The following is a 57,671-nucleotide window of genomic DNA, read 5'->3' as shown; positions in this document are numbered from 1 at the left end:
AGAAACTTTAAGAGCGTGAGGTAAACTGGTTCTTGCGGCCTGGGTGGTACGAACGTTACTTTTGGTAGCGATCTTCATTCCCATATTTCCAGCCAGGGCAGAAAAAAAGGCCCCGAAGATAAAGGCCACAATAATTAAATAATGGGTGGTAGGCACCACAAATGCAATGGCAGCCAGGGCGATACTGGCACCAACCACGAAAATGCTCAATAATTTATATTCGGCGTTTAAAAAGGCAAGTGCCCCTTCATAAATGTGAGATGAGATGTCTTTCATTTTTCCGTCTCCGGCATCCTGTTTCATCACCCAGGATCTTTTGCCCCACATATAAAGGAGCCCAATTATAGCCAGAATCGCTGGCATATAAATCATCATTGATTCCATATTAGTTTGTTAAGTTTTAGTTAATACGGCTAATGTAGGAAATCAATACAAATTAAAAAAGCAATAAGTTTTTAGGCTTATTGCTTTTAAATATATAATTATTGGGATAAGATTTTAGGAATTAGATCCCAAACCTGCCTTTATCTCCATCATATTCTTCAAAGCGTTTTACACATTGAGCTATGATTTCGCGGGCTTCCTGGGCATCTCCCCAACCCCCAACATCTACTTTTTTCTTTTCAAGATCTTTGTAAACCTTAAAGAAATGCTCGATTTCTTTGATCATGTGTCCGTTTAATTCTTTCAGATCATTTAAACGATTCCAGATAGGATCGCTTACTGGAACACAAATAATTTTTTCATCGGGACCCTTTTCATCGGCCATATGGAAAACCCCAATTGGCTTTACTTCCATCACTATTCCGGGAAAGGTAGGTTCGGCTACCAATACCAACACATCCAGAGGGTCATCATCCTGGGCCAGGGTATTGGGAATAAAGCCATAGTCGGCAGGATACATCATAGAAGAGAAAATCATACGATCATATCGCACTTTTTTCAATTCAAAATCATATTCATATTTGTTTCGGCTCCCTTTTGGGATTTCTATTAATACATCAAAAGTCTCAGACATTTTTTATTTTTCTTTTCGTAATTAAGGGCAGCAAAGATAGTTAATTTTCAGCTTAAAACAGGGCGATTAATAGGCAAATTGAAAGCTAAAGGTGAGGGCAAAATCCCTGTGCTCAGGCATCTCAAAATAATTACCCCTAAAATGAGCCTGAATATTCATAGCCTTTAAAATATTTCCGATCCCGAAACTATATTCCCAATAAGGTTCCCCACTTGGCGCATTTAAGGGAATTCCCGAGGCATCTATTCTTTTATTGGCTTCAGATATTTCTCCCCAAACCCCGCGAATTCCTACCAATTCCCGCAGATTCAAATCCCGAAGCAGGGGAATACGGGAAAACAGCCTTCCGTTGAAACTGTGATTGAAATGTGCCGCCACATAGGTATCGGTCACAAATTCGTAGAAATCTAAAGTGGGAAAGGAATTATAAATCGCAAAATAGGTTTGGTTTCCCGGCACCACATCAAGCAAACCCAGCGGCACTGTTCCAAAGGTTTTCCCGGCTTCCAGGCTGGCCTTTGCACGACCCAGGCCTCCAATCTCCCAGGGCTGGTCGTAGAAAAAGCTCAGTTTTTTAAAATCGTGATCGCTGTTAAAGATATTTTTTACGCCCAGGTTATACTCGAGGAAAAAAGTGGGAAACTCGTCGGAATTTACAATACGACGCTCGACTCCATAACCCGAAACCACCCTCCCCGGGGTGTAATTTATAATGGCTGAAAGTTGTGCCTGATTGATGGAGTGTTTTATAAGAGTTCTGGCATCGTTTAAATACCAGGCCAAACTAAAATTCTCTGAAGCCGATTCTAAAATTCGGTAAGAACCACTAAACCTAAGCTGAAAATTATTCCAGGGCTCCAGTTCAAGTGCTATACTGCTAAGTTTCACCTTGCTTAATTTATCATTATCGCCCACACTTAGCAAGGCCGAGGAAGCCAGGCTTCTACCTAACACATCGGTAGTATTGGTTAATCCTGCACCCAGTTGCTCCACGTCGCGCCGGGTACCTCCCGATAAAATTAGCCGCAGCTGCCTATCGAGCAATACTTTCCCGGCAATTCCGAATTTAAATTTATCATCCCTAAGCCCGTAAGCCAAATAACCTTCAATACGCCAGGGATCGTGCTGAGTAAAATAAGTTCGGGCGCCGGCCTGAAGCCTAAAGCCTTCTACCTCATTATAACCAAAGGCCGAAAATAAGGGCCCGAAATCCCAGCCATTAAATTCAACATAGCCCGACTGGGCAATACCGGCCAGGTCGTAAAGTCGTTTGAAAGATTTGACTTTCCCCAAACTATCCATCATTTCAAAAACCTCTTCTTCCCGCCGGCTTAATTCTTCGGTTCGCTGATTTTCCCAAAACAAACTATCCCGCTTATAAATTTCTTCCCTAAATCGTAAAACCCGGTTAGAATAAAATTCACGGGCTCTAGCTTTATTGAATTCATAATCTTTAAATGTGCTACTGCGGCTGGAAATGAGACCCCGGGATTCCGGATTGCTTTCCATAGAAAAATTTGCGGTAAACTCATCTTTGCTAATTAGGAATACCGTATCGTTCAACATCTCATATTCCTGTCGCATCTCAAGAGAACGCACCCAATTGATGTTCGCTCCTTCAGTGCTTTGCAAATTGATCTTTTTGACTGCCCAGCTTGTATCATTTACCCAAAAATCTCCTTTAAATGTAAGCTCGTTTTTGCGCCTGGGGTAGTAAATTATCTGGTAACACCACTTATTATCGAGATAAGCCGAATCGGCCAGAACATAATTATAGTTATGAATTCCCGTAGTTGACAGCGGGCTTACAAAACTCTTATTATAAATCTTAAGGTAATTATCGTAGATATCATAGGCGTCGTATAAATCCCGAACCGCTTCAATTAAATTATGATTTTCATTGAAGCCCGAATTTCTGTTTCCCAGCAAATCTTCGCGTTTTAGGTTTGCCGCATTATCTCCGTAAACTTTGTAGACCGATTCATTGATAAAAAATGGCAGGTAATTTCGCCCTGCAAGTTTACTGCTATCGGCATAATCCAGAATAAACTCCATCCCTTTTAGCAGAGGGTTTCTTAAAACGCTGCTATCTATCCCATCCAGGCCCAGTTCAAACTTTTCATATTTCCTGAATTCGTATTGCGCATAACTTCGGGTACCGTTTTTATGCTTATTGGCCCAGATTTTCCTGAGAATATCAAGCGCCGGATTATCTCTTTTGGAAGTTTTTCCTTTTAAAATCCTTACTTCTTCGAGATTGGTGAGGTTTTCGCTGAGAGCAATTTCCAAATTAGTCACTTCGGAAGTTGGAAGTGAAATAACTTCAGAATCGTAACCCAGAAACGAAATTTCAATCGTCTTATAATCGCGTTTTGACTGAAGGCTGAAACTACCGTCCTGAGCGGTTGTGGTACCTTCAGAAGAATTCAGAAAAACCACATTTACAAATGCCAGAGGGCGGCCGTTATCATTGGTCACCCGGCCCGACACCCGGGTTTGAGCTAACATATTGGCCCAGCAAACTAGAAATATAAAAAGAAAGAGGTGCTTTGGAGTCATATCACAAAAAAGCTCCGCACTATGGCGGAGCTTCAAAGTTAATTTATTTAGAGACTCTTAGTCTTTGTACATTACTTTTTTCACGGCTTTGATCAAATCTTCGTGATTTGGCAACCATTCTTTAAGTAATACCGGAGAATATGGCGCAGGAGTATCGGCCGTATTGATTTTAATGATCGGTGCATCCAAATAATCAAAAGCTTTTTCCTGAACCTGGTAAGTGATCTCGGTAGCCACGCTTCCAAAAGGCCAGGCTTCTTCCAAAATCACCAAACGGTTGGTCTTCTTAACCGATTCGATAATGGTGTCGTGATCCATTGGGCGAATGGTGCGAAGGTCGATAATCTCGATAGAGATATCTTCTTTCTCCAATTCTTCAGCAGCTTTATAAGCCTCTTTAATAATTTTTCCGAAGGAAACAACGGTTACATCGCTACCTTCTCTTTTAATATCGGCTTTTCCAATTTCGATGGTGTATTCTTCTTCAGGCACTTCTCCCTTATCACCATACATCTGCTCGCTTTCCATAAAGATCACAGGATCATCGTCGCGAATGGCAGATTTTAGAAGACCCTTACAGTCGTAAGGATTTGAAGGCACGATTACTTTAAGCCCGGGACAGTTGGCATACCAGCTTTCGAAAGCCTGTGAGTGAGTAGCTCCTAACTGCCCTGCAGAACCGGTTGGCCCGCGAAAAACGATAGGGATATTGATTTGTCCACCACTCATTTGGCGCATCTTGGCTGCATTGTTGATGATTTGGTCTATCCCTACCAAAGAAAAGTTGAAGGTCATAAATTCAATGATAGGTCGGTTGCCATTCATCGCAGAACCTACCCCGATCCCGGCAAAACCAAGCTCGGCAATGGGAGTATCTATTACTCTTTTAGGCCCAAATTCGTCTAACATTCCTTTGGAAGCCTTGTATGCCCCATTGTATTCGGCTACTTCTTCTCCCATCAAATAAATAGACTCGTCGCGGCGCATCTCTTCGCTCATCGCTTCGGCAACTGCCTCCCTAAATTGAATTGTCTTCATTATATCTTGTAATATTTAGTGTATAACTTGAAAAAACAAAAATAGTAATTCGGGAAAGTTTACACCACTATATATGGACAAAAATTTGAAAGTCCGGGCCCTGCCCTGTTCTGAAAATTGAAGTTTCAGCATTATTTTTAAAATTAGAACTAAAACTCCTCAAATATACCAGCGATTTCTAAAAATCATTAAGAAATATTTAACCCGAGAGGGACAAAAAGCCCTGAAATTTATTATGCGTGCATAGCTTTTTTTAGATAAAAATCTGTAACTTCGTAAACGAAAACGTTTTAATCAAAAAATTCTATTTATATGAAAATATTAGTATGTATCAGTCACGTGCCTGATACTACCTCAAAAATCAATTTTACCGATTCAGATTCGAAATTTGATACCAATGGGGTGCAGTTTGTGATAAATCCTAACGATGAGTTTGGCCTTACCCGCGCGATGTGGTTCAAAGAAAAGCAGGGAGCCAGTGTAGATGTAGTAAATGTGGGAGGTACTGAAACCGAACCTACCCTACGAAAGGCCCTTGCCATTGGTGCCGATAATGCTATTCGTGTAAACGCTGAAGCCAAAGATGGTTTCCAGGTGGCAAAACAACTCGCAAAGGTGGCACAGGAAGGAAGTTACGATCTAATCATTGCCGGTCGTGAATCTATAGACTATAATGGAGGAATGGTACCGGGAATGCTTGCCGGCTTGTTAAAGGCTAATTTCATCAATAACTGCATAAGCCTGGAGGTAGACGGCGATACTGCGAAGGCCGTAAGAGAGATCGATGGCGGAAAAGAAAGCCTTAGCGCTAAACTTCCCCTGGTAATTGGAGGACAAAAAGGTCTTGTAGAAGAAAGCGACCTGAAAATTCCAAATATGCGCGGAATTATGCAAGCCAGAAAAAAACCTTTAAATGTGGTAGAACCCGACGGAAGCGAAGCTTTAACCCAGGCAGTTAAATTTGAAAAACCGGCGCCAAAAGGAGATGTGAAACTGGTAGACGCCGAAAATCTTGATGAGCTAATCGATTTGCTTCATAACGAAGCCAAGGTGATCTAAGCAACCGGGACGATAGAATTCAAAAAAAATAAAAATGATTTTCATCCCCTGCGGATCGAAATGATTAAAAAATAATATAAAATGTCTGTATTAGTATATACCGAATCAGAAAACGGAAAATTTAAGAAGGCGGCACTGGAAGTTGCCTCTTATGCCAAAGCTGTGGCATCCAAAACCGGCGGGCAGGTAACTGCCGTTGCTTTTAACGCTCCAGATACTTCAGAACTTGGAAAACATGGAGTTGATAAAGTTCTGAATATCAAAAACGATAAACTCGAAAAATTTAATGCTGAAGCTTTTGCCGATGCCCTTAAACAGGCAGCCGAGAAAGAAGGCAGCAAAGTGATCGTGCTTAGCCAGAGCGCCAACAGCAAATATCTTGCTCCTTTGTTGGCAGTTCAGCTTAACGCAGGTTATGTTTCTAACGTGGTAAGCCTGCCAGTAAGCACCGAGCCATTTCAGGTGAAGCGCTCGGCCTTTACCAACAAGGCTTTCAGCATTACTCAAATAGATACCGATGTCAAGATCGTGGGACTTTCAAAGAACGCCTTCGGACTTAAGGAAGAACAGGCTGAGGCACAGCTTGAAGAATTCAGTCCACAACTTTCTGAAGAAGATTTTTCAGTAAATGTAGAATCGGTAGATAAGGCAACCGATAAGGTGACCATCGCCGATGCCGAGATCGTGGTTTCTGGTGGACGCGGACTAAAAGGTCCAGAAAACTGGGGAATGATCGAAGAAATGGCCGAAATTCTTGGCGCTGCGACTGCCTGTTCGAAACCCGTAAGTGATATGGGCTGGAGACCTCACAGCGAACACGTGGGCCAAACCGGAAAACCGGTAGCTTCTAACCTGTATATTGCCGTGGGAATTTCTGGAGCGATCCAGCATTTGGCCGGGGTAAATGCCGCTAAAACCAAGGTGGTGATCAATAATGATCCAGAAGCCCCCTTCTTTAAAGCTGCCGACTACGGGGTAGTGGGAGATGCCTTTGAGATCGTTCCCAGGCTAAACGAAAAATTGAAGGAATTTAAAGAGAAAAACGCATAATTTTCATAACTTGCGAGCCTTTAAAGGGCTGTCTGAATCTGGTAATTACGTCCTTATTTAGACAGCCTTTTTTAATTTTTATCGGAATATGAGTTTAGTGCGCCTTAATATAAAAGGAATCTCTTATAGTCAAACCCAAAACGGGGCTTACGCCCTGATCCTTAGCGAGGAGGATGGAGAGAGAAAACTTCCCATCGTCATTGGAGCTTTTGAAGCACAATCTATAGCCATCGCTCTCGAAAAGGACATTAAACCGCCACGACCCCTCACCCACGACCTTTTCAAAAATTTTGCCGACAGGTTTGAAATAATCGTCAAGCAGGTAATCATTCATAAGTTGGTAGACGGGGTATTTTATTCCAGCCTTATTTGCGAACGCGATAAAATTGAGGAAATCATCGATGCCCGCACCAGCGACGCTATCGCCCTGGCTCTTAGATTTAACGCCCCAATTTTTACCTATAAAAACATACTCGACAAAGCCGGAATTTACCTCAAAAGCGAGGAACAGGAACCCGCACCCAGCGAAGGTAAGGCTGAAGAAATCATCTCTGAAGAAATTCTGCCCGACGATGTGGGAATGACCAGCGATGATACCAATTACAAAAAACTTTCACTAGACGAGCTTAAAACCTTGCTTTCCCAGGCCGTAAATAACGAAGATTATGAAAAGGCGGCCCGTATTAGAGATGAAATCTCCAAACGCAAATAATTTCCCTTATGAATAAATTTTGGTACTGCCTGTTTTTGGTTGTTTTCGGTATCAGTTCAGTTTTTTCCCAAAGCATTTCCAAATCCTGGCAACCTGAGGTCAACACTCAAGCCTCACAATCTCTTTTTCCGTCGAATTCCCAGTTGGAATTGGAGGATGGGAAATTTGAAATTTCAGAAAAAACTTCCGATTCTATTATTGCTGAAGGGGATTACCTTTATCAAAATAACCTGCTGGTGTTTTTCTTCCCCGATAGCATCAGGAATTTTAGAATCAATAGCCTTACCGACTCTACTATGGTTCTGGCCAATGACCAGGAAAGTTTTAGTTTTAAGGAAGGCATAAGAAAAACTTCAGAAATCATCCCCGTTGAAGCCGCCAGGGAAATCGTTCCCAGCGCCGGAATCTCTACCCAAAGTATTTTGCGGGGAGCCCTGGGTATGTTTGCTTTATTTTTTATCGCTTTTATATTTAGTTCCAACAGGCGGGCGATTAACTGGAAAACCATAGGCCTTGGATTATTCGCACAGCTGCTTTTGGCTATTGGGGTGTTAAAAGTTCCGTTTATTCAAAAAACCTTTGAATTTGTAGGAAATATCTTCGTGCTTATCCTCGATTTTACCGCTGCAGGTAGTGAATTTCTGCTGGGCGGAATGATGGATGTAGACAGCTTTGGCTTTATCTTCTTGTTTCAGGTGTTGCCTACTATTATCTTTTTCTCGGCGCTTACCTCGGTATTGTTTTACCTGGGGGTAATACAATTCGTCGTGAAAGGCCTGGCCTGGATCCTCACAAAATTATTAGGCATTTCGGGAGCAGAAAGTCTTAGCGTGGCCGGGAATATCTTTTTAGGCCAAACCGAAGCTCCTTTGATGATCAAAGCTTACCTGGAGCGAATGACCCGCTCTGAAATCCTGCTGGTAATGGTAGGCGGGATGGCTACCGTAGCCGGGGGGGTGCTTGCAGCCTATATCGGTTTCCTGGGGGGTGACGACCCGATAATGCGTTTGCATTTTGCCAAACACCTTTTGGCAGCTTCAGTAATGGCAGCGCCCGGGGCGATTATCATTTCAAAAATTTTATATCCGCAGCAGGAAAAAATAAATACCAATGTAGAGGTGTCTTCCGATAAAATAGGCTCCAACATCCTTGACGCTATCGCCAATGGTACTACCGAAGGTCTAAAACTTGCTGCCAATGTAGGTGCCATGTTATTGGTTTTTATTGCCTTTATCGCAATGATCAATTACATCCTGGGTTGGGCAGGCGACCTTACCGGTCTCAACGCTATTTTAGCTGAAAATACCCCATATTCAGGATTTTCTTTGGAATCGATCCTGGGAATTATCTTCGCTCCTTTAATGTGGCTAATTGGGGTAGCTAAGGAAGATATGATGCTTATGGGCCAGCTTTTAGGAATAAAACTGGCTGCCAGCGAATTTGTTGGTTATGTACAGCTGGCCGATTTAAAAAATCCGGCAAGCGGGTTGAGCCTCACCTACGAAAAATCGATAATTATGGCCACTTATATGCTCTGCGGATTTGCAAACTTTGCTTCTATAGGAATTCAAATCGGCGGAATTGGCTCCCTGGCTCCCGGCCAACGCAGAACCCTTTCTGAGTTTGGGATGAAAGCCCTTATTGGAGGCACCCTTGCTTCGCTGCTTTCGGCAACTATTGCGGGGATGATATTGGGTTAAATTGGCTTCAGGATTATAATTTAATGCAGGGGTTTTCTATATTAGTGACCTAAATTTCTCCATTCGGCTATGAAACAATATCACGATCTTCTTCAGCATATCTTAGATAACGGAAGCGATAAAGGCGATCGCACCGGTACCGGTACCCGCAGTGTTTTTGGGTACCAGATGCGGTTCGATTTAAGCGAAGGCTTCCCGATGGTTACCACTAAAAAACTGCATTTAAAATCGATCATCTACGAATTGCTGTGGTTTTTAAACGGCGATACCAACGTAAAATATCTGCAGGAGAACGGGGTACGTATTTGGAATGAATGGGCCGATGAAAATGGAGATCTTGGACCGGTTTATGGCCACCAATGGCGCAACTGGAACAGTGAAGGCATAGACCAAATAAAAGAGATTGTTGAAACCCTAAAAAATAACCCCAATAGCCGAAGAATGATGGTTTCGGCCTGGAACCCTTCGGTCTTGCCCGATACGTCCAAATCATTTTCTGAAAATGTATCCAATGGAAAGGCAGCCCTGCCCCCTTGCCACGCATTTTTCCAGTTTTATGTGAGCCCGGCCAAAGAAGAAGGAGGTAAAGATCGATTATCGCTACAACTTTACCAGCGTAGCGCCGATGTATTCTTAGGTGTGCCCTTTAATATCGCTTCCTATGCCCTTCTGAATTTGATGATGGCACAGGTTTGTGACCTCGAGCCTGGAGACTTTGTACATACATTTGGAGATGTGCATATTTATTCCAATCATATGGAACAGGTGAAACTTCAGCTTTCACGGGCGTCCAGACCACTTCCTAAAATGAAACTCAATCCTGAAATCAGGGATATTTTTGGATTTTCTTATGAAGATTTTAAATTAGTAGATTATAATCCGCATCCGGGGATCAAAGCTCCGGTTGCAGTATAAACTAATTTTTAATTTAAAATTTTTGATCTCATGAAGAAGTTTTTTGTGATAGCGCTGTTTTTTACAACAGCTTTTGGTTTCTCTCAAACTACCGCCGAAGGCAACAAGGTAACCTCTAAACAAACTCCGCCGGTATGGCCGGGCTGCGAAGATTCGGCCGATAAAAAAGACTGTTTTAATCAGCAGCTCATGCAACATATTCGCGATAATTATAAATATCCTCAAAATGATGACGGGGAATACGTTCGCGGAAAAGTTACTTTTAGACTGGAGGTAAATGAAGAAGGTGTAGCAGAAGTAAAAAACATCGAAACTGCCAAGCCCGAAATTGAAGCAGCCGTAAAACAAATGGCTAGTAAAATTCCAAAGATGCAACCGAGTACTATGAATGGAAAGCCTACCACAGCCGGGTATACCATTCCGCTTACTTTATAAGATAACCTAAGAAGAATGAAATATCTTACAATTTTTATCCTGATGCTTGTATTCCCTACACTTCAATCTCAGGAAAAACAGGCATCAGGTAAAATTGTACCTTTCCAACAAATAGAGTACCCACCTGTTTTTCCCGGATGTGAAAATGAGAATGAGGAGTGCACTTCAGAAAAAGTAATAGAATTTATTCAGTCAAAAATAAATTATAATAAAATTCCATCTGAATTTTCTGAAATTAAAATATCGCTTAAACTCATCTTGAATGAAAAAGGAAAAATAAAGTGGCAAAAAATTTCAACAGACCCTTCTAATCTTCAGGAAGAAATTAATTCCATTGTAGAAGAAATGCCCCAATTTTCCGTTGCTGAACATAACAATGAGCCTGTTAATGCTATGTTTAACTTAAATTTTAAAATTAAACTTCCATCTGAAACTCAGGAAAAGAAAATACCGAACTATGACACTCCACCAATTGCCAAAGGATGTGAAAATTCTGAAAATAAAAAGAAGTGCCTTTCCGAATATCTGCAGGAACATATATTAAAAAACTTTCGTCCTAAATCTGATAAAAAAGGACAGTTTTATACCAAAGTTTCTTTTTCAATCAATGAAAAGGGGGAGGTCTCAGATATAATCGCTAAAGGCGAGAATACTCAAATCAATAAACAGGCTAGAGAACTTATTCAAAATCTACCCAGATTAAAACCTGCTACCTTTAAAGGGAACCCCGTTACAATTCCTTATGAGTTACCAATTTGGGGCGAGGTAAATTAAAGTACTTTAACTTCGCCTTAACTCGCGTTAACTTAAGTCACATCCAAAAAATCGTAAATTTGAGAAGCAGCCAGATTGGCTAATTTCAAATCTATGCTTTCACAACAGCTAATACTTCCATTTTTTAATGAAACCAGGGCCCAGTCTGAATTAATTTGTTCCTTTCTCGAAATCGAAGATTATGTCGTACAACCGGTAGAAAACGTTTCTCCGCCTAAATGGCATTTGGGACATACCACCTGGTTTTTTGAAGAATTCATACTCAAACCCCATAAAAATGGATATGAGCTTTTTGATGAGAATTCGGCCTATGTATTTAACTCTTACTATGAAAGTGTAGGAGAAAAAGTGATTCGAACCAACCGGGGTAATCTTTCCAGGCCAACGGTGGCCTGGGTTTATGACTACAGGCAGTATGTCACCAAAGCGATGGATGAATTTCTTCAGAAAGAAAAACTCCCGGCCGAAGTTCTGGAGCTTATAGAAATTGGTTGTCATCACGAAAAACAGCATCAGGAATTGCTGTATACCGACATCAAATATATACTTGGTAACAATCCACTTTTACCAATATATAATGAGCAATTTGAAGAAAATCCTATCCAGGATTTTGAGGAGAATTGGATAAAAATAAGCAGTGGAAATTATGAAATTGGTCATAATTCTAATGATTTCTGCTATGATAATGAGCTTGGCCGGCACCAGGTTTACCTAAACGAATTTGAAATTTCCAACAAACTAATCACCAATGCCGGGTATCTTGAATTTATGCAGGCCAAAGGCTATGAAGAAGTACTTCTATGGCACGCCGAAGCCTGGGATTGGATCAACAAAGATGCGATCAAATCGCCTATGTACTGGCATAAAATCAAAGGAGAATGGCATCAATACAGCTTAAGCGGTCTACACCCCTTAATTCCCGATGCGCCGGTTACCCATATTTCCTGGTATGAGGCTTTTGCCTATGCACAATGGAAAGGCTTACGCCTTCCTACTGAATTCGAATGGGAGGTGGCCAATGCATATTTTGATTGGGGTAGCCGCTGGGAGTGGACTCAAAGCGCCTATCAGCCATATCCCGGGTACACCAAAGCGCCTGGTGCTCTCGGCGAATACAATGGTAAATTTATGGTAAACCAACAGGTCCTGCGGGGAGGCTCGGTGGCCACCCCGCCCAAACACACCCGGCATACCTATCGCAATTTTTTTCACCCACATCTACGCTGGCAGTTTACCGGGTTCAGATTGGTGAAATAATTTCTAAATCCAGACCTGAAGCAAGCAGGCATAAAAATCGACTATCGCTTAAAATATATGAAAACCACACCCACAACTTTTAAATCGGCTTTTGAGGAAGACGTTTATAATGGACTCACGAGTGATCCAAAATTTTTACTTTCAAAGTACATCTATGATGAAAAGGGCGATAAACTTTTCCAGCAAATTATGGATATGCCCGAATACTATCTTACCCGCTGTGAATACAATATTTTAAAAAATCATACGGCAGATATTGCCGATAGTTTTAACGGGCCAGAAGGTTTTGACCTCATCGAACTGGGCGCGGGCGATGGCAAAAAGACCAAGATTTTACTAAAATATCTTCAGGAGAAAGATTTTGATTTCAAATATTTGCCTGTAGACATCAGCCAACATGTGTTGGATGAATTAGAAACCAGCGTAAATAAAGAGCTTCCGGGAGTAAAAATAGCACCACAGCAGGGAACCTATTTTAAGACCCTGGAAAACCTGGCCAATCTGAGCCAACGCAAAAAGGTAATTCTGTTTCTGGGGTCTAACATCGGGAACCTATTACACAAAAGTGCCATAGATTTTCTTCGGAATATACAACAGGCTATGGATTCTGAAGATATGCTGTTTATGGGCTTTGATCAGAAAAAACATCCCCAGCAGATATTAGATGCCTATAACGACCCGGCAGGTATTACCGAGGCCTTCAACAAAAATTTGCTTTACCGCATAAACCGTGAACTGGACGCCAATTTCGATCCCGAAGAATTTTTACACTGGGAAACCTATGATCCCGAGACCGGCACCGCTAAAAGCTATCTGGTAAGCAAAAGCGTTCAAACGGTTACAATTAAAAAACTACAACTTGAAGTTAAATTCAATGCCTGGGAGAGCATACATACCGAAATTTCTCAAAAATACGATCAGGAAATTATTGAGTGGCTGGCCGCGCAGGCCGGGTTACAAATTGAAACCGATTTTAGAGATTCAGAAAACTGTTACCGAAATTACATTTTTAGGAAGCTTTAAACATTTTCAGGGCTTTTAGCAAAATTTTCAAATCCTCGGAATCATTGTAGTAATGAAAGGCGAGGCGAATTCCATTGCCACGCCTGGAGACGATAATATCTTTAGCTCTTAGCTGATTATATAATTTTTCATCTCCCTTTATATTGAAAATTGACGAATGTTGTTTTCTTTTCAGGATCGAATCTTCCAGCAGATTTAATTCCTTTAATGCGATGAAGGCTTCTTCTTTTAGCCGAGAAATTCGGGATTCGATTTGATCCATCCCGGTTTTTTCAAGCAGATTTAATGCGGCTTTCAGGCTAATAAAATTGAAGCTATCCAGATGTCCCGGTTCAAACCTTCCTATAAAACTATCCTCGCTGGCTTTATATTTTCCCTGGAAGGAATTAAAGCCCATCGACCTGGGAAAAACCTTCTCCTCTACTCCACCTTTAAATAACGCAAAAGCATTCCCATAGCCGGCATTTAACCACTTATACCCACTGGCCAGCAATACATCGATTCCCGAGGCTTCAAAATCGAAAATTGTTGTACCGCAGAACTGGGTGCCATCGGCTACGAAAAGGGTATTTGGATATTGCTGTTTCAGGCTTTTGACAAAATCCAGATCTATGAGAATTCCGTTTATGTATTGCACTATGCTAAAAGCAAAAACATCAGGAGGACTGTGATCGAAGGCCTGTTTAATATTTTCTTCCAGATCTTCATTTATTTCAACAAACCGGGATTTAAAACCCCTTGATTTTACCGGCCAGCTAATAGAAGGATAATCATCCTTCAGCAATAAAATTTCACTATCGGGCTTCAGGCCTTCCAGAAACGTATTAAACCCATAAGAAAAATTGGGCATCAGGGCCACTCGTTTAGGCTCACAATTAAAGAATTCGCCAAGGCTTTCTCTCACCCCGGTAAAAATTTCAGCCTGTTTTTCCTTTTTAAGTCCGCCAAAAATGAGAAAATCAAGCTCGTGTTCCTGCCTGGTTTCCCATACCTCTTCGTGCAGCAATCCCGAATATGCCGTGTTCAAATAAGTGCATTGTTGGAGGGCGGGAAATCCTTTTTTGAAATTATTTGAAGCCATAGACCATTTTTTTTTGAAAAAATGTAAATTTGAGAGACACTAAATTACCAATTTATGGCTTTCAGTAAGAAAAACCGGGATTCCCTGGATAAAGATCAAAGAGAATTATACGATTACGCCCGCCGGCGCAGCCTTCTGAAAAAAAGATTATTACAACATTTCATCATTTTTCTTATAGGTTCGGTTTTTCTTATAATTCTTAACGTGGTAATAGGCTTTAAACAGGAAGTACAACCCCTTGGTTATGACTGGTTTGTATGGGCAGTTTTACTGTGGGCCTTTATCGTTCTGGTACATTTTTTCAATGTTTTTGTAACCGATAAATTTATGGGCAAAAAATGGGAGGATCGCCAGCTTGAAAAACTGGTGAAAAAACAAAGAGCCCGCATAGAAGAACTTCAGAAGAAGGTAGAAAGAGATCACCCTTTACCTGAAAGCAATCCAAAATCCAGTACAGAAACCCGAACGCAAAAGAGCGATCCCGATAAACCTCAATTTCCATATAACGACTAGTATGATCACAATGATTGCCGCCGCCGGCGAGAATAATGCCCTGGGCAAAGACAATGACCTGGTTTGGCATCTGCCCGATGATTTTAAACGTTTCAAGAAATTAACCACCGGGCACTATATGATTATGGGCCGTAAAACTTTCGAATCGCTTCCCCAGCCCTTACCTAATCGTACACACGTGGTTATTACCAGGAAGGAAAATTACCAGCCAGACAGGGCGGTAGTAGTTCATTCGCTGGAGCAGGCCCTCGAAATAGTTAAGCGCGATGATGAGGCATTCATCATTGGCGGGGGAGAAATTTACAGACAGGGAATAAAAAAAGCCAATAAAATTGAACTTACCCGCGTTCACGGCGAGTTTGATGCCGATACATTTTTTCCCGAAATAGACGAAAACGAGTGGGAACTGGTAGCTGAAATATACCATCCCAGCGATGAAAAACATAAGTATGCCTTCACTTACCTCACGTATCAGCGAAAATAATTTGCTGGAAAAAATTGGACTTGAAGTTAATTTTGAAATAAAAAATTCCTCGGCACTTAGTGGTGGAGATATTAACGAGGTTTATCTCCTTGAGGATAATTTAGGAGAGAAACGGGTGGTAAAAATTAACCTGGCCGGGAAATTTCCCGGAATGTTTGCCGCCGAGAAAACGGGCCTGGAGGCTCTTTGCCGGGCGCGTTGTTTCGATATTCCAAAAGCCGGACAGCCGGGAAAAATAGGAGACCTGGCCTATCTGGTACTTGAATATAAACAGCCCGCTGCTAAAGCTTCGAATTTCAATGAGCTTTTTGGTCAAAACCTGGCCTGCCTGCATAAAAATTCAGCAGCAAAATTTGGGTTTAAACAGGACAATTATATTGGAAGTTTGCGCCAGTTCAATAAAGCCAGAAGCAGCGCCGCCGATTTTTACATAAGTCAGCGTTTGTTGCCCCAGCTTAAACTGGCTGTGCGAAAAGGTTTTGACATTATGCCTGACCAAAGTTTTTTCAGAAATCTTCTGAATATCGTTCCCAATGAACCGCCGGCTCTTATCCACGGTGATTTATGGAACGGCAACTACCTGGTGAATGCGAATGGTGAACCCTGTTTAATAGATCCCGCCACGGCCTACGCGCCCAGAGAAATGGATTTGGCGATGATGAAATTATTTGGCGGTTTTGATGAGGAGATTTTTGAAGTTTATGATTCTGAATTCCCTTTACAACCCGGCTTTGAAGAACGCCTAAAGCTTTGGCAACTTTATTACATGCTGGTTCATCTTAATCTCTTCGGAAGCGGATATCTCTCACAGGTGCAGCAAATCCTGAAGGCTTATTGCTGAATTCACACATATTAACAGCCCGTAATTTTCTTTTAGCACTTTCTTAGTGCAAAGGCCCGGTCTTGCTTATTATCTTGAGTACACAAACTAAAAATTAAAAAAATGAGCAGTGAGAATTTAATGAACAAGGAAGCCAGAGAAAAGTTAAGCTCTATGGCAAAGGAGATAAAAACCTGTTTTTTGGTGACCGATTTTGGCAATAAGCCTCTAAGTGCGGTTCCTATGAGTACCAAAAAGGTAGATGATGAGGGCAGCATTTGGTTTTTAAGCCGAATAGACAGCGATCATAACAGTGATATAGCCCGCGACCCCGATGTGCAATTGCTGTATTCAGACCCCGGAGATGTGGAGTTTATTAGTATTTATGGGAAGGCCGATATTATTACAGACACCGATATTTTGGAAGAACTTTATTCTAAACTCGATGACGCCTGGTTTAACGGAGTCGAAGACCCGAACCTCTCGGCGATAAAAGTAAAACCCAAAGAAGCTTATTTCTGGGACAGCAAACAAAATAAATATGTGACCTTGCTTAAAATGGGTGTAGCAGCAGTTACCGGCAAAGAACAGGAAATTGGCCGTAAAGGCAAATTGGAATTATAGATCTCTCAAAGACACAGCCTCATCACAAATAGTGAATTTGCGGTGAGGTTTTTTTATTTCTATTTTAGCCCGGTAGATAAAATAAAAAAATTAAAAATAAGTGCGGATTCTTTTTGAATCCGGAAAACTTTCCAAATTTATGAAAGCATATATCTTTCCCGGCCAGGGTGCTCAGTTTCCAAAAATGGGTCTCGACCTTTTTGAAAAATCGGTAGAGGCACAGGATCTTTTTAATCAGGCAAATTCGGTTTTGGGATTTCCTATAACCGATATTATGTTTGAAGGCAGTGCCGACGACCTGAAACAAACCAAAGTAACCCAACCGGCCATTTTTATACATTCAGTAATTCTAAGCCGATTATTGGGTGAAAATTTTAAACCCGATATGGTTGCCGGGCATTCGCTCGGGGAATTCTCGGCCCTGGTAGCGAACGGTGTCCTGAGTTTTGAGGAAGGATTACAGCTTGTTTCAAAACGCGCTTTGGCAATGCAGGAAGCCTGTGAGGCAAAACCCTCTATTATGGCAGCCGTTTTGGGATTGGATGATGCTATTGTGGAAGCCGTATGTGCCGAAACCGAAGGCGTGGTGGTAGCCGCCAATTATAACTGCCCGGGACAGCTGGTTATTTCAGGTGAAGTAAAAGCGGTGGAACTGGCCTGCGACAGCCTAAAAGAACGCGGAGCAAAGCGTGCGATGCTATTACCGGTGGGTGGAGCTTTCCACTCCCCATTAATGGAGCCGGCAAGACAGGAACTGGCTGCAGCCATAGAAAATGTAAACTTCAATAAACCTGTTTGCCCGGTATATCAAAACGTGAGCACCTTTGCGGTGACCGATCCCGGAGAGATCAAAAAGAACCTGGTGTTTCAACTTACTGCTCCGGTAAAATGGACCCAGAGCGTACAGAATATGATCAAAGATGGCGCGACCGATTTTATCGAAGTGGGCCCCGGAAAAGTATTGCAGGGATTGGTGAAGAAAATTGACCGACATATGAATGTGAGTTCGGCTGAGATTTAGATCTTAATTCTATAAAATAAAAAAGCCCGGTTTTCTTCAGAATTCCGGGCCTTTAATTTTATTTAGTCTGGAAATTTAAGGCTTCACCGCTTTTCCCTCCTTCATCACAAACTTTACCTCCCTCAAGGTTGAAATATTCTCTGAAGGATCTTCGGCTACCGCGATAATATCGGCCAGGAAACCCGGGGCCAGTTGCCCCAGTTCATTTTCCATCTTTAGAAGTTTGGCTCCGGTAATTGTTGCACTTTGAATGGCTGCCATCGCCGGCATTCCGGCTTCTACCATATATTCAAATTCGCGGGCATTCTCCCCATGTTTGAATACCCCGGCATCGGTTCCAAAGGCGATTCCCACCCCTGTTTTATAAGCTCTGGCGAACATATCCTGAATTGCAGGGCCAATCTCACGGGCTTTCGGCACTACCAATTCGGGGTAATAACCTTCTATTTCTGCATTTCCGGTAACTTCTTTGCCGGCGGTGATGGTAGGCACTAAATAAACATCGTGCTGCCTCATCAATTTCATAGTTTCATCGCTCATTTGCGTGCCGTGTTCTATAGTTTTCACCCCGGCTCTAATCGCCCTTTGCATCCCCTCATCGCCGTGAGCGTGAGCTGCCACGTGAAATCCGTAATCTTTTGCAGTTTCAACTATCGCCCGAATTTCATCTTCGGCAAACTGCGGATTGCTACTACTCTTAGCCACACTAAGCACCCCACCCGTAGCGGTAATTTTGATTAAGTCGGCGCCATTTTTATAGCGTTGCCTCACAGCTTTCCTGGCATCGTCTATATTATTTATCACTCCCTCTTTTGGCCCGGGATCTCCCATAAGCTCACGGCTTCTTCCATTAGTAGGATCGGCGTGGCCGCCGGTAGTGGCGATAGATTTGCCGGCGGTGAAAATTCTGGGACCTTCTACTTTTCCGCTATTTATCGCATTTCGAAGGGCAATATTCACCCCGCTACCACCAAGCTCTCTCACTGTGGTAAAACCTGCCAATAAAGTGGTTTTGGCAAATCCAACCGAATTAAAAGCGGCATCGGCCTCATTATCGGTAAAGCGTTGCAGGTATTGCCGCGGATTGGTTTCTCCCTCCAAATGCACGTGCATATCTATAAGTCCAGGAAGCAGGGTCATCTCCCTGAAATCCAAAACCGAATCATTTTCATTTTGTGGCTGTATAAAGCCATCTTCAATACTTTTGATCTTTTTTCTTGAAACCACTATGGTTTTTTCGGCAAGCACCTTTCCGCTTTTGGTATCGATTATTTTTCCGGCCTGTAAATAAAGATCCTGTGCCTGCATCCCGAAGCAAAAGCCCGCAGCCAGGCAAAAAGTCAAAAGTTTTCTCATAGTTTATAGCTTGTTATTTTAGAAATTCTTTGATGTGTCCTGTAATATACTCAATTTGCTCATCATCGAGTTCGGTATGCATAGGCAGGGAAATTACCTGCTCTACCAGTTTGTTGGTTACAGGAAAATCGGCTTCCTTATAACGCTCATCGGCATAAGCTTTCTGTTTATGCAAGGGAATTGGGTAGTAAATTCCGAAGGGAATTCCTTTTTCCTGCAGATATTTAGCCAGTTCATCACGCTTTCCATTGGTTATTTTCAGCGTATATTGATGAAATACATGAGTGTCATCTTCTCCCGTGATTTTTGGAGTTTCAAGGGCTGAAATTCCGCTAAGGGCCCGGCTGTATTTAGATGCCGCAGCTCTTCTTGCTTCATTATAAGCATCCAGTTTAGGCAGTTTCGCGTTGAGTACCGCCGCCTGCAAACTATCAAGACGGGAATTCACTCCCACCACATCGTGATGATAGCGCTCGTACATGCCGTGGTTTACAATACCGCGAATTAAATGTGCCAGCTCATCGCTATTGGTAAAGATCGCACCTCCATCTCCATAGCAGCCCAAATTTTTAGAAGGAAAGAAGGAGGTAGCCCCCACATCTCCAATAATTCCAGTTTTTTGAACCTGGCCATTAGCCGAATAATAATTTCCTCCTATAGCCTGGGCGTTATCTTCTATAACAAAAAGCTTATGTTCCCGGGCGATCTCCATAATCGCATCCATATCGGCCGATTGCCCGAAAAGATGCACAGGCACTATGGCTTTAGTTTTTGGAGTGATGGCTTTTTTGATGGCTTCCGGGTCTATATTAAATGTCTCGAGGTCTACATCTACCAACACCGGGGTAAGTTGCAGCAGTGCAATTACCTCAACGGTTGCCGCAAAGGTGAAATCGGCGGTAATGACTTCATCGCCGGGTTGTAGGCCAAGGCCCATCATTGCAATTTGCAAGGCATCGGTGCCATTGGCACAGGGAATCACGTGTTTTGCGCCTAAATATTTTTCTAAATTTTTCTGAAATTTCTGAACCTGGGGCCCATTGATAAATGCTGAAGTTTCCAACACCTCTTCAAAAGAGGTATTGATTTCATCTTTTATTTCTTTATACTGACCCTTAAGGTCTACCATTTGTAGCTTTTTCATCCTTATTTTTTAGCTTAGCGAAAATACAAAATATAGCCCCGGCGACCAATCAAATTTAAAGGCCTATTTTAGCAGCAGAATTTCAGGTTTTGCGAAAACTCTACACTATACTTATCAAACTGCTGCAGTTCTTACTGCCTTTGGGCCGTTTTTTTGGAAAAAAGCCCGCCCTTTTTGTCGAAGGTCGAAAACATCTTTTTAAAAATCTGGAACAGCAAATAGAGGAAGATTCAAATTACATTTGGGTACATACCGCGTCCCTGGGCGAATTTGAACAGGCCGTCCCGGTAATAGAACAATTAAGGCAGGAATTCCCACATTATAAGATCCTGGTGAGTTTCTTCTCTCCTTCAGGTTATGAGAATAAGAAAACGCACCGGCTGGTTGATGTAATCACCTACATTCCATTAGATACTCCAACAAATGCCAGCAAATTTCTCGACCTGGTGCAACCCATATTGGCAATTTTTGTAAAATATGAGGTATGGCCTAATTTTCTTGCAGAGCTTAAAAACAGGAAAATTCATAGCATTTTGATCTCTGCCCTTTTCAGGAAAGATCAGATTTATTTCAAACCTTCCGGGAAGTGGATGCGCGAAGCCCTGGCCGGTTTCAATCATATTTTTGTGCAAAATCAGGCTTCAGAAAATTTATTGAATAGTTTCGGCTTTGTAAACGTGAGCGTAAGTGGAGATACGCGTTTCGACCGCGTGCACCGACAGTTAGCCTATGACAACCGGCTGGAATTCATGGAAGCCTTTCTCGACAACAAACTCTGTTTCGTAGCCGGGAGCACCTGGCCCGAAGATGAAGAATTACTGCAGGATTTCCTGGGAGAGCTTCCGCCAAACCTTAAGGTAGTTATCGCTCCCCACGAAATTAAGCAGGAAAAGCTTCAGCAATTGGAGGCTAAACTTCCGCAAAAAAATATTAGGCATTCGCAGATAAAAGGAAAAGCGCTTTCTGAATATCAAATTTTAATTATTGACAATATTGGGATGTTAGGCCGCCTATATTCCTATGCCGATTTCGCCTATGTAGGTGGGGCGGCCGGGAAGACTGGCCTGCATAATATCCTGGAGCCCGCAGTTTTTGGCATTCCGGTGCTTAGCGGAATGAACACCGAAAAATTCCCCGAAGCCGGTTTACTGGAACAGGAAGGAGGGCTATTTAGACTTGAAAACCCTGAACACGCCAAAAATAAGCTCACGGCCCTGGCTACCGATGAAAGGCTACGAAAGCAGGCAGGAACAAAGTCGGCTAATTTTATTCAGGAACATATTGGCGCAACAGCTAAGATAATAGGCTACCTAAAGACTCAATTTTCCTGAAAATTTTCTGAAAATTCCACGGAAGCGTGCTAAAATATCTTAAAAAATATCGTGCGATTATTTTTTGCACGTAATTTCGGCCTGTAAATCTAAATACAACCGATATGAAACGAGTATTTATTACCGGAAGTTTTATAGCCCTGGCAGGATTGAGTTTGATCTCTTGCCGTGAAACCACCGAAAAAGAAACCGTGGTTAGGGAAGTTGAAGTTGAAAAAAAGGAACCTGTAGTTGAAGAAGAACGCAAAGGCATTCTTGAAAGAGCAGGTGAAAAAGTAGATCGCAAGGTAAACAACGAGATAGACCGAAAGATTGACGAGATAGACGACAATTAATCTCATAATCTCAACCAAAGCACTTTCACCAATAAACAATTCAGAGAATTTTGTGAAAATTTTAGCAAGACTATTGTTAAAAGTCTCAAACTCCTTTCTAATTTTGTTTTAACAACCAAGAAAATAATCAAATTATGAAAAGATCCATCTTAATCTTAGCTATGCTTTTCAGCTTTAGTATAGCCTTCACCTCTTGTAGAGAAGTAAAAGAGGAGCGCAATGAAATGGAAATGCATAGCGACGATATGGACGACGTGAATGACGACCTTGACGATGTGGGAGATGACCTTGAAGAAGCCGGCAGAGATGTTGGCGACGCTGTAGATAATGCAGCCAGAGAGACCGGCGATGCTGTTGAAAAAGCCGCTAATAAGGTAGAACGTGAGGTTCAGGGAACCGACGACAACTAAATTTTATATTATGAAAAAAGTAATTTTAATGCTGGCTATCACGCTAAGTTCTTTTGCAGTGCTAACCTCCTGCAGAGACGAGCGTTCGGGAGTTGAAAGAGCTGCCGATGATGTAGAAGATGCTATCGATGATGCCGGCGATGCCGTGGAAGATGCGGCAGACGATTATTAAAAAACCATTCAATTAACCAACCTGAAAAGCCTTTTCCCTAAACCGGAAAAGGCTTTTTTTATTTTTTGAAATTTTTGAGATCACGTTTTAATTCTTCCATAGACTCCTTTAACTCTCTAAAAAGTCCGCTCTCTGAAGGATTGTCGAGATTAAAGGTGAGTTTGCTGTTTACCTGCCATAATTCTTGAATATCATTGACATTTACCTCTACCGGTAAATATTCTTCATTCAAAGAAATAAGCAAAACCTTGGAGGAATCTGGTAGTTTCTGAAGTTTTTTCACCAGTACCGAGTCGTATAAAACCACCACATACACCTTATTATTGGTGGCCTCATCCAGGTCTGAAATAGCTTTTCCCAAAACCCATTCTCCCGGGTAATAGGTGGGCAACATACTATCGCCTTCAATCTGAAAACCGCGATAGGTGGAGTTTCTGAATTCAGGCAGGGGAATATCGAAAGCCGGTAACTGGTGATACCACTCCACATCCTGTACATTGTGAGGATAACCCGCCGCAGCCTTTTGATTTACCATCACGATGTTTTCGTTATCGGCCGAATCGACGGTGATCACTTTAGGGCTTACATCGCCTATACTTAACTGAAGATGTTTTTGACCGCTTTGACCAAAGAGCCATAGCGGATTTATCCCAAACTCACTTAATAAATTTGCGACCACTTTTCCTGAGAGTTTAGTGCGTCCGCGTTCAATATCGGCCGTAGAATTATTGATGCCCAGTAATTCGGCAAACTCGGCCTGGGTGTAGTTATTTTCTTCGCGAATTTCTTTAAAACGCTTAACCTCAATAGATGGTGGATTGCCCATAATATTTGAATTCAGGAATAATTCCAGTTTAATTTCAAATGTATTGGATTATTTCCAAAAAGGCAAGGTTTCGGAAAATTTAAGCCGATTTTTGTTCTTCCAGGATCTGGTTTATTTTCCCGATAAGATCATCCATCTCGAAAGGCTTGGCAATAAAATCGTTGGCTCCAGCAGCTTTGCATTTGGGGCCGGCATTATGAAGCGCCGACATCATTAAAACCGGGGTGTCTCCAATCTCATTATTTTCGCGCAAGGCCGCACATACATCGGTTCCATTTACACCTGAGATTAGCATATCGAGCAAGACCAAATCGATCTCATGTTCTTTGATAAGATCCTGGGTTTTTAAAGGTTTCTCAGTTACTACTACTTTAAAACCATAAAATTCGAGTAGGGTTTTAATCATCTCTCCAATCCCCGAATCGTCATCTACCACAAGAATTTTAGTAGTTGTTTCCATAATTATTCTGCAATATCCAAAATGAAGCTGAATTCGGCACCCTCGCCCAGCTCACTATTTATCAATATTTCTCCGTTATGCCTGTCAATAATTTCTCTGGCTAAGAACAAGCCTATCCCAAAGCCTGAATAGGTATCTTCATCTTTTTTGCCAATTCTGAAAAAGCGTTTAAAGATATTCTTTTGGTCGCTTTTGGCAATCCCGATACCATAATCTTTTACAGAAACTTTTACCTTATTATTATCCTGCCCGGTAATTTTAACCTGGATTAGTTCACTTTCAGGAGAATATTTTATCGCATTGGTCACGAAATTGATTAACACCTGCCCTATTCGATCTCTATCTGCGAAAATTTTACATTTTAAATCCTCCTCAATTTCAATCTTATGTTGGGTGTTCGTATAGGTAATATCCTGAATTGTCTCTTCTACCAATTCATTTAATTCAAATTTTTCTTTCTGAAGTTCCAGTTTATTCTCCTCTATTCTTGTAAGATCAAGAATTTCAGAAATAAGCCGGGTTAGTCTATTTATTTGATGGTTGATGCGTTGTAGTGAAGGCTTTAAAGGGAGTTTACCCATCGCCACTTCGTCTCCTGTTTTTTCTAACAGGCTAAGCAACAACTGAGCATAACCCTTAATGGAGGTTACAGGAGTTTTTAATTCGTGGCTTACCATTTTTAGGAAATCTTCCTTGCGCTGCTCCTCTTCCTTGAGTTTATGAATTCCGGTATTGGTACCAATCCACATTTTAATTTGGTCCTCTTCATCCTTAACCGCTTCAGCTCTGGAAATATGCCATTGATACTTTCCGTTTTTATCGAGCAGGCGCAGTTCCATTTCAAAATCGTCTCCATGTGCAAGCGATTGCTCCCAGCGGATGTCGAACTCTTTCTTATCTTCAGGATGAATAAATTGCGTCCAGCCTTCAGCTTTTAAAGTTTCAGAAGACAAGCCTGTAAATTCCAGCCAGTTTTGGTTAAAGTAAAGGTTTTTGCCCTGGGCATCGGTATTATTTACCATACCGGGCATAAGGTCGGCTACCTGTCTAAAATGAGATTCGCTTTCTTTGAGCAGCTGTTTCGATTTAACCATTTCGGTAACATCTACGGCCATATTTAAAATTCCGAAGATTTCTCCCTGCTCATTGCGAAGGGCCTTATAAGTGAAATTGAAATAACCGGTTTCCAAATTCCCATCCCGCATTAAATCTACCTTATCTTCTCTACCCCAATATGTTTCACCTGTAGTATAAACCTTATCCAGAAGTTCATGAAAAGGCTGCCCTTCCAGTTCTGGCAGGGCTTCCCGCAAAGTGGCGCCAATTACATTTCGGGTTTTTCCCCAAAGTCTTATCATCGCATCGTTGGCCAAACTTACCCGCATCTCCCGACCCATATAAATGGCGGTGGCCACATCGGCTTCACGCACTATGGTTTGGGTGAGCAATTCCTTTTCCTTAATAATTCTTTCTTTCTTGCGTTCCTCGTGAATATCTACAAGAGTGCCTATCATCCCTTCAAACTCTCCATTACTGTCAAAATTTGGACTACCGTGATTCACCACCCAACGGTATTCGCCAGATATATTTTTTAAGCGGAAACGATTGCTGAAAGATTCCCGCATTTTATTGGCGAGATCAATTACGGTAACCGCATTATTTCTATCGTCGGGATGTACTGAGTTTAACCAACCCCGGCCCAAAGCTTCTTCCCTGCTTTGGCCGGTAAATTTATACCAGTTTTTATTGAGATAGCGCGCACCGCCTTCGGGTTTAGCGAGCCAGATTATAGCAGGTACCGCATCTACAAGATCCTTAAGCCGGGTTTCGCTTTCTTCAACCTTTTGTCGGGAAAGCACCTGCTCGGTCACATCTACCGCGTGTACAAAAATTCCATCTATTTCGCCCTTTATATTACGGGTAGGTTGGTAAGAAAAGTTTAAAAATGAATTTTTTAATTCTCCCTCTTCATTTTTAAGCTTTACCTTGATTTCATTCCCAATAAATGGCGCTCCGGTGGTATATACATTGTCAAGCAAATCAACAAATCCCTGCCTGGTCACTTCAGGCAGAGCTTCGGCTACAGATTTTCCTAATATTTCGCGATTTCCAACCAGTTGTAAATAGTTGTCATTTGCTACTTCAAAAATATGGTTGGGCCCTTTAAGCGTACAAATCGCAGCCGGGGCATTGGAAAATATCTCCCTGAAAATTCGAAGGAAATCTTTCTCCTGCCCCTTAAGTTTAGAATAGTTCTTCTGTTTTTTAAAGCTTAATAAAATCAGATTCTTATCCCAGGGGTTTTCCACAAGACAGGATTGCAAAACATAAGCTCGTACACCTTTCTGTTTAGTTTGTAGATTGAGACCAACTCCGATTATTTTATCAGCAGTTTCCTTTCTCTGATTGAGGTGATGCTCTATTTCCCTTTGATACTCCCCAGGAAATAAATCGAGTACATCCTGTCCTTTTTCTACCTGTAATATAAAGCGTTTGGAAAATATATGGTTTACCCCAACCACCTTTAAGTCCTCGTCGAGGATTAGTAAAGGTTCGCGCATATTCGCAATAAGGCTGTTGGCAAAAGCAAAAACCTCGTTATTACTAGCAGACGCAGGGTTCTCGCTTTCGGTTAATTTATTCATGGTGGATTTGTGGTAATCTTTTTCGATACTATGGTATTAGGGCACTAAAATAAAGGCTTTATGACTAAAAATCTCTATTTCTTTTCTTAGGAATTTCTTAAAACTTTAGCGCCTATCAAACATTCATCGGAATTTTTTACCACTATTGCGCCAAATACCCGCCATCAATAGGGTAATAAGCGCCTGTTGCGAATGAAGCCCGATCTGAAGCCAGCCATAAAAACAGCTCGGCAACTTCGTCTGATTCTCCAAGCCGACCAATGGGGTGCACCGCTACTAATTGATTGAGCCAATCTTTATGCAAATCCTTTAATAACGGAGTATTGATAAAGGCAGGGCCTACCGAATTCACCCGAATCCCCTTAGCCGAATACTCTAAAGCCGCGGTTTTGGTCAATCCAAGCACCCCGTGTTTGGCAGCCACATAAGCCGCCGAATTAGCAAAACCCACACTGCCCAGGATTGAAGCCACGTTGATTATCGAGGCTTTCCCGCTTTTTAGCATTTCAGGAATCTGATAACGCATCCCGTAAAAAACCCCCGAAAGGTTTATTGCGATCACCTTATCCCAGGCCGCGATTCCATACTCCCCAACCGGAGCCTGTTCGCCGCCAATACCTGCATTATTTACAGCTATATCCAGTTTTCCGAAATGTTTAATGCACTGCTGCACCGATTTTTCCGAATCTTCGGCTATAGAAGTATCGGCCTTTAAAAATTTTGCAGATCCACCATCGGCCTCTATTTGATCTGAGACCTGATGTACAGCCTGCTCATCTATATCGGTTAAGAATACCTTAGCGCCCTCCTGGGCAAAAAGCTTTGCCGTGGCCTCCCCTATGCCAGAACCTGCCCCCGTGATAAGGGCTACTTTTCCTTTGAGTTCCATTTTCTTTCATTTAAAGATTAATTCCCTAAAAATAAAGCGATTAAGAATGAAAAAATATGAGCAAACTCAGAAAGCAGGTTTTTATGTAAATTGCTTCGGAAATTAGTTAACTATGAAAAATTCGATGCTGGGAATTATAATTCTGTTTGCCTGCATTTCAACTTATGCCCAGTCCCGGGAATTACCTGATGGTTTTGTGTATGTAAAAGAAATTATCCCCGATATAGAGGAAGAAATTCGTTATGCCGGTACGCATAATTTCCTCGGAAAACCGGTTAGATCTTATGAAGCCGGCCGGGCAATTTTAAGCCAACCTGCAGCTGAAGCTCTTAAGAAAGTTCAGCAGGAATTAAAAGAAATGGGATATTGCCTTAAGATTTTTGATGCTTACCGTCCGCAAACCGCGGTGAATCATTTTGTTGAATGGGCTCGCGACCCGTCCGACACCCTGGCAAAACAGGAATTTTATCCCGTAGTGCCCAAGTCTCTACTTTTTCAAAAAGGCTACATCGCCTCCAAATCTGGTCATTCCCGCGGAAGCACAGTCGATCTAACGATTATAGATGCTAAAACCAAAGAAGAACTTGATATGGGAAGTGCCTGGGATTTCTTCGGAATTATCTCCCATCACGACTCTGAACAACCTACTAAAGCTCAAAAAGCCAATCGCAAATTGCTAAAAGACATTATGCATAAACACGGCTTTCGCCCTTATCCTGAAGAGTGGTGGCACTACACTTTACGCGCTGAACCTTACCCGAATACCTATTTTGATTTTCCTGTAAAATAATTCAGGATTTAAGGTTTAATATTCAAGGTTATCCGGGTACGGAGAACAGAAAACCGAGAACCGTCGTATTTTGACACTTTACGGCTTAAATTTGCAATTCTAATGTCCTGTTTCTAATTTTTAACTTCGCGCTTCTAATTTCCAACCTCTAACTTATTTTGTATTTTCCGAAAAACAACCTGCAATGAAAATCCTTCATACTGCCGACTGGCATATAGGCAAAAAACTACATAAACACGATCTTGCTGAAGATTTCGACCTGTTTATTGACTGGTTATGCGAATTGATCGAGACAAGGGAGATCGAATTATTGCTTATTTCGGGTGATGTGTTTGATCTTGCAAATCCTTCTTCTGAAGCCCGGGGGCAATATTATAAAGCGCTTTTAAAACTGAGAAAATTAAACTGTCGCATCATAATCACCGGGGGAAATCACGATAGTCCGGCAATGCTCGATGCGCCCCGGGAATTGCTTCAGGAACTTGAAATGCACGTTATAGGCGGCCTGCCAGAAAACCCAGAAGATCTCATTATTCCTATAGAAAAGGATGGAAAAACCCGGCTTGTAATTGCAGCCCTGCCCTATTTACGGGAAGCCGACCTGCGAAAGGCCATAGCCGATTCGACCTATGAAGATCGATTACAAAGTATACAGGCGGGGATTGAATCTCATTTTCAAAAAGCCGCTGAAATTTGTAAAAATTCACATCCGGGGGTGCCGGCCCTGGCGATGGGACATCTTTTTGCCGCGGGGGTTGAAAGCAGCGAAAGCGAGCGCGATATTCAGGTTGGGAATCTGGCAGCCTTTAATGCCCGGCAGTTTGGTGCATATTTCAAATATATCGCTTTGGGTCATATCCACAAACCTCAAAGGGTGAGTGCCGAGGTTCCCTGTTTTTATAGTGGTTCCCCGCTTCCGCTCTCATTCAGCGAAAGAAAAGACGAAAAACGGGTGTTGCTACTGGATTCCGATTCAGGTTGGGAGCCTGAAAGCATCCCGGTGCCGGCTTTCCGAAGTTTATTAAAAATAAGCGGAAGCCTGGAAGAAATCAGGCAAAAATTGCAGGCTCCGGGAGAGCAAAGAGAACTTAAGTCTTTAATTGAAATTGAAATGCAGGAAGATGATTTCGATGCGCAAAAGTTGTTGGAGTTAGACCGGCTGGTTGAAGACTTTAAACTTCCCGAATTCGAGATCGTAAAGCACAGAGTTAATTTCAAAAATCAGAAAAAAATGGCCGGCGACCTGTATCGCGACCAAAGCCTGGAAGACCTGCAGCCTCGTGAGGTTTTCGCTGAGATGCTGGACACCCAAAATTATGATGTGATCACGCGCGAGCAGGTAGAAAGTGCTTTCGATGAATTATTAGAAAAAATTTATTCTCAGGAGAAATCATAGTCGATGAAGATTTTACGCATAGAATTTGAAAATATCAATTCCCTTAAAGGAAAACATCAAATAGATTTCACCCGCGAACCTTTTAATCAAAGTTCGTTATTTGCCATCACCGGGCCCACCGGCAGTGGGAAAAGTACCCTGCTTGACGTGATCGCCCTGGCGCTTTTTAATAACATCCCGCGGATGGACAAAGTTTCCACACCCGAGATCCTTAAAACCGGTGCGATCATTACCCGCAACCAGCAGGAAGCTATGGCGGCGGTGACCTACCAGGGAAAAGCAGGGATTTTCAGATCACAGTGGAGCATTTCTACCAACCGAAATGGGAATCTCAGAGATTATGAAATGGAGGTGGCCAACGCAGAAACCGGAAGCCTTTTCGATCTAAAAAAATCGGAAGTGCCGGCAAAAAATGAAGAACTCATAGGGCTTAATTACAATCAGTTTATCAAATCGGTTTTGCTGGCGCAGGGTGAATTTGCTCAATTTCTGAAGGCTAAAAAAGACGAACGCGGCGAATTGCTGGAAAAGATCACAGGCACCGGGATTTACCGACAATTAGGAATTGCGGCCTTTAACCGGCACAAGGAAGAAAATGCCGGGATTGAAATTCAGCAGAATCAAATCGCTGCACTGGAAGGAGAATTGCTTTCTGAGGAAGAGGAAAAAGCCACAACATCGGCATATAAGCAGGAGGATGAAAAATTAAATAACCTAAAGCTGCAGCTCGAGGTGCTTGGGAAAAAACTGGACTTAAAGAAGAACATCAAAAGCCTTAGAAACCAGGTTTCAGAAAAAACCGCTTTAAAAGAAAATGCTGAAGGGAAATTAGTGAGTTTTGAAAAAAATCACGGGCAGGCGCTGGCCCGGCACGAACAGCTTGAAGACTTCGCAGGTGATCTAAGGACCTGGAAACAGCTAAGCCTGGAGCTGGAAAACCTGGAAAATGATCTAAAAAAAATAGAAGATCAGCAAAAAATCAATAAGCAAGAACAGGCTTCCTGCCTGGACAATGCTTCTGCTTTGCTTCAACAGCAGGTAACTTCTGAAAATTTCGAAGCCTCCCTTGAGACTTTTGCTAATAAAGTGCTTTCGCTTCAGCAGCAACGCCAGGAAAAAGGCAGTGAATTCAAAAGTCTTGCAAATCAAATAAAAGCTGAAGTGCGGGATTTGGATTTCAGTTTTAATGAGGCAAATCCCGAAGTGGGACTTCAGGAAATCAGGCAATTTCAGCAAAATTCATCTTCGAAAATTGAGCGGTTAAGGGCTGAATTTTCAGAAGAAAAAATTCCGCAGAAAGCAGATTTACAGCAAAAACTTCAGCAAAGCAGACTTGCCTGGAAGCAGGATATGGAGCTGCAGGCCGCAAGACGGGCTTTGGAGAAACTGCAAAAGGAAAAGGAAGAACTTCAACAAAAAAGACAGGAGTTGATTCCTGCAGAAAAGGAGTTAAGGGAGCAAGTAAACCATCATCAGAATGTATATGACAGGCTGAAATTGCAGCACGAAAATCAATTACTGCGGGCCGAGCTGGAAGATTTACGACATAGGCTGGTGCCCGGGGAGCATTGCCCCTTGTGTGGTGCATTGGAGCATCCCTATGCTGAAATGCTGCCTCCGAAGAACGACAGCCTTAAAGAGGAAATGGAAAGCAGTTTGAGCGCGCTGGAGCACAAAAAAAATGAGCTTAACACTTTGAGCACCCGCTTAAAAGATGGGGCGGCGAAAATAGAGCAGCTTGGAAAACAGCAAGGCGAGTTAAAGGCACAAATTCAATTGAGCGAAGCGGCATTTCAAAATGAATTCGCGGCCCTGCAACCCGGTGATAAAAGCTGGGAGCAGATTTGTGATACTCTGGAAGAAAATTTGCAAAACCTGGAGCTTTTGGAGCAGGAAGCCAAAAAATCAAAGGCTATAAAATTGGCTATTCCTTTACTGGAACAACTCATAAAAGTCCTGGCCGAAGGCAGGGAATTGAAACAAAAGCTGGAAGAAATCTATGGTGGCAGCGATGTAAACAGGGATTGCAGGGAGCTCTCAAATCGTTGGAGTTCACTCAAACAGGAGCAAAAAACTTCAAAAATACGCCTGGAGGAGCTCAAAAATCAGCAGGAAGCAAAGCAGGCAAAGAATGCGAAGCTTTTGAAAGAATTGCTTCCGCAGTTGCAGGAAAGAGGTTTCAAGGAACCTTCGCAGGCTTTGAGCCATTTAATCCCCGAGGCTGAATGCCGGAATTTAAGACAGGAGCGGGAGGCTTTGAAATCGGCCATTGCAAGTCAAAAAAGCAGCTTAGAGGTATTGGAACAGCAGCTTCAAGGCCTTTTAAAAGATGCCCGCCAGGACAGTGAAGCAGACTTGCCGGAGGAATTTCAAAGGAAACAAGCGGAACAGGAGGCTTTAAATCAACATTGCCGGGATCTTTACAGCAAATTAAAGGCACAGGAACAAACGAAAAAGAGAATTGAAAGTCTGCAGGAAGAAATTTCGAAAAAATCGCAGCAGATTTATCGCTGGAAACTGCTCAAAGAACTTATTGGAGATAGCAGCGGTAAGAAATTTAACGATTTCGCACAGGACTTAAGTTTGAGTCAGCTATTGTATTTAGCCAACATAAGACTGAAGGATTTGAGCGATCGTTACCGCATAGACAAGCCACTGGCCGGCGAGGATGATGGCCTGGTGGCTATAGACGAACATATGGGTGGGCAGCGAAGGTCGGTAAAAACGCTTTCGGGAGGAGAAACCTTTTTGCTTAGTTTATCGATGGCCCTTGCCTTGAGTGACCTGGCTTCGAGGAATGTGGAAATCAATTCGCTTTTTATCGATGAAGGTTTTGGCACCCTGGACCCTGAAACTCTGGACCAAACCCTGGATACTCTGGAAAAACTACAGGCCGAAAGCGAAAAAACCATTGGCATTATAAGCCATGTAGATTCACTGAAAGAACGCATCGCCACACAGATTAAATTAAGCAGAAACGGGCAGGGGTACAGCAGTTTGGAGGTGGTTTGAGTTTGTTGTTTTTTGTTTGGTTTTTTTTGTTTGGGGTTTGTTGTGAGTTTTCGGTTGTGGGTTTTCGGTTGTGGGTTGTGGGTTGAAAAATTTAAAATTCAGGATTTAAGGTTTAAGATTATATCAAAAAATTTCAGATTTATCTCTCGTTTATCCTACCCCTGTTGACAAAAGAAACTTGAATATGGTTCGAATTTGGTGTATTTTTACACCAAACATATTTCTATGAAAAGGCAGAGTATCTCTATAACATCACCTAATGACAATTGGTTGAAAAAGCAGGTAGAAAGCGAAGAATTTAGCAGTAAGAGTGAGCTGATAAATCACCTTATTAGAAGAGCCAGGGAAAAAGAGGAAAGTGCAGGTTGGCTGCGTGAGAAGCTGATAGAGGGCGAGCAGAGTGGCTTTACAAATTTAACCAAAGAAGAAATTCTAAAACAGTCCAAAACCGAACTGCGAAAAAGTGGGAAGCTATAGGCTAAGTGAGCTGGCAAGAATAGATTTAATCAGAATACACCACTATGGGGTGTTAAACTTCGGCGAACAACAAGCCGACGATTATTTCAACGCCATATTTGATCAATTTGATAAGATTGCAACAAATCCCTTTATGTTTCAGAAAATCGATTATTTACATCAGGACTATCGTCGCTGTGTCTTTGGGGTAGACAGCATTTATTATCGCATAGAAGAAGGCGTAGTCGAAATTATTCGCATTATAGGGAGACAGGATTTTCGACTTTAACAAAGTAAAACGAAAGTTTAAAAAAAATTGTAAGTTCTAAAGTTGGGGGTTGTCTTTTGGGGGTTGTGAGTTTTCGGTAGAAAAATTTAAAATTCAGGATTTAAGGTTCAAGGTTACTTTTTGGAGCTTACTAGCAGGAACAGACTTCTGAAAACCGCCAGACCTGGGTACCCAGAACCGAAAATCAAACAGAGGTCAGAAATTAGACCTTCCCGACCTAACTTCTAACCTCTGAATTTTATCCTATATCTTCAATCACACTACGATTTGCTCGTTTTTATCGGTGGTGATTTCATTAAGGGGCTTGTTTTTTTTGCGACAATCTTTAGCAAATTTATAGGCAAGGTAAGCTGCTCCGGCAGCGGCGCCTACTCCCACCCCTACAATTCCGCCTTTTCTAAGGGCATATTTTCCTACTTTAAAGGCCAGGGCGCGTTTACCCCATTTTTTAGTTTTTCTCGTGAACTTATTCATAGCTTATAATTGTTTTTGTGGTCTTTAAATAACAAGCATTCACTTGTTATTGTAAAAGTATTTTTCAGAATTAAAGATACATTTCCAGGACAGAGGCGAAAAATTAAAAGCCTCAAAGTATTGTGAAAGAAACTTAATAAAAGCTTATTTTTTCTGTAGAAATAATTTTTATCCGAAAACAAAAGCCCTCTCCTATTCCCTGCTTCTCATCATTTTCCTGCGGAATAAAGCATATAAAAGTCACTGAAAGTTTTGCTTTATTTGCAGAAAATGAAAATGGAAGTAAAAATACAGCCTATTGGCTTGGCTGAAGTAGAAAGCCTGGCACAACTTAGCCGAAATACATTTATTGAATCTCACGGCCATAGCGCTGAAGAAAAACATATACAGCAGTATATAGATCTTAATTTCAGCCTGGAAAAATTAAGTCGGGACCTGCAGGACTCCAGGATTTTCTTTAATAAAGTTTACGTAGACGATAAACTTACGGGCTACTCAAAGCTCATCATAAATGAAGCTAATGCATTTAGCCGTCTTGAGCCAATTGCGAAATTTGAAAGAATTTACTTGCTGAAGGATTTTTACGGTCTGGGATTAGGGGAACGACTTTTAGAGCATAACATTGAAATTGCAAAACTGCATAAGCAGAAAGGTCTCTGGCTATTTGTTTGGACTGAAAACGAAAAAGGCCTTCGCTTTTACCAAAAAAGCAAGTTTACACCTATAGGCCGTTATGACTTTAAAATAAGCAAGCAGCATTCCAATCCGAATTATGTGATGTTGAAAGAGCTGTAACCTGAGAACTTTCCAAAACATTTATCAAGGTCTTTGCCTGCCAACAATTTCTTTAATTTTTATACGGTAGACAATAGGGGTACCCTGGCTTTCAATTTTGCTGGAAAACTCCTGAATGAAATCGGGGGTAGGTTTTACTTTCGATTTTAGCAGGTTTTTCACTCCGTCTGAAAATTGTCTCAGCATATATTTCGCATCGATTCCTTTTAATTCCTCGAAATTTCCAAATAAAAGCACCGATTTCCAATGTTCTAGATCGGTAATCTCGTCTATCTGACAGGATACCACAGGGTTTTTTCGCATTGCATCAATTTTGTTTCCGGGTCCGGAATAACTGACGATCGCCTTATGTTCAGAATCAAAATAATAGGTTATAGGAATAATCTCGGGCCTGCCTTTGGAAAGGTAACCAAGCCGGCCTATATAATTTTCAGAAAGCAGGTGAAGACTTTCTTTAGTGTTAAGGGAATGCGTTGCCATAAGGTGGAAATCGGGTGAAACAAATTTTTCAGAATATGTTGAAAATTAAAACTCCATTCGCATTTAGAAAATGACAAACATCAGGAACCTAATTTTTCCAATTAAGTTGAATGAAAATCACTCCCAACTATATGATTCTCTTCACAAAACTTTTTAATCTAATTTTAATAAAACTCTATATCTTTCGATAAAAAATAGCAGATATGGCTTCAGGATTATTTGGATTGCTCGATGACATCGCGACTTTGATGGATGATGTGGCAGTAATGTCTAAGGTAGCAGGAAAAAAGACAGCCGGACTGTTGGGCGATGACCTCGCGGTAAATGCTGAAAAGGCATCCGGTTTTGTATCGGCCAGGGAACTCCCGGTGTTATGGGCTATTACAAAAGGGTCTTTTTTAAATAAGCTCATTATTTTGCCCGTGGCATTTCTGCTAAGTGCCTTTTTCCCCATTGCTATTAAGGTAATCCTTATAATTGGCGGGCTCTACCTGGCCTACGAAGGAGCCGAAAAGATTTATGAGTATTTTTTTCCGCATCCAAAAAAACAGCAGGTAAATGATCTTGAAAAACCTTCAAAAGAGGAGGTGCTGGCACGGGAAAAGGATAAGATCAAATCGGCAATATTAACCGATTTTATCCTGTCTATAGAAATTATCATTATTGCCCTGGGGGCGGTTGAAGGTGAAGCTCTGCTGAACCAGATTTTGGTAGTGAGCATAATTGCGCTAATTGCTACCGTAGGGGTGTATGGTATCGTGGCGCTCATCGTTAGAATGGATGATTACGGACTCAAATTGATCGATTTAAACCAGGAAGAAAACAGTTTTTCAGATAAAATTGGAAGATTTTTGGTTAACGCCCTTCCCTGGGTGATCAAAAGTCTAAGTTTTATTGGTACCATAGCCCTGCTGCTGGTTTCAGGAGGTATTTTTGTACATAACCTCGACTTTATGCACGGGCTTTTAGAGAGTATTCCGGGAATTCTCTACGAATTTTTAATTGGGTTGGTTGTAGGCTTTGCCACTCTGGCCATAATTTCAGCAGGTTTGAAATTATGGAAGAAAGTTTTTAAAAGTTCTGGATTTAAAGTTTAACGTTTAACGTTCAGGGTTACGAAAAATTAGAGGTACGAAATTAGAAGTAAGCAGTAATTTTTGAATTCGATTATCCTTTAGCATTTCGGCTTACCGGGAATTTAAAAAAATTAATTGCCTATAGATTTTAGGCTATTAACCGGGAAATTCAAGGTTCGGGTTCAAGGTTCAACGGTTTAAAATACCCCTTTATCTTAGCTCGCTAAGGTATAGTTACGCACGACTAACGTCTAATTTAAGACTTGAGAGTTATCACAACTATTTTACGCAAAGCACGCAAAATTTGTTAGAAAGCTGGCTCCCTGTCCATCATTAGTCGAGGTGTCCCAATTTCTTTGAAAAAAACAACGAAAAACAGAGAACCCACAACAGAGAACTGGAAAAATTCAAGGTTCAAGATTCAAGATTCAAGGTCTAAAACTGAGAACCCATAACTGAATAATATTTGTGCCTTCGTCGCAACTCTTAAAAAAACCGAAAACAGAGAACCCACAACAGAGAACTGGAAAGATTCAAGGTTCAAGATTCAAGATTCAAGGTCTAAAACTGAGAACCCATAACTGAATAATATTTGTGTATTCGTGGCAACTTTTTAAAAAAACCGAAAACAGAGAACCCACAACAGAGAACTGGAAAGATTCAAGTTTCAAGGTGTGATCTTGTTGCCCGTTGTATGTTTCCTGTTGCCGGGGCAATTCAAGGCATAAGAAAGTTAGAAGTACGAAATTAAAGGTTAGAAATCTTCAATCAAGTTGCGGGTTGCGGGGTTTGGGGTTTAAAATTCAAGGTTCAAGGTCATCGTAGCTGCAAATGACTCAAGTTAAAACCCGCTTTCTCGCAACCCGCAACCCGAAACTTGAGAATCCTATCCTCTCGTTAGCCATCCCCTTCTGCTTGCAGTTGCTATGGCGTAGGGAGTGATCCAAAACAATCCGAAAGTATATAAAATACTATAGGAATATGCCCAGAATGATTGGGAGAGATCATACTTCTTGGCATAGAAAAATACCGGAAAGCTGGACCAAATAAGGATACTAAATAAGGTTGAACTAATAAATAACACGGGATCCATAGAGATGAAGAATAGCATCATCAAAATGGTAGGGTAGCTTAAAAGAAGCTTTAGGATTTGGTTTATAAATAGCAGCCTCGGCCCTGCCTTGCTCCCTTCCCTGAAATCTGTAAAAACATATTTTGCCATCGAAATATTCTCTCTAACATTGCTTCTCCCCCAACGAATGAACATCTTGTAAAGTCCGGTGTATTTTTCCGGCACGTTGGTATAGGCAAAAGCGTTTCTTTGAAAAAGCACGTGATAGCCTTGTTTTAGAATCATATTGGTCATTGCCCTGTCTTCGCCGATATCGGATGCCTGTCCCATAAAGGTCTGGTTGATCCATTCTTCAAGACAGCCAAAAACAGCTTTCCGTCTATAGGCCGCAAGTGCTCCCGGAGTGCAAAGCACCGATTCCAGACTGCTTTCTGCAGAACGCACAAATTCAAAACTAAGTACAAAGCTTACATCCAGCATTTTAGGAAGCATAGCCTTTTTTCCATTATTGAGCACGCGTATGTTTCCTGCAACGGCACCACAATTCTCATTCACCACAAACGGACTCACCAAATTGCGAAGAGTTTCTGAGGTAACTTCAGAATCACTATCTACGGTGACAAACACCTCACCGATTCCCATGTGGAATCCGCGGTAAAGAGCGTGGCGTTTTCCTTTGTTTTGAGGTTGCTGGTAAATGCTTACCCGGTCTCCCAGTTCGCGCTTTGCCTTTTGCATCCACTGCCAGGTATCATCCTTACTGCCATCATCGATGGCAAGTAATTCCAATTTATGAGCCGGATAATCACTTTTAGCAAGGCTCATAAGGGTTGCCCAAACCTGTTTTCCTTCATTATATGCCGGCACGATCACCGTACAGGTAGGTAAATGTTCGTCACTAACCGAAGCTATAGGTTTGTACCGCCAATACAGGTAAAGATTATAGAAAAAGAATCCGGCTCTAAACAACAACAGAGAACCTGTAATTGCCAGGAAAGCTATTCCCCAGGTTGAATCCAGGCCGTCGAAGCTGTATCGGTTAAATCCGGTTTGAAGCACAAATACCAGGTAAGCTGCACCGAATAGCAGCGCCAGGCTACTGGCCCGAACTATTATTCCAGAAAGATCTCTGGATTTTTTGTTATTAGAGAAATTAGGCTGAGATGAATTCACGGATATTGAATTGGACTGAATTCTAAATTTATTTTTTTGAGTCATTCTGAAATGTTTTTAACTGCCTTAACTCGCAGCTCAAACCTGAATAGCAATCTATATACCATTTCAAAAAAGATTTGATTTTGAGGGTTTTCCCTTAGAATGCTTTAAAATTTTTGTGCAATATTTCTACATTATTGAGAATATCTCAGGTCTTCAGCTGAGAAAACCCTAATTTTAACTGCTTGTTTTAAATATGTTCTTGTAAGAATCTCTGTAAACCAGAATTCATTTTAAAGCTTACCTCTCAAATTCAATTATTATAACTCCAGCCTACATTGCAACAATTCAAAACTCTCCTTGTCTTTAAGGAAAACCCATCCATGAAATTATTTTCTGTTCTGCTATTTTTCCTGGCAGCGAACTTTACTAGCTTTGCCCAGGAGTATGACAGTATTCCGAGAAAGAAAATTCACATTCACAGAACTACAGAAGCTCCTAAAATAGATGGCTCTTTAGATGACGAGGCCTGGGCCAATGCTCCCATAGCGACCAATTTCGTAGAACGAATGCCCGTTAATGGAGCACCCGCAGCAGATAGTCTTGATACCCGGGTTAAAATTGTGTATGATGATCTCGGGATTTATTTCGGAGCTCAAATGCTGGACCCTGAACCCGAAAAGATCCTGAAAGAACTCACCGAAAGGGATAATATTGGAAATGATGATTTTTTCTTTATTCTATTGAATGGCTATAATGACCGCCAACAAAGTCTGCAATTTATCGTAACCGCCGCCGGGGTGCAATATGATGCAAAAATGACCAATGGGATGGAAGATTCCTCCTGGAATGGCGTTTGGTATAGTGAAGTAAAAATAAACGATACGGGCTGGGCCGCCGAGATCTTTATTCCTTATTCTGAACTTAGGTTTCCTAAGAAAGAGATCCAGGAATGGGGTCTGAATATGGAACGCGAATTTCGCCGTACGCGAACCCGCTACTCCTGGAGCCCGGTAGATAATACCAAAGGTGCCTTTTCTATTTATGATGGTGAAATTCACGGCATCGAAAACATAGAGACTCCAACCCGGCTTTCCTTTCAACCTTATGTTTCAACCTATCTGGATAATTACGACGGGAATACTGAATTAAATTTTAATGGAGGAATGGATCTTAAATACGGGATCAATAATGCCTTTACGCTAGATATGGTACTTATCCCCGATTTTGGCCAGGCCCGTTTTGATGAAACCGTGCTCAACCTTTCGGCTTTCGAGATACAATACAATGAACAACGTCCGTTTTTTACTGAAGGTACCGAACTCTTCAACAAGGGAGATCTATTCTATTCAAGAAGGGTTGGTGGTACACCTTCGGGACGGCCTCAGCTAAATGACAACGAAGAAATCACCTCTTTTCCTGCTTCGGTAGACCTTATAAATGCCTTTAAAATTTCAGGAAGAACCGATAAAGGATTGGGAATTGGAATTTTTAATGGCATCACTGAAAAAACATACGCTGAGATAAAAAATACTCAAACAGGGGAAGAACGCCGGGAACTCGTAGAACCCTTCAGCAATTATAACATTTTTGTACTTGATCAGCGCTTTGACGATAATTCCTCTATCTCGCTGGTCAACACAAATACCCTAAGGGAAGGCAATTTTAGGGATGCCAATGTCACGGGACTTTATACCAGCATCACCAATAAGAAAAACACTTTTAATTATAACCTTAGTGCCGAGGGAAGCTGGGTGAAGGAAGAAGAACTTAAATCTGGTTATGAAGGGCAAGCAGGTATAGCGAAAATAAGTGGAAAACACAGGCTGGAAGCCAATATGAATTTGAGAACTAAAGATTATGACATCGACGATCTCGGATTCACCGGTCCTACTAATTATATCAATTATTTCGGCTACTATGGGTATCGCCTTTTACAACCCAAAGGCTTTCTCAACAATATGTTTTTAAATTTCATTCTGGTTCACGAACGTCGACTGCAACCCGACCTGTATTCTAATGCGGTCTTTAATTTTAATTCAAGTTTTACCAGCACGAATTTCTTTAATTTCGGAGGAGGTTTTGAAATTACACCTTTTGGCACCCAGGATATTTATGAGCCCCGGGTAGAGGGAAGACATTTTAATATTCCCACCTATTACGATAGCTGGTTGTGGTTTGGAACCGATAATCGCAAAAAACTTGGAATTAATGTAGTTGCCGACTGGTATAAATTTGATGAAAGAGGTCGCGGGAGGCTTATTCTGGATTTTGCTCCCAGGTACCGGGTTTCAGATAAACTCACATTAAATCTCGGCACCAATTTAATTTTGAGCGATAAGGAAGAAGGTTTTGTGAATTTTAGCAATAATGACATTATCTTCGGAAAAAGAGATAGAAACACCGTGATCAATTCTCTGGAGGGTCGCTACATTTTTAACAATAAAACCGCTCTGAACCTGGCTTTCAGGCATTATTATTCTGAAGTAGAATACGACCGATTCTTTAAGCTTCTTAACGACGGGGAACTTTCTACTGAAACCAACTATACCGGCCAGCACGATACCACTTTCAACAGCTGGAATCTCGACCTTAGATTTTCCTGGTGGTTCGCTCCCGGAAGTCAGCTTAGTTTATTGTACAGAAATGCCATAGAAAACTTTCATGGGGAGTCCAGGATCAATTTAACCAGAAATTTTCAGGATCTTTTTAACGAACCCCAGCTCAACAGCCTTTCAATGCGGCTCACTTACTTCCTCGATTATAATCGCATAAAAAACTGGATTGCCCCAAAAACTGAGGAAAAATCAAATATGGCAATTAATAAACGGGGGAAGCCTGGTTCCCTTTCATTTCTGAATTAGAAGTATTGCGAGTTAACTGAGATTCCACAGCTTAGTACCAAAAGTTAATTCAATTTATTCTGCGACATAATTTCAATGCCCATAAATAGAAAAACTTTAATTCTTAGCACTGGCCTCCACTTCTTTTAATATCTCATCCAGGGCTTGCCGGCTAAAGTATTTGCCTTTCAAAAATACAGCTTCAATTTCCATAGTGTTAGAAATATCTTCCAACGGATTAGCGTTTAGCAAAACCAGATCGGCGCGTTTGCCGGGTTCTATGCTGCCCGATTCTTCCTGGCTATTAAAATAAAACGCAGGATTTCTGGTAGCGGTCACCAACACTTCGTATGGGCTCAAACCTGCCTCCACCATCATTTGCATTTCCCGGTGCAGGGAAAATCCCGGGACGTTAAAAAATTGTGGGGCATCACTTCCCAAAGCGATTTGCGCTCCCGAGTCGTGAAGTTTTTTGGTTAATTCCCGCCGTAACTCAACCAGGGCTCTGGTGGCTTCGGGCTGAAAATCGTCTCTTTTAATGTATTCATTCTTAAACTTTACCCATCCCTGGAGCACATCATCTGGCATATATTTCATCTCGGGACGTTTAATCATATCTTCAGCAGCTTTTGGAGAAGCCAGGTTTTCTACTAAACTTAAGGTAGGAACATTCCAGGTGCCGGCTTCAATTGTTTTTCGAATAGCCAGCGGGATTCGCTCGCGATCAATAATATCTATGAGTCCACTTCCAAAGAAACCTCTACTCTTTCCGGTAATATCGATATCTTCAGGCAGCAGAAATTCTACATAACGGTCATAATGATCTATAGATTTTTGGCCGACTTCCAGGGCGGTTACCAGCCCAACTTCCTCTGGAATATGACCTGCAAAAGGAATATCTACTTCCCTGGCAGTTTTTGCCATTTGGAGATAGCTTTCCTTATCGATACTGCCCATTTTAAGCAGGTCGAAACCGGCATTTTTTTGCCGGCGCACTTCCCGTTCTGCCGCCTCCGGATTAGGCGCAATTTCCTTATTAAAAAATGGCCCTGCTGCATAGATTTCCGGACCCAAAAGTTCCTGATTTTTCACCTGTTCACGCACCTTGAGATGATAGGCATTCCCCAGCATATTGCGAACTCTTGTCACCCCATTAGCAATATAGAGCTGTAGCACATTTTCAACATATTGAGGGCGATCTTCAGCCGGAATATGCCCGTGCATCTCAGTGAGTCCCGGAATTAAATATTTACCCCTGCCATCAATTTCTTCAACATTTTCAGGAATTTGCAGCTCTTCGGAAGGACCCATTTCAGTAATTAGTCCATTCTCCACAATTATGCTATAATCTTCCAGTATTTGCTCTATATGCATAGGCACCAAATTTACATTTGTGATAACATAAAGCCCGGAAGCAGCCTTTGATTCCTGTGCGGTTATTGAAGAAATATTGATCAATAGAACAGGAAGAACGACAATAAATTTTAGAAGTTTTTGCATCACACGAAGGCTTTAAATTAATAAATCCATACCAATTTACTTATTTTTAGACGATTATAGGGTTCAAAAAAATTCAGAAATATGGAAAAAACAAAATCCCTTTCAGTTGAAGAAAAGCAGACTTTCCTGCAAAATCTTAAGCAGCGCTTTGAAAAATATCCGGAAAGACATCCCGACATAAGCTGGGTTGAGGTTTCAAAAAGATTGAACAAGCCTGCTTCCGGTGAGAAGCTACAGGTACTATTCGCTATGGAAGAAACCGGCGGCGAGCCCGACGTGGTGGGAAAGGATGAAAATTCAGGGGAATTCATCTTCTTTGATTGCGCTGCCGAAAGCCCCAAGGGCCGGCGAAGTTTATGCTACGATCGCAAAGCCCTGGAAGCCAGGAAAAAATTTCCGCCGAAAAATTCGGTTATGGACCTGGCGGAAGAAATTGGAGCCGAATTAATGGATGAAACTCAATACAGGAAATTACAGGAATCAGGCGAATTCGACACCAAAACTTCAAGCTGGATTAAAAGCCCGGAAAAAATCCGCAGCCTGGGCGGGGCTTTATTTTGCGATCGCCGTTACGACACGGTATTCGTATACCATAATGGTGCAGATTCCTACTACGCATCCCGGGGCTTTAGATTGGTCTTAAAAATCTGAGGGAAACACCTCAATTTTCGTCCTGAATAAATTATTCAAATAGCCCGGGCTATCTTTAGCCTACCTCCCACTAAATCAATTATCGATTATGAAAACCATTCACTGCCGGGATGCTGGTTTTGATTGCGAACAGGTGGTTCGCGGGGAAACCGAGGAAGAAGTAATAAATGCTGCTACCCGCCACGCCAAAGAAGTTCACGGCCTGGAAGCTAATCCTGAAATGTCAAGAAATATCAGGGGGCTTATTCGGGAGGAATAAAAAAATAAGCATAAAAAAACCTGACCATTATTAGTCAGGTTTTTTAAAATTATGGAAATTAAGAATTTGATTTTATTCTTCGATCACATATCCCACAGGTTCCAATAAGATTTCTTTCGCAGCAATGTGGAGCGCCTCATTATGCTCCTGGGCTTTGGCTGACTCACCTTCTACCCCGGGAGTGCCTTTGGACAGTTCATAACGCTCGCCTACCACAGCAGTACCATATCCCAGATCACGCATAGAACCAGCGGTGATACGGCTTAATGGGTTCACCCCAAGATTTAAATAGCCGGTCATAAGCTCGTTTCTTAAAATGGATTCTCTCCAGTGAGAAAGGGCGGTACCTGCACCTCCCTGGTTTTCTACAGGCAGTAGATCTGTACCTCCTTCAGCCTGCCAATGCACATTTGCGGTTTTTCCATTAAAGTATGGATTGCTGGCTGGACCTTCTCTTAAAATGCGCTCCTGGAAATTCCATAAAGTACCTACTCCCAATACGTGACCCATTTCGTGAACGATAACATCTTCAAACAGATCTAATTCATCCAGGAAATCCAAATCGGCTTCATCAAAATACATCACCCCACTAATAGGAAGACCCCCGGGAACTCTCACAAATCTTGGCCCGGCCTGTCCCAGGATACCCCCGGGGCCATCTATGGGAGCCACCACTACTTCTATGACTATATCGTCTATTGTGCCTTCTATAGGAGGAACTCCGTTAAAGGCTGAAGGAATTGTACCGGTAATGGAGGGCACATCTTTTATGATAATTCGCTCCCAACGGGCAGCTGCCGATTGGAATACCTGCAATTGTCTTTCATTAAGATTCACCAGGTAACGCAGGCTTATATTATACCTTCCTCTATCGGTTTCAGCCTTTTTTAGGCTGGTTTCAGAGGTTTTATTCACCAAAATTTCTTGCGGTTCTAATGGATTTGGAACCAGAGTAAAGTTCTTTTCGCTAAACTGTGAGACAGGTTCTTCCTGAATATTTTCAACCTCTCCAGAACAGGAAAATAGCAAACCTGAAGTGACCAGAGCTCCTAAAGCCAGACTTTTAAAGCCTGATAAAGATTTGGAAAGTTGTGTGGGTTTTGTGCCAAATTTTGGCGAGCCGGGGAAAACCCGGGAGTAATTAGTTTTCATAAAAATCCTATAAATTAATGATTAATAAAAAAAGCAGGTATTAATGGCTTATTTAGATTTCAGCAATATAAGGAAGATATTAATTGAACTTTTGTTAAAAATTAAGTCTTTTTATTGTATTAATAACTTTTATTGCCATTAATCATTAAACATCTTTTATAGGCTTCACTTTTGAATTTTCAATTTCATATTCCTAATTTGTTGACCTAAGTCCTAAATGGATTTTTCCCTTTTGCACCTCATAACAGGCTAGTTGAAGCAACCGCAAATCTCCTTCCCTAATAGCGCCGATAAGCGCTTCCATCTCGACGAGATATTTCCTCGCAAATCCGGGATCATTTTTTACGATATCCCGGGTATTATCGATCACATCGGCCAGTTTGATAGTCTTAGCCTCCAGGCTCATCCTGGCCTGCCGCTCTACTTCCAATCCTTTTCGCTGCCTTCGGTTTAAATACGAATAGTTCTTTTTCTCGTATTCATCGGTCAGTTCCTCTACAAGTCCGGCTATTTTTAAACCAAACCTGCGTTCGATATCCTGCAGGGAAACCCCGGTATCTTCTACTACATCGTGAAGGTAGGCGGCACAAATCATTTCTGGCGTATGATCTACGGTTTTTACTAATTCAGCTACCCGTATAGGATGTTCGATATAAAGTTCTTCGGAATATTTTCGCTGCTGATTACCGTGCGCCTTGCGGGCAAATTCCAAAGCCTGTTTTTCCATGTTTTTCTTTTGAAGGTAAAGATTTTACAGGAGAATGTTGCCATACTATAAGACAGACTCGTATTTTCCCAAAATTCTGTTATTAATGCGGGAGACATTTAATATTCCGCAGCTGTCTTATTATTTTTAACCTGATTTTAAACTCAGCTATGGCAAGAATTTCAAAAGAACAGGCAAAAAAAGAACTGAAGAAAGCTCAGAAAAAATTTTCCAAAGAGAATTTAAAGGAACTCTTTCAGAAAGAAAGCAAGTTGATTTCCAAGTTTATCAATATTGATACCCTGAATGAATACTATCGGGATTTCACCGATTTGTTTTCGCTGCTTAAGGATTGGTACCGGGGAAATTACAAGGATGTGCCCTGGCTGGTGATCTCTTCTATTGGCGGCGCCCTGTTATATGTACTCTCCCCCATAGACCTCATCCCCGATTTTCTGCCCGTTATAGGTTACCTGGACGATGCTGCGGTTTTCGCTGCCTTGCTGAAATACGTACGACAGGATCTCAAAAAATACCGCGAGTGGAAATACGATTCTCAAAATGATATCGTGGTAAACGATTAGAGGGATTGCAAGGTTTTTAGAAAATTATAGGAAACCAAGAGAAAGTATTCATAAAATTAACTGCTTTGGGATTTTTTTAAAGTGCTTTGGGCTTACTTTTAAAATAAATCCTGAATCATGAAAATTTATCACTGCAGAGATGCCGGCTTCGATTGCAGCCAAATTATTAGAGGAACTACTGAAGAGGAGGTGCTGAAGTTAGCTGCAAATCATTCTGAAACCCGTCATAGAATGAACATCAACCGCCAACTCCTCACCGATATGCGCCGACTTATTCGTGACGAGAAAGCAACAGGCTCTGAAGAAAGTTCGGGGGTAAATTACGGGTAATACACAAGTTTATTACAAGTGTCAAATTTATAAAATAAAAAACCCTTGAAAATCAATAGATTAACAAGGGTTTCTGGTACTCGGAGCGGGACTTGAACCCGCACGACCGTTGCTGGTCATTGGATTTTAAGTCCAACGTGTCTACCAATTCCACCATCCGAGCGTAGACTTTTCAATACATTTTCAATCTCAGAACTAACACTTAAAATCCTCTTTAAAAAGAAGGAGTTCAACGTGTCTACCTCCCGATAGCTATCGGGACCACCATCCGAGCGTACAATAATTTCAATATTATAAGAACTCACCCGTCTCTAACATCCGAGCGAAAAATAAAACCCCGACAAACCGGGGTTTATTTTTTATATTCCAGAGCGAAAAACGGCCCCGATGCTTCGGGGAAACCCGCGACCTCCTGAGGGTTTTCGATCTTCCAGAGCGAAAAACGGCCCCGATGCTTCGGGGGAAACAGCTACCTCCTGAGAGTTTTCGATCTTCCAGAGCGAAAAACGGGATTCGAACCCGCGACCTCCACCTTGGCAAGGTGGCGCTCTACCAACTGAGCTATTTTCGCGTATTTTCTTTAGAACGTGCCACGCCTGGGCGTGACTGCAATCGCTATTGCGGATGCAAATTTAATATAAATCTTAATATGTCAAAGGTTTTTCAGAAAAAAATGAGACGCTAATTCGCTGTATTTGGCTACTGTTTTAGGCTATTCTTTTTCCTCTTTCCCCGTGAGTCTCTAACAGCTTATGCCTTAAGCTTTTCGCCTTTTCGAATCAGCATTCGTTTTATTTCGTTTAGCTTCATCAATGCCTCAACGGGCGTGAGGGTATCTATGTCGATTTGTAAAACCTCATTTTTCAATTCTTCTAAAAGCGGATCGTCTAAATTGAAAAAACTAAGCTGCATTTCCTCCTCTGCCGATTTCTTCAGAATTTCGCCCGAGTCTTCCATCGAGTGAGATTTTTCGAGTTTTTTCAGAATCTTATTCGCCCTGTGCAATACCTGCTGGGGCATTCCCGCCATCCTGGCCACGTGAATCCCAAAGCTATGTTCACTCCCACCGGGAACCAGTTTCCGTAGAAACAAAACCTTATCCTTGAGTTCCTTCACCGATACGTTGAAATTCCTAATCCGCTCAAAAGTCTCGCACATCTCATTAAGTTCGTGATAATGCGTGGCAAACAGGGTTTTTGGTCGTGCCGGGTGCTCGTGCAGGTATTCGCTTATCGCCCAGGCAATCGAAATCCCATCGTAAGTACTGGTACCCCGACCAATTTCATCTAAGAGCACCAGGCTGCGATCTGAAATATTGTTCAAAATACTGGCGGTTTCGTTCATCTCTACCATAAAAGTAGACTCGCCCATCGAAATATTATCGCTGGCGCCAACCCGGGTAAAAATTTTATCCACCAGCCCGATTTCAGCCGATTTTGCCGGCACAAAACTTCCCATTTGAGCCATAAGCACGATAAGAGCGGTTTGCCGTAAAATAGCCGATTTACCACTCATATTAGGGCCGGTGATCATAATCACCTGCTGGGTTTCTCTATCGAGGTGCAAATTATTGGTCACATAGCTTTCCCCCACCGGAAGTTGTTTTTCAATCACCGGGTGCCGACCTTCCTCGATATCCAGCTCATAGGAATCCAGAATTTCCGGCTCGCAATAGTTTTCGAGTTTGGCTTGCTGGGCAAAAGACCCCAAAACATCGATTTGTGCTATAAGCTGGGCGTTTTGCTGTACCTGCTGAATATATTCACCCATCCACAATACCAGTTTTGAAAAAATCTCCTGCTCCAGCTGAAGAATCTTTTCCTCTGCCCCCAAAATTTTCGCCTCATATTCCTTTAATTCCTCGGTAATATAGCGCTCGGCATTCACCAGGGTTTGTTTGCGAATCCATTCTTCCGGCACCTTATCTTTATGCGTATTGCGCACCTCGATATAATATCCGTATACATTATTATTCCCAATTTTCAGCGAAGTGATTCCTGTGGCCTGAGTCTCACGTTTAAGCATACTATCCAGGTAATCTTTCCCTGAAAATGCGATTTTTCGCAATTCGTCCAGTTCTTCTGAAAAACCTTCTTTGATACAATTTCCCTTCTGAATATTCACCGGGGCCTCCTCGTGCAGGCTCTGTCCTATTTTTTCCCGAAGCAGACTGCATTCATTTAGCCGGTCACCAATCACTTTTATAGCTTCATTTTCGGCTTCCAGGGCCAACTTTTTTATAGGCACCACTGCATCCAGCGAATGTTTGAGTTGCACCACCTCCCGGGGACTCACCTTAGTGGTGGCCACTTTCGAAATAAGCCGCTCCAAATCGCTGATTTGCTTAATATGTTGTTGAATTTGCTCTAAATCGGATGGATTTTTCAGAAAAAAGGATACCACCTGATGCCGATTTTTGATTTTTTCAGGATTCTTTAGCGGGAGTGCAAGCCAGCGTTTTAAAAGCCTGCCACCCATTGGTGAAATTGTCTTATCGATCACATCGAGCAGCGTCACCGCATTGGCGGCAGTAGAATGGTATAATTCTAAATTCCGAATCGTAAAGCGATCCATCCACACATATTCTTCCTCGGCAATTCGGGTGATGGCATTTATATGCTGAAGTTTATCGTGCCGGGTCTCGGCCAGGTAATGCAACACCGCTCCCGAGGCGATAATGCCTTCTTCCAAATGTTCAATTCCAAAACCTTTTAGCGATTTCGTGCCAAAATGCTCATTCAGGCTTTCTTCAGAAAAATCATATTTAAACACCCAATCTTCCAGGTAAAAACAATGATAATCTTCCCCGAAAGCCGCCGTAAAATCTTTTTTAAATTTCTTCTGAATTAAAAGTTCGCTGGGATTAAAATTCTGAAGCAACTTATCTATGTATTCGCTACTGCCCTGGGCAGTAAGAAATTCGCCGGTGGAGACATCGAGAAACGAAACCCCAAGCTGTTTTTTTCCGAAGTGAACCGCGCATAAAAAATTATTCGATTTGCTCTGCAGCACCTCATCGCTCATCGCTACCCCGGGTGTTACCAGCTCGGTCACCCCACGTTTTACGATGGTTTTGGTCATTTTAGGATCTTCCAACTGATCGCAAATCGCTACCCGCTCCCCGGCTTTGACCAGTTTTGGCAAATAGGTATTCAGCGAATGATGCGGAAATCCCGCCAGCTCGGTGCGCTCGCTGCCGTTATTTCGGTTGGTGCATACGATATTGAGAATGCGTGCAGTTTTCACTGCATCTTCTCCAAAGGTTTCGTAAAAATCTCCCACGCGAAATAGCAACAAGGCATCGGGATACTTTGCCTTGATGGCATTATACTGCTTCATTAAAGGGGTCACCTTCGGGGATTTTTTTTCCGACACTGCTTAGATTTTTTGCTAGCTGCTAAAATAATTAATAAAGCATTTTATGCGAAAAATATCGGGTAGAAGTTGTGAAATTCGGCAATAACTCGTTTTTCAATAGACCTGCATGGTCTTCCAGCCCTTCAGGCTGGGAGCAGTCGAGTTTTTGAAGCCCTCGGGGAAAGCCCCGCCCCTAACAGATCACCTATACCCCGCCGCCTGAAGCCTGAATAATTCTGCATAAAGCTTGTCATTTTGCATTAACTCATCGTGGGTGCCAATCTCAAGCACCGTGCCATCCTTTAGCACCATAATCCTGTCTGCAATTCGAACGGTTGAAAACCTATGGGAAATAATCACGGCTGTTTTGCCCTCGGTAAGCTGAATAAATCTTTGAAAAGCCTCGGTTTCTGCCCGGGCATCGAGGGCCGAAGTGGGTTCGTCCAGAATAAGCACTTCGGCATCTTTCATATAAGCGCGGGCAATGGCGATCTTTTGCCACTGCCCACCCGAAAGGTCCTTGCCCTGCTTAAAACGTTTCCCGAGTTGTTGCTCATAACCTTTGGGGAGCGCAGCCACCACCTCATTGGCCAGACTTTTTTCGGCGGCAGAATCGATTCGCGGCTGGTTTTCGATTTCTTCGATCTCACCCATCGCGATATTTTCCTTCAGGCTTAATTCAAACTTTACAAAATCCTGGAAGATCACCCCAAAATATTGCTGATATTGGGTTTGATCATATTCCTTTACCGGGATACCATCCAGCAGAATCTCCCCTTCGGTAGGTTCATAGAACCGCAATAACAATTTGATAAGGGTGGTTTTCCCGGCACCGTTCTCGCCTACAAAGGCGAGTTTTTCGCCGGCTTTTAATTCAAAATTGATGTGGCGCACCACCCAGGCTTCAGATTTGGGGTATTTAAAGCCTACATTTTTAAACTCGAAGCCTTTTTTTATTTTCTTCGGAAGGGGTAATTTTTCAGCTGCATTTTTTTCAGCATAGGTAAGGTCTAAAAACTCAAAATAATCCTGAAGGTATAAGGCACTTTCGGTAATAGCGGTAAATCGCGTGAAAAAACCCTGAAGTTTGGAACGTAGCCTGTTGAACGAGCCCGACAAAAAGGTTAGATCCCCCAGGCTAAAAATGCCGGCCACCGTTCTAAAAACTATAAGAATATAGGCCGAATAATAAGCCGCTGTGCCTATCATATTAAACAATGACCCCCAACCGGCCCGCTGTTTGGCCAGTTTTTTACTTTGCTCATAATATTTATCAGACAGGCCTTTAAATCTATTGGCCAGGTAATCTGAAAGCCCGAAAAGTTTCACTTCTTTGGCCGTGACATCGCTGGCGCCGGCATAACGCAGATAATCCAGTTCGCGGCGTTCCTGGGTCCAGCTGCGGGCCAGCGAATAACTGGTGCCGCTAAATTTTATTTCGTTGATAATAGTTGGAATTACCGACACTACCAGCAACAAAATTAGCCAGGGCTCAAACGCCACTACCCCCGCCAACAGGGAAAAGATCACCACTAAATCTTCGGCCTGGGTAAGAATATTCGACATAAGGCCTACCCGCCCGGTGGTTTGCTGGCGGGCTCGTTCGAGTTTATCATAAAATTCGGCATCTTCCAGCTGATCAAGATTTAATTCTGAAGTTTTTTTGATGATCCTCACCGAGGTGTTGATGGAGTATTGATCGCCCAGCAAGGCATCGCTCAGGTTAATTCCGCGGCTCAAGAGATCGGAAATTATGGCCAGAGCAAACTCGGTAGCCACCAGCAACCATAAGCGGTCCAGGTCTTTGGTTTCTGCAGCGATTTGAAGCACCACCTCATCGATTATAAGTTTTCCCAACCACAACATCAACACCGGTAGGACGGCATTGAGTAAACGCGCACCGATATTGGCATAGAATAACACAGGATTCACCTGCCTGATTTCTTTAAAAAACCGGGGCACGAATTTCAGCGAGGCAAAGCTCATTCTGAAATTTATCTTATTGGGTTCCAGGGATTGTTTAGGTCTTGGCAAGGCAAATTTTTATTGGCAAGTTAAGGCCTAAATTTGAATTTTTAGAAATTGACGCAAGCCTTCCTTTGGGCCTTTAAAACTTTGAAGAATTACAATGAATCAAAGCAAGTCCTTCAGCATATTTTCCAAATTCTTTTTATCATAAACCTTCCCGCTTTTTACTACTGAATGTATTTTTTTAAGATTTTCAAGATCTTCTAAAGGATTCCTGTCTAAAATGAGAATATCGGCTTTATATCCTGAAGTTATTTCTCCATATTGATTGGTAGCTTCCATAAACTCGGGACCGTTTACTATGGAAGTTTTTATGGCTTCCGCATTGCTTAGTCCGGCTTCGCCGAGAGCTTTTAATTCGTCGTGTAAAGACTCCCCGGGATAAACATAAGAATTAAAAGGACCACAATCTGATCCCGCCAGGAGTTTTACTCCGGCCTCCTGCATTGGTTTGATCATCCTGTTACTAATCTCCTCCATTTTCCCGCGCATCTTACTACCCGATGCCTTTGCCCGTTTTGCACCTTCCACCCTCCCCTGGTAGGTTTGTTGAATTCCGGGGCCAATATAATTTAAGAGGGAATCCTGCTGGTGGTCGACCTCAAGGATTTCAGCCAGGGTTTTCCCGATATAGAGTGTTGGGGTTACATACACATTTTCGGCAGCCATTTTTTTAAAAACCTCTTCAGCTTGTTCTGGGTCGTAGGTATCCACCAGGGTCTCCACCATTCTATAACCCAGGTTGAGATCGGTGAGACTGTCGGCTACCGGGGAACAGGCTTTTAACGGATAATACATATGCTCTGCCCCGTCTAAACCAAGTGAGATGGCTTTCATAAAATCGGCGCTCATGGGCATATGGCCGGTAACTTTCAGGCCTCGTTTTTCGGTTTCTTCGATGATCTTGTAATAATTTTCTGCGGAAAGATTTCCGTCGTAGGTCTTCACGTAATCTACTCCCAGACTTTCCAGGGAGTCCAGGGCAGCATTGATTTCAGCTTCATTGGTAACCTTTATAGATCCGGGCCAGGCGGGTTGGTCGCCATCCAGTTTAGGCCCAGAACTAAAAATCCTGGGTCCATCCAATGTTCCTTCGGAAATTTGTTTTTTCCATTCTAACACACTGGGGGTAATATCACCGCCGGCGTCACGTACCGTGGTGATTCCGTAGGCTAAAAAAAGAGGCAATAAATCCCGATTCTCTTCAATTAAAGAATCACCACCCCTAAAATGCACGTGGTTATCCCAAAGACCCGGCATCACAAATTTCCCATCGGCATCTATAGTGTTTTCTGCGACAAAATCTTCCTTCTCATCAGCCTTACGTACTTCCAGGATTTCACCTTCAGAAATAAAAATCATCTGGCCTTCACTGAAGCTCTCGCTTTCTAAATCCAGAATTTTAGCGTTATAAATTACCAGGTCGTAATTTTTTATCTCCTTCTCGTCACGAGAAAACAGGGTGATTGTTAAAAGAAGTAAACTGATGATTTTATTCATTTTTAAGTAGTTTTTTCCACCTGATTCCAACAGGTTTATTTAAAATCAAGTTGATCAAATTTATCGCTTATTCCCTTTTTTAGGATATTCGGGTGATGGCACTTCACCCGGCGGATTCTCCTCCAACTGTTTCAGCACAATCTCTATGGCTTTTTCCAACTGAGGATCTCTACCCTCAATAACCTCTTCAGGCCATTGTTCTACTTCAACATCGGGTGCTACTCCTTCATTTTCCACCCGGAAACCTTCTTCAGTATAAAAGGCAACGTTAGGCGCGGTAACCGAACCGCCATCGATAAATTCCGGATAGCCCAAAACCCCAACCAGGCCGCCCCAGGTAGTTTTTCCTACGATGGTGCCCAGCTCAAATTTTCTGAACATCCAGGGCAAATAATCTCCTCCCGAACCGGCGGTTTCATCGGTAATCATCACCTTTGGCCCCTGGATGGAAGCACTTGGCGATTTCAGGTCTTTTCCGTAGCGAAACCTCCAATGGGCCTGTTCGGGTTTTCTCAGGATATCGATAACATAATCGGCCAGCTGCCCGCCACCATTAAAGCGTTCATCTACAATAATCGCCTGCTTATCGGCTTGCGGGAAGAAGTAGCGCTTAAAATACTCGTGCCCTGCTGTGGCAGTATTGGGCACGTAAACATAGGCTACCCGGCCATTGGTAGCCTCGTGAACCTTTTTAATATTGCCTTCTACCCAGTCGCGATTTCTTAAAGCCATTTCATTCTCTACCGGGGTAATCTTAACCTTTCTTGAATTTCTCATATTGGGATTAGGCCCCACTGTGAGCATTACGATTTTGCCCGCAGTATTTTCGAAGAATTTATAGATATTATCCCCAGCTGTTACTTCCTCACCATTTACTGCCAGCAGGTAATCACCCTCTTTTACTTCTACGCCGGGTTCGGTAAGCGGTGATCGCAAATTAGGATTCCAGTTAAGTCCGCCATAGATCTTTTTGAATCTATACCGGTCGTTTTCTATACTATAATCGGCTCCCAGCAGGCCGCCTTTTACATCTTCCCTGGAATGCAATTTGTCACCTCTGCCTGAAAACCGGTGATGCCCAACTCCCAGTTCGCTAAACATCCATTCCATCACGCGGTAGAGGTCGCTTCGGGAAGCCACATCATCTATAAAAGGCTCATATTTTTCTTTCATCGCATCCCAGTCTACCCCGTGCATCCCCGGGTCATAGAAATAATCCCGGTTAACTCTCCAGGCCTCATCAAAAATGTTTGGCCACTCTTTTACGGGATCAATTTTCACCTGAATATCGCCTGTATTCAGCGTTCGTTTTTCAGCTATTTTTTCGATCTCGGCGATCCCCCATTTATCTTCTGCCTTATAAAGCAGCATTTTGCCATTGGCCGAGATTTCATAAGTGGTGGCCGGCGTTATTTCCTTATTTTCTCTTTCCTTAAGATCATACATATTTAATGTAGCCTTATTCTCCTCGTGAGGCGGATAGGCCAGATAATAAAGATTTCCTTCTTTGGGAGAGCTTAAGGAAGCATATTTGCCTGCCGGAAGTGGCACATCTACAATCCTGTTTTCAATTCCGTCAAAATCAATTTTCAAATCAGGAACTTTCACTTCCTTGTTTTCCTCTTCAGCCTTTTTCTTCTTTTCATCTTCCTTCTCGGCCTGCTCTATTTTTTCAACGTCATTCTCTCTGGCAAAAGGAGATTCCACCTCTTTTTGTAAAGTCACCAGGTAGATGGTACTGCTCATTTCCATATCCTGGTTGGATTGATCAAACCAGTTCACTACCGGCCCTGCATCTGTAGAAGCCAGCATATAAAGATACTTTCCGCTGGGGTCGAAAACCGGGCTGGAGACACTGGAGAATCCATCTGAAATTGGGTAAGATCTATTTTCCGAAAGCGAATACACCCAGGCCTGTTCAAAACTGGTTCCGGTAACGACCGTATAGCTTATCCAATTGCTATCGTGAGACCAGCTCCCAAAAAGATCCCGAAAAGTCCCTGGAATATAGCGCTCATCCTGGGCTACCTTAGTGACTTTTCCAGAATCTGTATTCAGCACATAAAGGTTTCGTCCGTTGTCTACAAAACTTAACTTTTTGCTGTCTGGAGACCAGCTTGGATGGGCATAAAAACCGGCCCCTTCAAGTTTGAATTTTCGGGCCTTTCCCTGTTCGCTTTGATCCTGAATATGAACGGCATATTCCCCGCTCTCATCACTAAAATAAGCGATGAATTTCCCGTTGGGAGACCACACCGGATTTTTCTCGTGCACCCCGGGGGTGGCTGTAATATTCATCACATCTCCCTTTTCCCCGGGTACAGTAACTATTTCCCCTCTAAAATCCATCACTACTCTTGCCCCGGTGGGAGAAATTGATGCACTGCGTATATATTGATCCCCTTTAACAAATCTTGGGCGCAGTTCAAGAAGATCGGTCGCAATCCCAACTTTTAGTTTGGTGATAGAATTATCCTTTGGATTGAAAGTATGAAGGTATCCTGCCTGCTCAAAAATGATTTCATCTTTTCCTGCGGAAAGATCTAAAACAGGAAAATCTTCAAAATTGGTATGCTGAGTGATTTCTTTGGAATTTATATCATAACTGTACAAATTGAATTCCCCATTTCTGTCACTTCTGAAGTAAATTTTATCTCCTAACCATTGTAGCCTGGTATCGTTGCTTCCTCCTGCAGGTTTGGGAATTTCGGTTACAGAATGATCTTCGGTATCATAAACCCAAATTCGGGAGGTCGTTCCCCCGCGATAATATTTCCACTGATTAAAAGCCTCGTATAACGGAGTATAGGCAATGTATTTTCCGTCATCGGAATAATCGGCCCAAAAGGCATTTGGGATTTCTAATTCCTTTACCTGGCCGCCCTTCACAGGAACCTCATAGAGTTTGGCGAATCTTCCGGTAAAAACACTGCGCTGTGAAACAAAAAGAACGGCCGAACCATCGGGGGTAAAACCGCGCACCTGGTCATTCCCGGGATGCCAGCTAAGCCGCTCGGGCACCCCGCCCCTGGCAGAAACCACGTACACATCGGTATTGCCATCATATTCAGCATTAAATGCGATCAGGCTTCCATCGGGAGAGAAAACAGGATTGGATTCAACCCCTTCATCTACGGTAAGCCGATTAGGATTAGAGCCATCTTTATTCGCTACCCAAAGATCTTCAGCATAAATAAAAGCAATTTGAGAATCGCTTATCGCCGGTTTGGAAAGCAGGCGCGTATCTTCGGTATTTATATTCTGGGCAAATAGAGAACAAGAGAAAAAGAATAAAAATAACAGGGAGGTAGTTTTGTAAGTCATAGGTTTGGAATATTATTCTTTCACTAATATAAAACTAAATTGCTAACCAGGGAATTAGATTACCTTAAGCGATATTACTACCTATAAGTTTAGATATTTTTAAAAAGGGCGAACACAAAACAGGTCTTCCAGCCCTTCAGGCTGGGGGTATCTCGTGTAGCTATAGACCGGAGCTCCGCTCCGGCTTATTCAGGCTCCAATCGTTTTAGAAATTCCAAGGCCTGAGAATGGTATCGCTTACCCCTGACACAAAACTCAAGAAAGGCAGGCTGAAGGCCTGAGATACCAAAACCAGGGGCAACGCCCATGACACAAAAATCAAGAAAGGCAGACTGAAAGCCTGAGCCATCAACACCAGAGGCAACGTCCCTGCCCATACAACTCCTCCCCGTGCTACACAGCAGGCTGAAAGCCTGAGATACCAAAACCAGGGGCAACGTCTCCTGACCCAGACCTCAACAAAAACAGGCTGAAAGACTGAAACACCAAAACCAGAGGCAAACCCCCTGGCCATACTAGACCTCCAGGACTACACAGCAGGCTGAAAGCCTGAGATACCAAAACCTGGGGCAACGCCCCTGACACAAAACCCTAGAAAAGCAGGCTGAAGGCCTGAGACACCAAAACCAGCGGCAACAGCCCTGGCCATACCAGACCTCCAGGGCTACACAGCAGGCTGAAGGCCTGAGATACCAAAACCAGTGGCAACGCCCATGACCCAGACCTCAACAAAAACAGGCTGAAAGACTGAAACACCAAAACCAGAGGCAAACCCCCTGGCCATACTAGAC

Annotated in this window: 51 protein-coding genes and 2 tRNA genes (1 of these 53 only partly in view); 30 read left to right on the top strand and 23 right to left on the bottom strand. The window is 42.3% G+C overall.

Annotated elements, in window-relative coordinates:
* The 4 genes from ACW6QP_RS03785 to ACW6QP_RS03770 form a co-directional block, all read right to left on the bottom strand.
* On the bottom strand, positions 1-384 hold the 5' end (the start) of the coding sequence (locus tag ACW6QP_RS03785; protein WP_457909513.1) for a sodium-translocating pyrophosphatase. 1,905 nt of this gene lie to the left of the window's left edge; 384 of the gene's 2,289 nt are visible here — the first part of the coding sequence; its start codon is at positions 382-384; the stop codon falls past the left edge of the window.
* Positions 385-505: 121 nt separating this feature from the next.
* Positions 506-1,018 (bottom strand): inorganic diphosphatase, encoded by a 513-nt coding sequence (locus tag ACW6QP_RS03780; protein WP_457909512.1) that lies wholly within the window; start codon positions 1,016-1,018, stop codon positions 506-508.
* Positions 1,019-1,084: 66 nt separating this feature from the next.
* A complete protein-coding gene (locus ACW6QP_RS03775; RefSeq protein WP_457909511.1) occupies positions 1,085-3,526 on the bottom strand; it encodes a DUF5686 family protein in 2,442 nt (813 codons plus the stop codon).
* A gap of 108 nt (positions 3,527-3,634) precedes the next feature.
* The gene (locus ACW6QP_RS03770; protein WP_457909510.1) at positions 3,635-4,615 is read right to left on the bottom strand and encodes a pyruvate dehydrogenase complex E1 component subunit beta; all 981 of its coding nucleotides are present in this window, start codon (positions 4,613-4,615) and stop codon (positions 3,635-3,637) included.
* A gap of 312 nt (positions 4,616-4,927) precedes the next feature.
* On the opposite strand from ACW6QP_RS03770, the gene ACW6QP_RS03765 reads away from it, so the two are divergent.
* The 9 genes from ACW6QP_RS03765 to egtD all read left to right on the top strand — a co-directional run bounded on the left by ACW6QP_RS03765 (position 4,928) and on the right by egtD (position 13,540).
* The gene (locus ACW6QP_RS03765; protein ID WP_457909509.1) at positions 4,928-5,674 is read left to right on the top strand and encodes an electron transfer flavoprotein subunit beta/FixA family protein; all 747 of its coding nucleotides are present in this window, start codon (positions 4,928-4,930) and stop codon (positions 5,672-5,674) included.
* 81 nt (positions 5,675-5,755) lie between these two features.
* Positions 5,756-6,724 (top strand): electron transfer flavoprotein subunit alpha/FixB family protein, encoded by a 969-nt coding sequence (locus ACW6QP_RS03760; protein ID WP_457909508.1) that lies wholly within the window; start codon positions 5,756-5,758, stop codon positions 6,722-6,724.
* Positions 6,725-6,812: 88 nt separating this feature from the next.
* A complete protein-coding gene (locus ACW6QP_RS03755; RefSeq protein ID WP_457909507.1) occupies positions 6,813-7,436 on the top strand; it encodes a bifunctional nuclease domain-containing protein in 624 nt (207 codons plus the stop codon).
* A gap of 8 nt (positions 7,437-7,444) precedes the next feature.
* A complete protein-coding gene (locus ACW6QP_RS03750; RefSeq protein WP_457909506.1) occupies positions 7,445-9,136 on the top strand; it encodes a NupC/NupG family nucleoside CNT transporter in 1,692 nt (563 codons plus the stop codon).
* Between the two features lie 69 nt (positions 9,137-9,205).
* Complete coding sequence (locus ACW6QP_RS03745) at positions 9,206-10,051, top strand: thymidylate synthase (RefSeq protein WP_457909505.1); 846 nt, start codon at positions 9,206-9,208, stop codon at positions 10,049-10,051.
* Between the two features lie 30 nt (positions 10,052-10,081).
* The gene (locus ACW6QP_RS03740; RefSeq protein WP_457909504.1) at positions 10,082-10,486 is read left to right on the top strand and encodes an energy transducer TonB; all 405 of its coding nucleotides are present in this window, start codon (positions 10,082-10,084) and stop codon (positions 10,484-10,486) included.
* A gap of 15 nt (positions 10,487-10,501) precedes the next feature.
* Entirely contained in the window at positions 10,502-11,260 is a 759-nt protein-coding gene (locus tag ACW6QP_RS03735) for an energy transducer TonB (RefSeq protein WP_457909503.1), read from the top strand.
* A 93-nt stretch (positions 11,261-11,353) separates the two neighbouring features.
* Positions 11,354-12,517: an ergothioneine biosynthesis protein EgtB gene (egtB, locus tag ACW6QP_RS03730; protein ID WP_457909502.1), complete on the top strand. Its 1,164-nt coding sequence runs from the start codon at positions 11,354-11,356 to the stop codon at positions 12,515-12,517.
* Positions 12,518-12,574: 57 nt separating this feature from the next.
* Positions 12,575-13,540, top strand: a complete 966-nt coding sequence (gene egtD, locus ACW6QP_RS03725) for an L-histidine N(alpha)-methyltransferase (protein WP_457909501.1) — start codon at positions 12,575-12,577, stop codon at positions 13,538-13,540.
* Here the strand turns inward: egtD and ACW6QP_RS03720 are convergent.
* The gene (locus tag ACW6QP_RS03720; protein WP_457909500.1) at positions 13,527-14,621 is read right to left on the bottom strand and encodes an aminotransferase class V-fold PLP-dependent enzyme; all 1,095 of its coding nucleotides are present in this window, start codon (positions 14,619-14,621) and stop codon (positions 13,527-13,529) included. The genes egtD and ACW6QP_RS03720 overlap by 14 nt on opposite strands.
* Before the next feature lie 54 nt (positions 14,622-14,675).
* On the opposite strand from ACW6QP_RS03720, the gene ACW6QP_RS03715 reads away from it, so the two are divergent.
* The 5 genes from ACW6QP_RS03715 to fabD all read left to right on the top strand — a co-directional run bounded on the left by ACW6QP_RS03715 (position 14,676) and on the right by fabD (position 18,083).
* Positions 14,676-15,134 carry a 2TM domain-containing protein gene (locus ACW6QP_RS03715; RefSeq protein WP_457909499.1) on the top strand — a complete coding sequence of 153 codons (459 nt, stop codon included), beginning with the start codon at positions 14,676-14,678 and terminating at the stop codon, positions 15,132-15,134.
* A 1-nt stretch (position 15,135) separates the two neighbouring features.
* Positions 15,136-15,618 carry a dihydrofolate reductase gene (locus tag ACW6QP_RS03710; RefSeq protein WP_457909498.1) on the top strand — a complete coding sequence of 161 codons (483 nt, stop codon included), beginning with the start codon at positions 15,136-15,138 and terminating at the stop codon, positions 15,616-15,618.
* The gene (locus tag ACW6QP_RS03705; protein WP_457909497.1) at positions 15,584-16,459 is read left to right on the top strand and encodes a fructosamine kinase family protein; all 876 of its coding nucleotides are present in this window, start codon (positions 15,584-15,586) and stop codon (positions 16,457-16,459) included. Before ACW6QP_RS03710 ends, ACW6QP_RS03705 begins: the two co-directional genes overlap by 35 nt.
* Positions 16,460-16,561: 102 nt before the next feature.
* Entirely contained in the window at positions 16,562-17,062 is a 501-nt protein-coding gene (locus tag ACW6QP_RS03700; RefSeq protein WP_457909496.1) for a pyridoxamine 5'-phosphate oxidase family protein, read from the top strand.
* A gap of 139 nt (positions 17,063-17,201) precedes the next feature.
* Positions 17,202-18,083: an ACP S-malonyltransferase gene (gene fabD / locus ACW6QP_RS03695; protein ID WP_457909495.1), complete on the top strand. Its 882-nt coding sequence runs from the start codon at positions 17,202-17,204 to the stop codon at positions 18,081-18,083.
* 75 nt (positions 18,084-18,158) lie between these two features.
* Here fabD and ACW6QP_RS03690 read toward each other — a convergent pair whose 3' ends face one another.
* Entirely contained in the window at positions 18,159-19,439 is a 1,281-nt protein-coding gene (locus ACW6QP_RS03690; RefSeq protein WP_457909494.1) for an amidohydrolase family protein, read from the bottom strand.
* A gap of 13 nt (positions 19,440-19,452) precedes the next feature.
* The gene (locus tag ACW6QP_RS03685; protein WP_457909493.1) at positions 19,453-20,583 is read right to left on the bottom strand and encodes a DegT/DnrJ/EryC1/StrS family aminotransferase; all 1,131 of its coding nucleotides are present in this window, start codon (positions 20,581-20,583) and stop codon (positions 19,453-19,455) included.
* Positions 20,584-20,672: 89 nt separating this feature from the next.
* Between ACW6QP_RS03685 and ACW6QP_RS03680 the strand changes: the two genes are divergently transcribed.
* The 4 genes from ACW6QP_RS03680 (at position 20,673) to ACW6QP_RS03665 (ending at position 22,831) form a co-directional block, all read left to right on the top strand.
* Positions 20,673-21,914: a 3-deoxy-D-manno-octulosonic acid transferase gene (locus ACW6QP_RS03680; protein ID WP_457909492.1), complete on the top strand. Its 1,242-nt coding sequence runs from the start codon at positions 20,673-20,675 to the stop codon at positions 21,912-21,914.
* Between the two features lie 104 nt (positions 21,915-22,018).
* Positions 22,019-22,249: a hypothetical protein gene (locus ACW6QP_RS03675; protein ID WP_457909491.1), complete on the top strand. Its 231-nt coding sequence runs from the start codon at positions 22,019-22,021 to the stop codon at positions 22,247-22,249.
* A gap of 134 nt (positions 22,250-22,383) precedes the next feature.
* Positions 22,384-22,659: a hypothetical protein gene (locus ACW6QP_RS03670; protein WP_457909490.1), complete on the top strand. Its 276-nt coding sequence runs from the start codon at positions 22,384-22,386 to the stop codon at positions 22,657-22,659.
* A gap of 10 nt (positions 22,660-22,669) precedes the next feature.
* Positions 22,670-22,831, top strand: coding sequence for a hypothetical protein (locus ACW6QP_RS03665; protein ID WP_457909489.1), 162 nt, complete (start codon positions 22,670-22,672; stop codon positions 22,829-22,831).
* A gap of 58 nt (positions 22,832-22,889) precedes the next feature.
* Here the strand turns inward: ACW6QP_RS03665 and ACW6QP_RS03660 are convergent, their stop codons facing one another.
* The 4 genes from ACW6QP_RS03660 to ACW6QP_RS03645 all read right to left on the bottom strand — a co-directional run bounded on the left by ACW6QP_RS03660 (position 22,890) and on the right by ACW6QP_RS03645 (position 27,651).
* On the bottom strand, positions 22,890-23,657 hold the full coding sequence (locus ACW6QP_RS03660; RefSeq protein WP_457909488.1) for an XRE family transcriptional regulator: 768 nt from the start codon (positions 23,655-23,657) through the stop codon (positions 22,890-22,892).
* Positions 23,658-23,736: 79 nt separating this feature from the next.
* Positions 23,737-24,117, bottom strand: coding sequence for a response regulator (locus ACW6QP_RS03655; RefSeq protein WP_457909487.1), 381 nt, complete (start codon positions 24,115-24,117; stop codon positions 23,737-23,739).
* 2 nt (positions 24,118-24,119) lie between these two features.
* On the bottom strand, positions 24,120-26,762 hold the full coding sequence (locus ACW6QP_RS03650) for a PAS domain S-box protein (protein ID WP_457909486.1): 2,643 nt from the start codon (positions 26,760-26,762) through the stop codon (positions 24,120-24,122).
* A 142-nt stretch (positions 26,763-26,904) separates the two neighbouring features.
* Positions 26,905-27,651 carry an SDR family NAD(P)-dependent oxidoreductase gene (locus tag ACW6QP_RS03645; protein ID WP_457909485.1) on the bottom strand — a complete coding sequence of 249 codons (747 nt, stop codon included), beginning with the start codon at positions 27,649-27,651 and terminating at the stop codon, positions 26,905-26,907.
* Between the two features lie 112 nt (positions 27,652-27,763).
* On the opposite strand from ACW6QP_RS03645, the gene ACW6QP_RS03640 reads away from it, so the two are divergent.
* The 5 genes from ACW6QP_RS03640 (at position 27,764) to ACW6QP_RS03620 (ending at position 33,594) form a co-directional block, all read left to right on the top strand.
* A complete protein-coding gene (locus ACW6QP_RS03640; protein ID WP_457909484.1) occupies positions 27,764-28,441 on the top strand; it encodes a M15 family metallopeptidase in 678 nt (225 codons plus the stop codon).
* A gap of 184 nt (positions 28,442-28,625) precedes the next feature.
* A complete protein-coding gene (locus ACW6QP_RS03635) occupies positions 28,626-29,837 on the top strand; it encodes an exonuclease SbcCD subunit D C-terminal domain-containing protein (protein ID WP_457909483.1) in 1,212 nt (403 codons plus the stop codon).
* A 3-nt stretch (positions 29,838-29,840) separates the two neighbouring features.
* A complete protein-coding gene (locus tag ACW6QP_RS03630) occupies positions 29,841-32,849 on the top strand; it encodes an SbcC/MukB-like Walker B domain-containing protein (RefSeq protein ID WP_457909482.1) in 3,009 nt (1,002 codons plus the stop codon).
* A 225-nt stretch (positions 32,850-33,074) separates the two neighbouring features.
* A complete protein-coding gene (locus ACW6QP_RS03625) occupies positions 33,075-33,326 on the top strand; it encodes a ribbon-helix-helix domain-containing protein (protein WP_457909481.1) in 252 nt (83 codons plus the stop codon).
* The gene (locus ACW6QP_RS03620; protein WP_457909480.1) at positions 33,313-33,594 is read left to right on the top strand and encodes a type II toxin-antitoxin system RelE/ParE family toxin; all 282 of its coding nucleotides are present in this window, start codon (positions 33,313-33,315) and stop codon (positions 33,592-33,594) included. Before ACW6QP_RS03625 ends, ACW6QP_RS03620 begins: the two co-directional genes overlap by 14 nt.
* Before the next feature lie 255 nt (positions 33,595-33,849).
* Here ACW6QP_RS03620 and ACW6QP_RS03615 read toward each other — a convergent pair whose 3' ends face one another.
* Positions 33,850-34,068 (bottom strand): hypothetical protein, encoded by a 219-nt coding sequence (locus ACW6QP_RS03615; protein WP_457909479.1) that lies wholly within the window; start codon positions 34,066-34,068, stop codon positions 33,850-33,852.
* 270 nt (positions 34,069-34,338) lie between these two features.
* Here ACW6QP_RS03615 and ACW6QP_RS03610 point away from each other — a divergent pair, with 270 nt between their 5' ends.
* On the top strand, positions 34,339-34,863 hold the full coding sequence (locus tag ACW6QP_RS03610; protein WP_457909478.1) for a GNAT family N-acetyltransferase: 525 nt from the start codon (positions 34,339-34,341) through the stop codon (positions 34,861-34,863).
* A gap of 24 nt (positions 34,864-34,887) precedes the next feature.
* On the opposite strand, the gene ACW6QP_RS03605 is transcribed toward ACW6QP_RS03610, so the two are convergent.
* On the bottom strand, positions 34,888-35,343 hold the full coding sequence (locus ACW6QP_RS03605; protein ID WP_457909477.1) for a pyridoxamine 5'-phosphate oxidase family protein: 456 nt from the start codon (positions 35,341-35,343) through the stop codon (positions 34,888-34,890).
* Between the two features lie 203 nt (positions 35,344-35,546).
* Here ACW6QP_RS03605 and ACW6QP_RS03600 point away from each other — a divergent pair, with 203 nt between their 5' ends.
* A complete protein-coding gene (locus ACW6QP_RS03600) occupies positions 35,547-36,440 on the top strand; it encodes a DUF808 domain-containing protein (RefSeq protein ID WP_457909476.1) in 894 nt (297 codons plus the stop codon).
* Between the two features lie 865 nt (positions 36,441-37,305).
* Here the strand turns inward: ACW6QP_RS03600 and ACW6QP_RS03595 are convergent.
* Positions 37,306-38,709 (bottom strand): glycosyltransferase, encoded by a 1,404-nt coding sequence (locus ACW6QP_RS03595; protein WP_457909475.1) that lies wholly within the window; start codon positions 38,707-38,709, stop codon positions 37,306-37,308.
* A 320-nt stretch (positions 38,710-39,029) separates the two neighbouring features.
* On the opposite strand from ACW6QP_RS03595, the gene ACW6QP_RS03590 reads away from it, so the two are divergent.
* On the top strand, positions 39,030-41,510 hold the full coding sequence (locus ACW6QP_RS03590) for a DUF5916 domain-containing protein (RefSeq protein WP_457909474.1): 2,481 nt from the start codon (positions 39,030-39,032) through the stop codon (positions 41,508-41,510).
* A 96-nt stretch (positions 41,511-41,606) separates the two neighbouring features.
* Here ACW6QP_RS03590 and ACW6QP_RS03585 read toward each other — a convergent pair whose 3' ends face one another.
* Positions 41,607-42,989 (bottom strand): amidohydrolase family protein, encoded by a 1,383-nt coding sequence (locus ACW6QP_RS03585; protein WP_457909473.1) that lies wholly within the window; start codon positions 42,987-42,989, stop codon positions 41,607-41,609.
* An 81-nt stretch (positions 42,990-43,070) separates the two neighbouring features.
* Between ACW6QP_RS03585 and ACW6QP_RS03580 the strand changes: the two genes are divergently transcribed.
* Together ACW6QP_RS03580 and ACW6QP_RS03575 are read left to right on the top strand one after the other, a co-directional pair.
* Positions 43,071-43,640, top strand: a complete 570-nt coding sequence (locus tag ACW6QP_RS03580) for a DUF4256 domain-containing protein (protein WP_457909472.1) — start codon at positions 43,071-43,073, stop codon at positions 43,638-43,640.
* An 88-nt stretch (positions 43,641-43,728) separates the two neighbouring features.
* Positions 43,729-43,899 (top strand): DUF1059 domain-containing protein, encoded by a 171-nt coding sequence (locus tag ACW6QP_RS03575; RefSeq protein WP_457909471.1) that lies wholly within the window; start codon positions 43,729-43,731, stop codon positions 43,897-43,899.
* A 72-nt stretch (positions 43,900-43,971) separates the two neighbouring features.
* Here the strand turns inward: ACW6QP_RS03575 and ACW6QP_RS03570 are convergent, their stop codons facing one another.
* The gene (locus ACW6QP_RS03570) at positions 43,972-45,051 is read right to left on the bottom strand and encodes a leishmanolysin-related zinc metalloendopeptidase (RefSeq protein ID WP_457909470.1); all 1,080 of its coding nucleotides are present in this window, start codon (positions 45,049-45,051) and stop codon (positions 43,972-43,974) included.
* Between the two features lie 193 nt (positions 45,052-45,244).
* Entirely contained in the window at positions 45,245-45,778 is a 534-nt protein-coding gene (locus tag ACW6QP_RS03565; RefSeq protein ID WP_457909469.1) for an HD domain-containing protein, read from the bottom strand.
* A 149-nt stretch (positions 45,779-45,927) separates the two neighbouring features.
* Here ACW6QP_RS03565 and ACW6QP_RS03560 point away from each other — a divergent pair, with 149 nt between their 5' ends.
* On the top strand, positions 45,928-46,341 hold the full coding sequence (locus ACW6QP_RS03560; RefSeq protein WP_457909468.1) for a YkvA family protein: 414 nt from the start codon (positions 45,928-45,930) through the stop codon (positions 46,339-46,341).
* 117 nt (positions 46,342-46,458) lie between these two features.
* Positions 46,459-46,671, top strand: coding sequence for a DUF1059 domain-containing protein (locus ACW6QP_RS03555; protein ID WP_457909467.1), 213 nt, complete (start codon positions 46,459-46,461; stop codon positions 46,669-46,671).
* A gap of 74 nt (positions 46,672-46,745) precedes the next feature.
* On the opposite strand, the gene ACW6QP_RS03550 is transcribed toward ACW6QP_RS03555, so the two are convergent.
* The 6 genes from ACW6QP_RS03550 to ACW6QP_RS03525 all read right to left on the bottom strand — a co-directional run bounded on the left by ACW6QP_RS03550 (position 46,746) and on the right by ACW6QP_RS03525 (position 56,880).
* Positions 46,746-46,834, bottom strand: a tRNA-Leu gene (locus tag ACW6QP_RS03550).
* A 335-nt stretch (positions 46,835-47,169) separates the two neighbouring features.
* A tRNA-Gly gene (locus ACW6QP_RS03545) sits at positions 47,170-47,242 on the bottom strand.
* A 179-nt stretch (positions 47,243-47,421) separates the two neighbouring features.
* Positions 47,422-50,010: a DNA mismatch repair protein MutS gene (gene mutS, locus ACW6QP_RS03540; protein ID WP_457909646.1), complete on the bottom strand. Its 2,589-nt coding sequence runs from the start codon at positions 50,008-50,010 to the stop codon at positions 47,422-47,424.
* Positions 50,011-50,229: 219 nt separating this feature from the next.
* Positions 50,230-52,062 carry an ABC transporter ATP-binding protein gene (locus ACW6QP_RS03535; protein ID WP_457909466.1) on the bottom strand — a complete coding sequence of 611 codons (1,833 nt, stop codon included), beginning with the start codon at positions 52,060-52,062 and terminating at the stop codon, positions 50,230-50,232.
* A gap of 99 nt (positions 52,063-52,161) precedes the next feature.
* Entirely contained in the window at positions 52,162-53,556 is a 1,395-nt protein-coding gene (locus ACW6QP_RS03530) for an amidohydrolase family protein (RefSeq protein WP_457909465.1), read from the bottom strand.
* Between the two features lie 60 nt (positions 53,557-53,616).
* Positions 53,617-56,880, bottom strand: coding sequence for a S41 family peptidase (locus tag ACW6QP_RS03525; protein WP_457909464.1), 3,264 nt, complete (start codon positions 56,878-56,880; stop codon positions 53,617-53,619).
* Positions 56,881-57,671: the final 791 nt, after the last annotated feature.

The sequence above is a fragment of the Salegentibacter haimaensis genome (assembly GCF_054121495.1).
This window is presented reverse-complemented; position numbering and strand designations above follow the sequence as displayed.

Excerpts from the sequence above, each read along its gene's own strand:
- ACW6QP_RS03780 (WP_457909512.1), bottom strand. The coding sequence starts at position 1,018 with ATGTCTGAGACTTTTGATGTATTAATAGAAATCCCAAAAGGGAGCCGA.
- ACW6QP_RS03775 (WP_457909511.1), bottom strand. The coding sequence starts at position 3,526 with ATGTTAGCTCAAACCCGGGTGTCGGGCCGGGTGACCAATGATAACGGC.
- ACW6QP_RS03770 (WP_457909510.1), bottom strand. The coding sequence starts at position 4,615 with ATGAAGACAATTCAATTTAGGGAGGCAGTTGCCGAAGCGATGAGCGAA.
- ACW6QP_RS03765 (WP_457909509.1), top strand. The coding sequence starts at position 4,928 with ATGAAAATATTAGTATGTATCAGTCACGTGCCTGATACTACCTCAAAA.
- ACW6QP_RS03760 (WP_457909508.1), top strand. The coding sequence starts at position 5,756 with ATGTCTGTATTAGTATATACCGAATCAGAAAACGGAAAATTTAAGAAG.
- ACW6QP_RS03755 (WP_457909507.1), top strand. The coding sequence starts at position 6,813 with ATGAGTTTAGTGCGCCTTAATATAAAAGGAATCTCTTATAGTCAAACC.
- ACW6QP_RS03750 (WP_457909506.1), top strand. The coding sequence starts at position 7,445 with ATGAATAAATTTTGGTACTGCCTGTTTTTGGTTGTTTTCGGTATCAGT.
- ACW6QP_RS03745 (WP_457909505.1), top strand. The coding sequence starts at position 9,206 with ATGAAACAATATCACGATCTTCTTCAGCATATCTTAGATAACGGAAGC.
- ACW6QP_RS03740 (WP_457909504.1), top strand. The coding sequence starts at position 10,082 with ATGAAGAAGTTTTTTGTGATAGCGCTGTTTTTTACAACAGCTTTTGGT.
- ACW6QP_RS03735 (WP_457909503.1), top strand. The coding sequence starts at position 10,502 with ATGAAATATCTTACAATTTTTATCCTGATGCTTGTATTCCCTACACTT.
- egtB (WP_457909502.1), top strand. The coding sequence starts at position 11,354 with ATGCTTTCACAACAGCTAATACTTCCATTTTTTAATGAAACCAGGGCC.
- egtD (WP_457909501.1), top strand. The coding sequence starts at position 12,575 with ATGAAAACCACACCCACAACTTTTAAATCGGCTTTTGAGGAAGACGTT.
- ACW6QP_RS03720 (WP_457909500.1), bottom strand. The coding sequence starts at position 14,621 with ATGGCTTCAAATAATTTCAAAAAAGGATTTCCCGCCCTCCAACAATGC.
- ACW6QP_RS03715 (WP_457909499.1), top strand. The coding sequence starts at position 14,676 with ATGGCTTTCAGTAAGAAAAACCGGGATTCCCTGGATAAAGATCAAAGA.
- ACW6QP_RS03710 (WP_457909498.1), top strand. The coding sequence starts at position 15,136 with ATGATCACAATGATTGCCGCCGCCGGCGAGAATAATGCCCTGGGCAAA.
- ACW6QP_RS03705 (WP_457909497.1), top strand. The coding sequence starts at position 15,584 with ATGCCTTCACTTACCTCACGTATCAGCGAAAATAATTTGCTGGAAAAA.
- ACW6QP_RS03700 (WP_457909496.1), top strand. The coding sequence starts at position 16,562 with ATGAGCAGTGAGAATTTAATGAACAAGGAAGCCAGAGAAAAGTTAAGC.
- fabD (WP_457909495.1), top strand. The coding sequence starts at position 17,202 with ATGAAAGCATATATCTTTCCCGGCCAGGGTGCTCAGTTTCCAAAAATG.
- ACW6QP_RS03690 (WP_457909494.1), bottom strand. The coding sequence starts at position 19,439 with ATGAGAAAACTTTTGACTTTTTGCCTGGCTGCGGGCTTTTGCTTCGGG.
- ACW6QP_RS03685 (WP_457909493.1), bottom strand. The coding sequence starts at position 20,583 with ATGAAAAAGCTACAAATGGTAGACCTTAAGGGTCAGTATAAAGAAATA.
- ACW6QP_RS03675 (WP_457909491.1), top strand. The coding sequence starts at position 22,019 with ATGAAACGAGTATTTATTACCGGAAGTTTTATAGCCCTGGCAGGATTG.
- ACW6QP_RS03670 (WP_457909490.1), top strand. The coding sequence starts at position 22,384 with ATGAAAAGATCCATCTTAATCTTAGCTATGCTTTTCAGCTTTAGTATA.
- ACW6QP_RS03665 (WP_457909489.1), top strand. The coding sequence starts at position 22,670 with ATGAAAAAAGTAATTTTAATGCTGGCTATCACGCTAAGTTCTTTTGCA.
- ACW6QP_RS03660 (WP_457909488.1), bottom strand. The coding sequence starts at position 23,657 with ATGGGCAATCCACCATCTATTGAGGTTAAGCGTTTTAAAGAAATTCGC.
- ACW6QP_RS03655 (WP_457909487.1), bottom strand. The coding sequence starts at position 24,117 with ATGGAAACAACTACTAAAATTCTTGTGGTAGATGACGATTCGGGGATT.
- ACW6QP_RS03650 (WP_457909486.1), bottom strand. The coding sequence starts at position 26,762 with ATGAATAAATTAACCGAAAGCGAGAACCCTGCGTCTGCTAGTAATAAC.
- ACW6QP_RS03645 (WP_457909485.1), bottom strand. The coding sequence starts at position 27,651 with ATGGAACTCAAAGGAAAAGTAGCCCTTATCACGGGGGCAGGTTCTGGC.
- ACW6QP_RS03640 (WP_457909484.1), top strand. The coding sequence starts at position 27,764 with ATGAAAAATTCGATGCTGGGAATTATAATTCTGTTTGCCTGCATTTCA.
- ACW6QP_RS03635 (WP_457909483.1), top strand. The coding sequence starts at position 28,626 with ATGAAAATCCTTCATACTGCCGACTGGCATATAGGCAAAAAACTACAT.
- ACW6QP_RS03630 (WP_457909482.1), top strand. The coding sequence starts at position 29,841 with ATGAAGATTTTACGCATAGAATTTGAAAATATCAATTCCCTTAAAGGA.
- ACW6QP_RS03625 (WP_457909481.1), top strand. The coding sequence starts at position 33,075 with ATGAAAAGGCAGAGTATCTCTATAACATCACCTAATGACAATTGGTTG.
- ACW6QP_RS03615 (WP_457909479.1), bottom strand. The coding sequence starts at position 34,068 with ATGAATAAGTTCACGAGAAAAACTAAAAAATGGGGTAAACGCGCCCTG.
- ACW6QP_RS03610 (WP_457909478.1), top strand. The coding sequence starts at position 34,339 with ATGAAAATGGAAGTAAAAATACAGCCTATTGGCTTGGCTGAAGTAGAA.
- ACW6QP_RS03605 (WP_457909477.1), bottom strand. The coding sequence starts at position 35,343 with ATGGCAACGCATTCCCTTAACACTAAAGAAAGTCTTCACCTGCTTTCT.
- ACW6QP_RS03600 (WP_457909476.1), top strand. The coding sequence starts at position 35,547 with ATGGCTTCAGGATTATTTGGATTGCTCGATGACATCGCGACTTTGATG.
- ACW6QP_RS03595 (WP_457909475.1), bottom strand. The coding sequence starts at position 38,709 with ATGACTCAAAAAAATAAATTTAGAATTCAGTCCAATTCAATATCCGTG.
- ACW6QP_RS03590 (WP_457909474.1), top strand. The coding sequence starts at position 39,030 with ATGAAATTATTTTCTGTTCTGCTATTTTTCCTGGCAGCGAACTTTACT.
- ACW6QP_RS03585 (WP_457909473.1), bottom strand. The coding sequence starts at position 42,989 with ATGCAAAAACTTCTAAAATTTATTGTCGTTCTTCCTGTTCTATTGATC.
- ACW6QP_RS03580 (WP_457909472.1), top strand. The coding sequence starts at position 43,071 with ATGGAAAAAACAAAATCCCTTTCAGTTGAAGAAAAGCAGACTTTCCTG.
- ACW6QP_RS03575 (WP_457909471.1), top strand. The coding sequence starts at position 43,729 with ATGAAAACCATTCACTGCCGGGATGCTGGTTTTGATTGCGAACAGGTG.
- ACW6QP_RS03570 (WP_457909470.1), bottom strand. The coding sequence starts at position 45,051 with ATGAAAACTAATTACTCCCGGGTTTTCCCCGGCTCGCCAAAATTTGGC.
- ACW6QP_RS03565 (WP_457909469.1), bottom strand. The coding sequence starts at position 45,778 with ATGGAAAAACAGGCTTTGGAATTTGCCCGCAAGGCGCACGGTAATCAG.
- ACW6QP_RS03560 (WP_457909468.1), top strand. The coding sequence starts at position 45,928 with ATGGCAAGAATTTCAAAAGAACAGGCAAAAAAAGAACTGAAGAAAGCT.
- ACW6QP_RS03555 (WP_457909467.1), top strand. The coding sequence starts at position 46,459 with ATGAAAATTTATCACTGCAGAGATGCCGGCTTCGATTGCAGCCAAATT.
- mutS (WP_457909646.1), bottom strand. The coding sequence starts at position 50,010 with ATGAAGCAGTATAATGCCATCAAGGCAAAGTATCCCGATGCCTTGTTG.
- ACW6QP_RS03530 (WP_457909465.1), bottom strand. The coding sequence starts at position 53,556 with ATGAATAAAATCATCAGTTTACTTCTTTTAACAATCACCCTGTTTTCT.
- ACW6QP_RS03525 (WP_457909464.1), bottom strand. The coding sequence starts at position 56,880 with ATGACTTACAAAACTACCTCCCTGTTATTTTTATTCTTTTTCTCTTGT.